General features: G+C 57.8%; 61 protein-coding genes, 2 tRNA genes and 2 pseudogenes (1 of these 65 only partly in view). 24 read left to right on the top strand and 41 right to left on the bottom strand.

Features of this window, described 5'->3' with window-relative positions; all coding sequences use genetic code 11:
• Window positions 1-104 precede the first annotated feature (104 nt).
• The 11 genes from A7Q00_RS04955 to A7Q00_RS04905 form a co-directional block, all read right to left on the bottom strand.
• On the bottom strand, window positions 105-797 hold the full coding sequence (locus tag A7Q00_RS04955; protein WP_064089506.1) for an epoxyqueuosine reductase QueH: 693 nt from the start codon (window positions 795-797) through the stop codon (window positions 105-107).
• A 216-nt stretch (window positions 798-1,013) separates the two neighbouring features.
• The gene (locus tag A7Q00_RS04950; protein WP_003824618.1) at window positions 1,014-1,586 is read right to left on the bottom strand and encodes a 50S ribosomal protein L25/general stress protein Ctc; all 573 of its coding nucleotides are present in this window, start codon (window positions 1,584-1,586) and stop codon (window positions 1,014-1,016) included.
• A 64-nt stretch (window positions 1,587-1,650) separates the two neighbouring features.
• Window positions 1,651-2,634 (bottom strand): ribose-phosphate pyrophosphokinase, encoded by a 984-nt coding sequence (locus A7Q00_RS04945; RefSeq protein ID WP_156503741.1) that lies wholly within the window; start codon window positions 2,632-2,634, stop codon window positions 1,651-1,653.
• A 390-nt stretch (window positions 2,635-3,024) separates the two neighbouring features.
• Window positions 3,025-3,101 (bottom strand) — tRNA-Gln (locus A7Q00_RS04940).
• Window positions 3,102-3,120: 19 nt separating this feature from the next.
• Window positions 3,121-3,197, bottom strand: a tRNA-Gln gene (locus A7Q00_RS04935).
• Window positions 3,198-3,265: 68 nt separating this feature from the next.
• A complete protein-coding gene (gene ispE, locus A7Q00_RS04930) occupies window positions 3,266-4,144 on the bottom strand; it encodes a 4-(cytidine 5'-diphospho)-2-C-methyl-D-erythritol kinase (protein WP_064089504.1) in 879 nt (292 codons plus the stop codon).
• Entirely contained in the window at window positions 4,141-4,734 is a 594-nt protein-coding gene (locus A7Q00_RS04925; RefSeq protein WP_064089503.1) for an outer membrane lipoprotein LolB, read from the bottom strand. The genes ispE and A7Q00_RS04925 overlap by 4 nt, the downstream gene beginning before the upstream one ends.
• A gap of 629 nt (window positions 4,735-5,363) precedes the next feature.
• Complete coding sequence (lpdA, locus tag A7Q00_RS04920; RefSeq protein WP_064089502.1) at window positions 5,364-6,794, bottom strand: dihydrolipoyl dehydrogenase; 1,431 nt, start codon at window positions 6,792-6,794, stop codon at window positions 5,364-5,366.
• Between the two features lie 104 nt (window positions 6,795-6,898).
• Complete coding sequence (locus A7Q00_RS04915) at window positions 6,899-7,786, bottom strand: toxin-antitoxin system YwqK family antitoxin (protein WP_064089501.1); 888 nt, start codon at window positions 7,784-7,786, stop codon at window positions 6,899-6,901.
• Window positions 7,787-7,931: 145 nt separating this feature from the next.
• Window positions 7,932-8,429, bottom strand: coding sequence for a cupin domain-containing protein (locus A7Q00_RS04910; RefSeq protein WP_064089500.1), 498 nt, complete (start codon window positions 8,427-8,429; stop codon window positions 7,932-7,934).
• Window positions 8,430-8,613: 184 nt separating this feature from the next.
• Window positions 8,614-9,420 (bottom strand): cytochrome C assembly family protein, encoded by an 807-nt coding sequence (locus A7Q00_RS04905; RefSeq protein ID WP_064089499.1) that lies wholly within the window; start codon window positions 9,418-9,420, stop codon window positions 8,614-8,616.
• Window positions 9,421-9,724: 304 nt separating this feature from the next.
• Between A7Q00_RS04905 and ffh the strand changes: the two genes are divergently transcribed.
• The 6 genes from ffh (at window position 9,725) to A7Q00_RS04875 (ending at window position 15,267) form a co-directional block, all read left to right on the top strand.
• Complete coding sequence (gene ffh, locus A7Q00_RS04900) at window positions 9,725-11,086, top strand: signal recognition particle protein (protein ID WP_064089498.1); 1,362 nt, start codon at window positions 9,725-9,727, stop codon at window positions 11,084-11,086.
• A gap of 178 nt (window positions 11,087-11,264) precedes the next feature.
• Entirely contained in the window at window positions 11,265-12,107 is an 843-nt protein-coding gene (locus tag A7Q00_RS04895; RefSeq protein WP_064089497.1) for an RsiV family protein, read from the top strand.
• A gap of 197 nt (window positions 12,108-12,304) precedes the next feature.
• The gene (locus tag A7Q00_RS04890; RefSeq protein WP_064089496.1) at window positions 12,305-13,003 is read left to right on the top strand and encodes a DUF3108 domain-containing protein; all 699 of its coding nucleotides are present in this window, start codon (window positions 12,305-12,307) and stop codon (window positions 13,001-13,003) included.
• Window positions 13,004-13,131: 128 nt separating this feature from the next.
• Window positions 13,132-14,394 (top strand): RsmB/NOP family class I SAM-dependent RNA methyltransferase, encoded by a 1,263-nt coding sequence (locus A7Q00_RS04885; RefSeq protein ID WP_064089495.1) that lies wholly within the window; start codon window positions 13,132-13,134, stop codon window positions 14,392-14,394.
• A gap of 130 nt (window positions 14,395-14,524) precedes the next feature.
• Window positions 14,525-14,839 (top strand): Grx4 family monothiol glutaredoxin, encoded by a 315-nt coding sequence (gene grxD, locus A7Q00_RS04880; protein WP_064089494.1) that lies wholly within the window; start codon window positions 14,525-14,527, stop codon window positions 14,837-14,839.
• 134 nt (window positions 14,840-14,973) lie between these two features.
• Window positions 14,974-15,267: an H-NS histone family protein gene (locus A7Q00_RS04875; RefSeq protein ID WP_064089493.1), complete on the top strand. Its 294-nt coding sequence runs from the start codon at window positions 14,974-14,976 to the stop codon at window positions 15,265-15,267.
• A gap of 393 nt (window positions 15,268-15,660) precedes the next feature.
• On the opposite strand, the gene A7Q00_RS04870 is transcribed toward A7Q00_RS04875, so the two are convergent.
• Window positions 15,661-16,239: a LemA family protein gene (locus A7Q00_RS04870; RefSeq protein WP_064089492.1), complete on the bottom strand. Its 579-nt coding sequence runs from the start codon at window positions 16,237-16,239 to the stop codon at window positions 15,661-15,663.
• A gap of 184 nt (window positions 16,240-16,423) precedes the next feature.
• Between A7Q00_RS04870 and A7Q00_RS04865 the strand changes: the two genes are divergently transcribed.
• Window positions 16,424-17,404 carry a hypothetical protein gene (locus A7Q00_RS04865; protein ID WP_245637528.1) on the top strand — a complete coding sequence of 327 codons (981 nt, stop codon included), beginning with the start codon at window positions 16,424-16,426 and terminating at the stop codon, window positions 17,402-17,404.
• A 162-nt stretch (window positions 17,405-17,566) separates the two neighbouring features.
• A complete protein-coding gene (locus tag A7Q00_RS04860) occupies window positions 17,567-18,646 on the top strand; it encodes a hypothetical protein (RefSeq protein WP_064089491.1) in 1,080 nt (359 codons plus the stop codon).
• A 64-nt stretch (window positions 18,647-18,710) separates the two neighbouring features.
• On the opposite strand, the gene A7Q00_RS04855 is transcribed toward A7Q00_RS04860, so the two are convergent.
• From A7Q00_RS04855 to A7Q00_RS04845, 3 genes are all read right to left on the bottom strand, one after another.
• Window positions 18,711-18,995 (bottom strand): hypothetical protein, encoded by a 285-nt coding sequence (locus A7Q00_RS04855; protein WP_245637527.1) that lies wholly within the window; start codon window positions 18,993-18,995, stop codon window positions 18,711-18,713.
• 6 nt (window positions 18,996-19,001) lie between these two features.
• A complete protein-coding gene (gene ygiD / locus A7Q00_RS04850; protein WP_064089490.1) occupies window positions 19,002-19,775 on the bottom strand; it encodes a 4,5-DOPA-extradiol-dioxygenase in 774 nt (257 codons plus the stop codon).
• Between the two features lie 415 nt (window positions 19,776-20,190).
• Window positions 20,191-20,547 (bottom strand): winged helix-turn-helix transcriptional regulator, encoded by a 357-nt coding sequence (locus A7Q00_RS04845; protein ID WP_003784232.1) that lies wholly within the window; start codon window positions 20,545-20,547, stop codon window positions 20,191-20,193.
• Window positions 20,548-20,651: 104 nt separating this feature from the next.
• Here A7Q00_RS04845 and A7Q00_RS04840 point away from each other — a divergent pair, with 104 nt between their 5' ends.
• The gene (locus A7Q00_RS04840; protein WP_064089489.1) at window positions 20,652-21,668 is read left to right on the top strand and encodes a zinc-binding alcohol dehydrogenase family protein; all 1,017 of its coding nucleotides are present in this window, start codon (window positions 20,652-20,654) and stop codon (window positions 21,666-21,668) included.
• 195 nt (window positions 21,669-21,863) lie between these two features.
• Here the strand turns inward: A7Q00_RS04840 and A7Q00_RS04835 are convergent, their stop codons facing one another.
• From A7Q00_RS04835 to A7Q00_RS04795, 9 genes are all read right to left on the bottom strand, one after another.
• Entirely contained in the window at window positions 21,864-23,771 is a 1,908-nt protein-coding gene (locus tag A7Q00_RS04835; RefSeq protein ID WP_064089488.1) for an ATP-binding cassette domain-containing protein, read from the bottom strand.
• Between the two features lie 41 nt (window positions 23,772-23,812).
• Entirely contained in the window at window positions 23,813-24,361 is a 549-nt protein-coding gene (locus A7Q00_RS04830) for a MepB family protein (RefSeq protein WP_082887749.1), read from the bottom strand.
• Between the two features lie 121 nt (window positions 24,362-24,482).
• Window positions 24,483-24,974: a hypothetical protein gene (locus A7Q00_RS04825; RefSeq protein ID WP_064089487.1), complete on the bottom strand. Its 492-nt coding sequence runs from the start codon at window positions 24,972-24,974 to the stop codon at window positions 24,483-24,485.
• Window positions 24,975-25,091: 117 nt separating this feature from the next.
• The gene (locus A7Q00_RS04820; protein WP_064089486.1) at window positions 25,092-25,799 is read right to left on the bottom strand and encodes an O-methyltransferase; all 708 of its coding nucleotides are present in this window, start codon (window positions 25,797-25,799) and stop codon (window positions 25,092-25,094) included.
• A 426-nt stretch (window positions 25,800-26,225) separates the two neighbouring features.
• On the bottom strand, window positions 26,226-27,476 hold the full coding sequence (locus A7Q00_RS04815; RefSeq protein WP_064089485.1) for a hypothetical protein: 1,251 nt from the start codon (window positions 27,474-27,476) through the stop codon (window positions 26,226-26,228).
• 270 nt (window positions 27,477-27,746) lie between these two features.
• A complete protein-coding gene (locus A7Q00_RS04810; RefSeq protein ID WP_064089484.1) occupies window positions 27,747-28,097 on the bottom strand; it encodes a DUF1801 domain-containing protein in 351 nt (116 codons plus the stop codon).
• A 182-nt stretch (window positions 28,098-28,279) separates the two neighbouring features.
• Window positions 28,280-28,678 carry a hypothetical protein gene (locus A7Q00_RS04805; protein ID WP_064089483.1) on the bottom strand — a complete coding sequence of 133 codons (399 nt, stop codon included), beginning with the start codon at window positions 28,676-28,678 and terminating at the stop codon, window positions 28,280-28,282.
• A gap of 103 nt (window positions 28,679-28,781) precedes the next feature.
• Window positions 28,782-29,456 carry a class I SAM-dependent methyltransferase gene (locus A7Q00_RS04800; protein ID WP_245637526.1) on the bottom strand — a complete coding sequence of 225 codons (675 nt, stop codon included), beginning with the start codon at window positions 29,454-29,456 and terminating at the stop codon, window positions 28,782-28,784.
• Between the two features lie 136 nt (window positions 29,457-29,592).
• Window positions 29,593-30,267, bottom strand: a complete 675-nt coding sequence (locus tag A7Q00_RS04795; protein WP_064089482.1) for a response regulator — start codon at window positions 30,265-30,267, stop codon at window positions 29,593-29,595.
• Between the two features lie 245 nt (window positions 30,268-30,512).
• Between A7Q00_RS04795 and A7Q00_RS04790 the strand changes: the two genes are divergently transcribed.
• Both A7Q00_RS04790 and A7Q00_RS14140 read left to right on the top strand, forming a co-directional pair.
• Entirely contained in the window at window positions 30,513-31,085 is a 573-nt protein-coding gene (locus tag A7Q00_RS04790; RefSeq protein WP_064089481.1) for an inner membrane CreD family protein, read from the top strand.
• Between the two features lie 16 nt (window positions 31,086-31,101).
• Complete coding sequence (locus tag A7Q00_RS14140; RefSeq protein WP_281179000.1) at window positions 31,102-31,233, top strand: hypothetical protein; 132 nt, start codon at window positions 31,102-31,104, stop codon at window positions 31,231-31,233.
• On the opposite strand, the gene A7Q00_RS04785 is transcribed toward A7Q00_RS14140, so the two are convergent.
• Window positions 31,230-31,790, bottom strand: coding sequence for a hypothetical protein (locus A7Q00_RS04785; protein ID WP_064089480.1), 561 nt, complete (start codon window positions 31,788-31,790; stop codon window positions 31,230-31,232). The two genes, A7Q00_RS14140 and A7Q00_RS04785, sit on opposite strands and share 4 nt — an antisense overlap.
• A gap of 99 nt (window positions 31,791-31,889) precedes the next feature.
• Between A7Q00_RS04785 and A7Q00_RS04780 the strand changes: the two genes are divergently transcribed.
• From A7Q00_RS04780 to A7Q00_RS13405, 8 genes and pseudogenes are all read left to right on the top strand, one after another.
• Window positions 31,890-32,540 carry a 4'-phosphopantetheinyl transferase family protein gene (locus A7Q00_RS04780; RefSeq protein ID WP_064089479.1) on the top strand — a complete coding sequence of 217 codons (651 nt, stop codon included), beginning with the start codon at window positions 31,890-31,892 and terminating at the stop codon, window positions 32,538-32,540.
• Between the two features lie 165 nt (window positions 32,541-32,705).
• The gene (locus tag A7Q00_RS04775) at window positions 32,706-33,452 is read left to right on the top strand and encodes a beta-ketoacyl synthase chain length factor (RefSeq protein WP_064089478.1); all 747 of its coding nucleotides are present in this window, start codon (window positions 32,706-32,708) and stop codon (window positions 33,450-33,452) included.
• Window positions 33,431-34,213 carry a lysophospholipid acyltransferase family protein gene (locus tag A7Q00_RS04770; protein ID WP_064089477.1) on the top strand — a complete coding sequence of 261 codons (783 nt, stop codon included), beginning with the start codon at window positions 33,431-33,433 and terminating at the stop codon, window positions 34,211-34,213. The genes A7Q00_RS04775 and A7Q00_RS04770 overlap by 22 nt, the downstream gene beginning before the upstream one ends.
• The gene (locus tag A7Q00_RS04765; protein ID WP_064083726.1) at window positions 34,206-34,466 is read left to right on the top strand and encodes a phosphopantetheine-binding protein; all 261 of its coding nucleotides are present in this window, start codon (window positions 34,206-34,208) and stop codon (window positions 34,464-34,466) included. Before A7Q00_RS04770 ends, A7Q00_RS04765 begins: the two co-directional genes overlap by 8 nt.
• A 131-nt stretch (window positions 34,467-34,597) precedes the next feature.
• Complete coding sequence (locus A7Q00_RS04760; protein WP_064083727.1) at window positions 34,598-34,858, top strand: acyl carrier protein; 261 nt, start codon at window positions 34,598-34,600, stop codon at window positions 34,856-34,858.
• Window positions 34,855-35,394: a COG4648 family protein gene (locus tag A7Q00_RS04755; RefSeq protein ID WP_064089476.1), complete on the top strand. Its 540-nt coding sequence runs from the start codon at window positions 34,855-34,857 to the stop codon at window positions 35,392-35,394. Before A7Q00_RS04760 ends, A7Q00_RS04755 begins: the two co-directional genes overlap by 4 nt.
• Window positions 35,395-35,468: 74 nt before the next feature.
• The gene (locus A7Q00_RS04750) at window positions 35,469-36,149 is read left to right on the top strand and encodes a hypothetical protein (RefSeq protein WP_064089475.1); all 681 of its coding nucleotides are present in this window, start codon (window positions 35,469-35,471) and stop codon (window positions 36,147-36,149) included.
• A 24-nt stretch (window positions 36,150-36,173) separates the two neighbouring features.
• Window positions 36,174-36,280: pseudogene (locus tag A7Q00_RS13405) on the top strand (IS5/IS1182 family transposase); the annotation flags it as partial.
• 114 nt (window positions 36,281-36,394) lie between these two features.
• Here the strand turns inward: A7Q00_RS13405 and A7Q00_RS04745 are convergent.
• The 4 genes from A7Q00_RS04745 to A7Q00_RS04730 form a co-directional block, all read right to left on the bottom strand.
• On the bottom strand, window positions 36,395-37,735 hold the full coding sequence (locus tag A7Q00_RS04745) for a M16 family metallopeptidase (protein WP_064089474.1): 1,341 nt from the start codon (window positions 37,733-37,735) through the stop codon (window positions 36,395-36,397).
• A gap of 129 nt (window positions 37,736-37,864) precedes the next feature.
• Window positions 37,865-39,175, bottom strand: coding sequence for a M16 family metallopeptidase (locus tag A7Q00_RS04740; protein WP_064089473.1), 1,311 nt, complete (start codon window positions 39,173-39,175; stop codon window positions 37,865-37,867).
• A 151-nt stretch (window positions 39,176-39,326) separates the two neighbouring features.
• The gene (locus A7Q00_RS04735) at window positions 39,327-40,091 is read right to left on the bottom strand and encodes a toxin-antitoxin system YwqK family antitoxin (RefSeq protein ID WP_064089472.1); all 765 of its coding nucleotides are present in this window, start codon (window positions 40,089-40,091) and stop codon (window positions 39,327-39,329) included.
• A 307-nt stretch (window positions 40,092-40,398) separates the two neighbouring features.
• Window positions 40,399-41,955, bottom strand: coding sequence for an AmpG family muropeptide MFS transporter (locus A7Q00_RS04730; protein WP_179946194.1), 1,557 nt, complete (start codon window positions 41,953-41,955; stop codon window positions 40,399-40,401).
• 145 nt (window positions 41,956-42,100) lie between these two features.
• On the opposite strand from A7Q00_RS04730, the gene A7Q00_RS04725 reads away from it, so the two are divergent.
• On the top strand, window positions 42,101-42,454 hold the full coding sequence (locus A7Q00_RS04725; protein ID WP_064089471.1) for an immunity protein Imm33 domain-containing protein: 354 nt from the start codon (window positions 42,101-42,103) through the stop codon (window positions 42,452-42,454).
• A 141-nt stretch (window positions 42,455-42,595) separates the two neighbouring features.
• Here A7Q00_RS04725 and yjgA read toward each other — a convergent pair whose 3' ends face one another.
• The 3 genes from yjgA to A7Q00_RS04710 form a co-directional block, all read right to left on the bottom strand.
• Window positions 42,596-43,153, bottom strand: coding sequence for a ribosome biogenesis factor YjgA (yjgA, locus tag A7Q00_RS04720; RefSeq protein WP_064089470.1), 558 nt, complete (start codon window positions 43,151-43,153; stop codon window positions 42,596-42,598).
• A 158-nt stretch (window positions 43,154-43,311) separates the two neighbouring features.
• On the bottom strand, window positions 43,312-44,184 hold the full coding sequence (locus A7Q00_RS04715) for a lysophospholipid acyltransferase family protein (RefSeq protein ID WP_064089469.1): 873 nt from the start codon (window positions 44,182-44,184) through the stop codon (window positions 43,312-43,314).
• 142 nt (window positions 44,185-44,326) lie between these two features.
• Window positions 44,327-45,196, bottom strand: a complete 870-nt coding sequence (locus tag A7Q00_RS04710; protein ID WP_064089468.1) for a DMT family transporter — start codon at window positions 45,194-45,196, stop codon at window positions 44,327-44,329.
• Between A7Q00_RS04710 and A7Q00_RS13400 the strand changes: the two genes are divergently transcribed.
• Complete coding sequence (locus tag A7Q00_RS13400; RefSeq protein ID WP_156503735.1) at window positions 45,185-45,352, top strand: hypothetical protein; 168 nt, start codon at window positions 45,185-45,187, stop codon at window positions 45,350-45,352. The genes A7Q00_RS04710 and A7Q00_RS13400 overlap by 12 nt on opposite strands.
• A 35-nt stretch (window positions 45,353-45,387) precedes the next feature.
• Entirely contained in the window at window positions 45,388-45,582 is a 195-nt protein-coding gene (locus A7Q00_RS13395; RefSeq protein ID WP_156503734.1) for a hypothetical protein, read from the top strand.
• Between the two features lie 40 nt (window positions 45,583-45,622).
• Here A7Q00_RS13395 and A7Q00_RS04705 read toward each other — a convergent pair whose 3' ends face one another.
• The 6 genes and pseudogenes from A7Q00_RS04705 to A7Q00_RS04690 form a co-directional block, all read right to left on the bottom strand.
• On the bottom strand, window positions 45,623-45,946 hold the full coding sequence (locus tag A7Q00_RS04705) for a cupin domain-containing protein (RefSeq protein ID WP_064089467.1): 324 nt from the start codon (window positions 45,944-45,946) through the stop codon (window positions 45,623-45,625).
• A 155-nt stretch (window positions 45,947-46,101) separates the two neighbouring features.
• Window positions 46,102-46,311, bottom strand: a pseudogene (locus tag A7Q00_RS12785) (IS30 family transposase); the annotation flags it as partial.
• Complete coding sequence (locus A7Q00_RS14290; protein ID WP_425387498.1) at window positions 46,289-46,666, bottom strand: hypothetical protein; 378 nt, start codon at window positions 46,664-46,666, stop codon at window positions 46,289-46,291. The pseudogene A7Q00_RS12785 and the gene A7Q00_RS14290, both read right to left, overlap by 23 nt.
• 53 nt (window positions 46,667-46,719) lie before the next feature.
• On the bottom strand, window positions 46,720-47,631 hold the full coding sequence (gene gluQRS / locus A7Q00_RS04700; RefSeq protein ID WP_064089466.1) for a tRNA glutamyl-Q(34) synthetase GluQRS: 912 nt from the start codon (window positions 47,629-47,631) through the stop codon (window positions 46,720-46,722).
• Window positions 47,632-47,718: 87 nt separating this feature from the next.
• A complete protein-coding gene (locus tag A7Q00_RS04695) occupies window positions 47,719-48,381 on the bottom strand; it encodes an NAD(P)H-dependent oxidoreductase (RefSeq protein ID WP_064089465.1) in 663 nt (220 codons plus the stop codon).
• Between the two features lie 205 nt (window positions 48,382-48,586).
• Window positions 48,587-50,062, bottom strand: coding sequence for an aldehyde dehydrogenase family protein (locus tag A7Q00_RS04690; protein ID WP_064089464.1), 1,476 nt, complete (start codon window positions 50,060-50,062; stop codon window positions 48,587-48,589).
• A 362-nt stretch (window positions 50,063-50,424) separates the two neighbouring features.
• Between A7Q00_RS04690 and A7Q00_RS04685 the strand changes: the two genes are divergently transcribed.
• Both A7Q00_RS04685 and A7Q00_RS04680 read left to right on the top strand, forming a co-directional pair.
• Window positions 50,425-51,501: an Ldh family oxidoreductase gene (locus tag A7Q00_RS04685; RefSeq protein WP_064089463.1), complete on the top strand. Its 1,077-nt coding sequence runs from the start codon at window positions 50,425-50,427 to the stop codon at window positions 51,499-51,501.
• Between the two features lie 96 nt (window positions 51,502-51,597).
• Window positions 51,598-52,077 carry a hypothetical protein gene (locus A7Q00_RS04680; RefSeq protein WP_064089462.1) on the top strand — a complete coding sequence of 160 codons (480 nt, stop codon included), beginning with the start codon at window positions 51,598-51,600 and terminating at the stop codon, window positions 52,075-52,077.
• A 125-nt stretch (window positions 52,078-52,202) separates the two neighbouring features.
• Here A7Q00_RS04680 and A7Q00_RS04675 read toward each other — a convergent pair whose 3' ends face one another.
• The 3 genes from A7Q00_RS04675 to A7Q00_RS04665 form a co-directional block, all read right to left on the bottom strand.
• Window positions 52,203-52,679, bottom strand: coding sequence for a low molecular weight protein-tyrosine-phosphatase (locus A7Q00_RS04675; protein WP_064089461.1), 477 nt, complete (start codon window positions 52,677-52,679; stop codon window positions 52,203-52,205).
• Window positions 52,680-52,694: 15 nt separating this feature from the next.
• A complete protein-coding gene (locus A7Q00_RS04670) occupies window positions 52,695-53,078 on the bottom strand; it encodes an MAPEG family protein (RefSeq protein WP_064089460.1) in 384 nt (127 codons plus the stop codon).
• A 204-nt stretch (window positions 53,079-53,282) separates the two neighbouring features.
• On the bottom strand, window positions 53,283-53,854 hold the 3' portion of the coding sequence (locus A7Q00_RS04665; protein WP_064089459.1) for a histidine kinase dimerization/phospho-acceptor domain-containing protein. Its footprint extends 400 nt past the window's final position; 572 of the gene's 972 nt are visible here — the last part of the coding sequence; its start codon lies off the right edge, out of view; its stop codon occupies window positions 53,283-53,285.

Here is a 53,854-nt window from a genome sequence, read left to right as displayed (position 1 = left end):
ACATACTGTTTTTAGCCCGCCCTTCTTTTATCGAAAACCAATTCGGCTTGCTATAAAGGCTACCTGAAAATTTTCAGGTAGCCTTTCCATACAACCGGCAGCAATCAACCGGCATCCTCCTCATCACCGTAATACTTCACCCCGATTTTAATCGGTGGCCGCCCTTGTGATTTACGGTGGGCATTAGAATCGCGTAGGGAATAGGCACAGCCGCAGTATTCCTGCTGGTAGAAACGCTCGCGCTTGCTGATTTCGATCATGCGCGCACTGCCGCCGCCTTTGCGCCAGTTGAAATCCCAATACACCAGGCCGGGGTATTTTTCGGCGGCACGGCGGCCGCAATCGTTGATTTGGTTCATGTTTTTCCAGCGGGAAATGCCGAGGCTGCTGGTGAACACGGGAAAGCCGTTTTCGTGGGCATATTGGGCGGCTTTTTCAAAGCGCATGTCGAAACACATGGTGCAGCGGATGCCGCGCTCGGGCTCGAATTCCATGCCTTTGGCTTTTTCAAACCATTCTTTGCGGTCGTTTTCGTAGTCGTCGTCTTTATCGATGAATGGGATGCCGAATTTGTCGGCAAAGCGCATGTTTTCCTCTTTGCGCAGCAGGTATTCTTTGAGCGGGTGGATGTTGGGGTTGTAGAAATAGATGGTGTAGTCGATGCCGGAAGCAAGCAGGGCTTCCATCACTTCGCCGCTGCACGGGGCGCAACAGGAGTGAAGCAAGACTTTATTTTGCCCACCCGGCGGAACAAGCACGGGGCGGCTGATGGGGCTGACTTCAAGAGTGTGGTCCATGGTTTTTCCGTAATTGGGTTTGGGCAGGATTTTAACACCAAACGCAGAAAGGCTGCGGGCTGAAGAAGGCAGGGAAGCTTTTTCAGGTAGCCTTTTCCAAATACAAAGAGGCTACCTGAAAACTAGGGCTACAACTTTTCAGGTAGCCTTCACACCGAAACACCGGCCAAACAAAACCCCGCTTGGCAGCGGGGTTTGTTATCAAAGCCGTCCGGCTTATTTGCCTGCGGCGGTTACAGTGGCTACGGCCAAGTTGGCGCCACGGCGCAGGGAGGTGCTTTCCACGCCTTCCGGATATTGGATGTCGGACAGGTGCAATACATCGCCTGCCACAACTTTTTCGCAATCCAAAACCAGTTCGGACGGGATATGTTTCGGATCCAGCAGCACTTCCACGCTGGTGCTCAGCAGAGCCACGCGGCTGTTTTGCAGTTTAACGGCCTGAGATTTCTCGGCATTAACCACGTGCAGCGGCAGGCGGATTTTGATCGGTTTGCCGGCTTCCACGATTTGGAAGTCGATGTGGCGCACTTCGCGGCGAACAGGGTGCATCTGGAAGTCGCGCACAATCACGTCGTGCTCTTTGCCGTTCAGCGCCAGTTTGATGATGGCGGTGTGGAACTCTTCTTTCTGCAGGGCGAAGAATACGGTTTTGTGGTCAACGGAAACAGCAGTGGCGTCAGAGCCGGCGCCGTAAACTACGGCAGGCACACGGCCTTCGCGGCGCAGGCGGCGGCTCGCACCAGTACCTTGCTCTTCGCGCACTTGGGCTTCGATTTTGAAAGACATGGTAAAACTCCATTTAAGTTAAAAAAGCCGTCTGCCGGGCTGCGACCAACCCTGACGGCGGGGATTACGGGAGGAACAATGCTCCCGGGGATGCCACATCCTCGTTGAAGAGGTATGAGACAGATTCTTCGTTGCTGATGCGGCGCATGGTTTCGGCCAGCAAGCCGGCAATCGTAACCTGGCGGATACGGTCACAGTTTCGGGCGGCATCAGACAGGGCAATGGTGTCGGTAACCACCACTTGGTCGATATCAGACGATGCGATGCGGCTCACGGCTTCGCCGGAGAACACGGGGTGGGTGGCATAGGCCAGCACGCGTTCCGCACCGCGCTCCTTCAAGGCGGAAGCGGCTTTGCACAGGGTGTTGGCGGTGTCGATCATGTCGTCCACAATCAGACAAGTACGGCCTTGGACATCGCCGATGATGTTCATCACTTCGGCCACGTTGGCTTTGGGGCGGCGTTTGTCGATAATCGCCAAGTCGGTGTTCAGCACCTTGGCCACGGCACGAGCACGCACCACGCCGCCGATGTCGGGGCTAACCACAGTGAGGTTCTCGATGCGTTGTTGCAGGATATCGTGCACCAAAATCGGGGTGGCATAGATGTTGTCCACCGGAATATCGAAAAAGCCTTGGATTTGGTCGGCATGCAAATCCACGGTCAGCACGCGGTCAATGCCGGCGGTGGCGAGCATATTGGCCACCAGCTTGGCGGAAATCGGCACGCGCACGGAACGCGGGCGGCGGTCTTGGCGGGCATAGCCGAAATAGGGGATGGCGGCGGTGATGCGGCCGGCGGAAGCGCGTTTGAGCGCGTCGGCCACGGTGAGCAGCTCCATCAGATTATCGTTGGTGGGGGCGCAGGTGGACTGCAAAATAAACACGTCGCGGCCGCGCACGTTTTCCAAGAGCTCCACGGCGATTTCGCCGTCGGAAAATTTGCCCACGGAGGCGCGCCCCAAGGAAATACCGAGGTGTTTGACCACGTTTTCAGCCAAGCCGGCGCTGGCGTTGCCGGCGAATACCATTAAACTCTCATATGCCATTTCTTCATTACCTGTGTTGTTTGCGGTCTCGCCGCCGACTGTGGGAAACATTGCCGCTCCCTCGCGTTTGGGTTTGACTGGCTTGCAAACGGCGGATTATACGCCGAGCACAGGCAAAACCAAAGTGCTGTTTGTGCGGAATATCCGCCGTTTGTGTTGGCCCGATGTCGGGATTGGGCAACGGATGCCTACGCGGGGTTTGTCCCAATCCCCAATAAAGCAATCAAAACCGGATAAACGCGGTTTCACGGCAAGAAAATTCCCGCCTCTCCGGTTTTCGCGCCGGTTTTGTTTTGGCGAAACGTGCTGCGCTTATTTTCAGGTAGCCTGTTGCGCCGCATGACGCAACGATAAAAATAAAAGCATGTACGCGTACATGCTTTTGTAAGGTGGCTGGGGATGTAGGATTCGAACCTACGCATGCCGGAATCAAAATCCGGTGCCTTAACCAGCTTGGCGAATCCCCAAATGTATTATTGACGAATCTGGCTGGGGATGTAGGATTCGAACCTACGCATGTCGGATTCAGAATCCGATGCCTTAACCAACTTGGCGAATCCCCAGTACAAACCTGCTGTTGCGGCAGGCGATTCAGGAAAGGCGCGAATTATGCGTTTTTTTCGGTATCTTGTCAAGCATGTTTGATATTTTCGTTATTTTCCAAGACGGCTTGCAAAGGATGCCGATCCAAACCGCGCACGCACCAGGCGGCCAGGTTTTCAGGTAGCCTGCCATAGATATACTCAGCTTCGCCTTGCGTGGCGCAGGCGATAAACAGGCAGGCGCCGGAGCCGGTCAGCTGCGGCGTGCCGTAGTTTTGCAGCAGGCGAAAGGCGGCGGCCACGGGCGGATATTCGGCCAGCACCACGGCCTGCATATCGTTGCGGAAAGGTTGCAGTTGCGTGAAACCGGGTTGCGCGCAGGGCGGGCTGTTGCGGGTGAGATTAGGGTGGGCGAAGATTTTCGGCGTGGCCACATGCGCATCGGGGCGCACCACCACATACCACTGTTCCGGCACGGCCAGCGGGCTCAGGATTTCGCCGATGCCTTGCACAAAAGCGCTTTGGCCGAACAGGAAAAACGGCACGTCCGCGCCCAGCTTCAGGCCGAGTGCCCGCAGCGTTTCGGGCGACACGGCGGTGTGCCACAAATGGTTGAGGGCAAGCAGCACGGTAGCGGCATCCGAGCTGCCGCCGCCCAGCCCGCCGCCACTGGGGATATGTTTGCTCAGCCAGATTTCCACGCCGGCGGGGCTACCTGAAAACTGTTGCAGCAGGCGGGCGGCGCGGTGGCTCAAATCTTGTTCGGGCGGAATGCCGCCGGCGGGGTTGTGCAGGATGATTTGCCCGTCTTCGCGCGGCAACAGCCATATTGTGTCGCACAAATCAATCAGGCAGAAGATGCTTTCGAGCAAATGGTAGCCGTCGGCCCGGCGGCCGATGATGCGCAGGTCGAGATTGAGCTTGGCCGGGGCGGGAAAGGCTCGGGCGGCGGGGTGCGGCTGCATCATACGGCCTGCCCGGCATGATCCGCGCAGCTGCCGGGGCGCTGCTCCGGTTGGCCGAAGCGGTCGAACACCAGGCGCAGGCTCAGGCCGGTGCGTTCCAGCAGCAGCATGCGCACTTGGCCGTCTTCACCCAAATTGCGTTGGATTTTCCAGCCCATTTGCTGCAGGCGGCCGTCGGGCAGCACGCTGTAGGGCTCGCCGGGCACGCGCAGGCCGTTGACCCAGCGGTCGATATAGGCCACGGGCAGGTCGTAGCCGAGCAGCTGGCGGCTGAGTTCGGCGGTGGTGGCGGCGCGGTAAACTTGGCCGTTAGACGCCACCGCCTGCACCCCGCCGCCGTCTTGGCACAACCGGCCCACGCTGTTGCCCAGCGGGGTTTTCACTTCAAACAGCTGCACGGCGGCCGTGCGCAGCCAATCAAAATTGGCATAGCTGCCGCGTTCGTTTTCCTTCACGCCCATGCGGCCGGAGGCTTCAAACTCGGGCGTGGCGGCATCGTCGCGCCAGCTTTCGGCAGACATTTGCGTGCCAAGGCCGGTACAGGCGGCGAGCAGGAGGGCGGCAAAGATTGGGAGGAAGCGGTGTCGGATCATGGGCTTTCGTATTCTGAATGGATGGCAAGAGCGGCCGGAGGGAGATGAAAATTTTCAGGTAGCCTCAAGCTGAGGAGAGGCTACCTGAAAATCAATCGGCCAACGGAATGGCCGTTATCCCTATCTGGCAACGGGCGGATTTTAGCACGGCATCAGCAGCTTGGGCGGGCGGATTATAGTGGATTAACAAAAATCAGGACAAGGCGGCGAGCCGCAGACAGTACAAATAGTGCGGCAAGGCGAGCCAACGCTGTACTGGTTTTTGTTAATTCACTATATCAACCTCGCTCCACGAAATCGGCTGCCGTCGGCAACATTGCAGGCTACCTGAAAGCAAAGCATCAACGAAGCCGGAAATACGTTCGCCCTATTTTCAGGTAGCCTTAGCTATGGCAGCAGGGCGGATATATAGCGAATGGGAAAGAGAAGAAAACCGAGCGGCACAACACCGTTGATTCCCACATCATCAAACCCGCCTCCCCGGCATTTCAGGTCGCCCCAACCAAGCCCGCTCCATAATCGGCAGGCACACAAAAGGCTACCTGAAATCTGCAAACCATTTCAGGTAGCCTTCATCACATCCCGCCTGCCCTGTGCGCCATTTCGCACAAGGCAGGCCGGCGGCGGGATTAGCCGTGTAGGGCGCGCTTGTCGGCGGCCAGGGCGGCTTCGTGCACCACTTCCGACAGGGTCGGGTGGGCGTGGACGATGCGGGCGATGTCTTCGCTGCTGGCGCAGAATTCCATGCCCACCACGCCTTCGCTAATCAGCTCGCTCACCATCGGGCCGATCATGTGCACGCCCAAGATGCGGTCGGTTTTGGCATCGGCCAGGATTTTCACCGTACCCTTGGCTTTGCCCAAACCCAGGGCGCGGCCGTTGGCGGCAAAGCCGGACGTGCCTTTTTTGTAGTCCACGCCTTCGGCTTTGAGCTGCTCTTCGGTTTTGCCCACCCAAGCGATTTCTGGGTCGGTGTAGATGACCCACGGGATGGTGTTGAAATCGAGGTGCGGTTTCTGCCCGGCGATGCGTTCGGCCACGGCCACGCCTTCGTCGCTGGCTTTGTGCGCCAGCATCGGGCCGCGCACCACGTCGCCGATGGCCCATACATTGGGCAGGTTGGTGCGGCATTCGCCATCCACCACGATGAAGCCGCGCTCGTCTTTCTGCAGGCCGACCGCTTCGGCATTCAGGCCGTGGGTGTTGGGCACGCGGCCGATGGCCACGATGAGCTTGTCGAACTCGGCAGTTTGCGCTTCGCCTTTGGCGTTGCTGTATTCCACCACCACTTTGCTGCCGCTGGTGATTTTATTCAGTTTCACGCCCAGCTGGATATCAAGCCCCTGCTCGCGGGTGAAGTATTTGAACGCTTCTTTGGCAATCTGCTGATCGGCGGCGCCGAGGAACACGGGGGAGGCTTCCAAAATGGTGACTTCCGCGCCCACGCGTTTCCACACCGAGCCCATTTCCAAACCGATAACGCCTGCGCCGATAACGCCGAGCTTAGCCGGCACTTGGGTCAGATTCAATGCGCCTTCGTTATCCAGCACGTTCACGTTGTCGATGTCCACCAAGGGCAGCGCGCGCGGGGTGGAGCCGGTGGCCACGATGATGTGCTTGCCTTCAACCGTGGTTTTTGCGCCTTTGTCGTCCACTTCCAGCTGCCAGAAATCGCCGTTTTTGCCCACGAAGGAGGCCGTGCCGAACAGGCTGGTTACTTTGTTTTTCTGAAACAGGAATTTAATCCCGCCGGTGAGCTTGGTGACGATGGCGTCTTTGCGCTCGATCATCTTGGCGGCGTCAAACTGCACATTACCCACGGTGATGCCGTGTTCGGCAAAGTCGTGCTGTGCGGCATGGAAATGCTCGGACGATTGCAACAGGGCTTTGGAAGGAATGCAGCCCACGTTCAGGCAGGTGCCGCCCAAAGCGGGGGCGTCGCCGGCCTTGTTCACGCCGGCATCGATACAGGCGGTTTTGAAACCCAGCTGTGCGGCGCGGATGGCGGCAACATAACCGCCGGGGCCGGCACCGATGACCACTACGTCGAATTGAGACATATTGAAGCTCCTTTTGTGTGAAAAGCGGGGGGTGGGGAAAGAATCAGCCGCTTAGCATGGGAACGTTGGCATCACTTCGTGTTAAGCGGCTGTAAGGTCATAAATTACTTAGGTGTGGAAGCGGATTGCCCGCCACCGTCCTTCAGGGCTCCGTGCCGATTTGCATATTCCTGCAGATCGGTCATGGCCGCCTGCACGGCTTCCAAATCCGCCCGAACGGCAGGCAGTTCGGTAGGTTTGCCTTGTTTGTCCCAGGCGGACATCACAGGATCTCCTTCACCATTAGCATTATGGATGGCACTGAATAGAATGCTGCCGCTGCCCGGGTAGTAGGTGCTGAGGATAACGTGCTGTTTGTCGGCAGCAGGACGCACCCACATCATCGGTTTGCCGTCGTTATAGAAGAATACAACTTCGCCTTCCAACTCAGGATCGCTGTCGCGGCCTTGGATAACCAGGCGGCCGTCGCGGTATATGCCCATCCAGCCGTCCAGCTTACCTTGGATGAATTTGCTGGCGGAAGATACCGTGCCATCCTCCTCTTTCCACACCACTAGGCTATCGTTCACATCGGTGGAGAAATTTTTCGGATCGCCATCTTTAGAGAGAATGGCAGGCAGAATCTGCGGTTTGCCGCTGTCTTGGTAGAAATCCTGCACCACCAAGCGACCGTCGGGCATGGTACCTAACACTTCGCGGTAATAGCCGCCGGGGCTGGGTTTATCGGTGGGTTTGGAATCTTTGTCGAAATAAATCACCTGCTTCTCGGCAGCGGGCTGATAGCCTTCCACAGCTTTGGCGGCAGCCGCTTCAAGCTCTGTTGCATCGGCAGGCAGCGCCATGGCGGGCGGCTGCTGGCCTTCGGCTTGGGCTGCAGCGGAGTTCGAAGCAGCAGGCGGCGCAGATGCCGCATTATTTTGGCTGTTGTTTTGATTGGGATTACAAGCGGCCAGCAAGAGCGCGGTGGCTACGGTGGCGAAGAGTTTGTTCATAGACTTTCCCGTTGGAATTGGTGAATACCTGCGCGATGGGCAGACTGGGCAATTTTATAGCCAAACTCATTATTTTTCCATACGGGATAAGGCGGTAAAGGCTACCTGAAAACTTTCAGGTAGCCTCTGTTTCTATCAGGCAAAGCTATTGCACAGGCGAAGCGGCGCTCGGCAGCTGGCCGATAAAGTTGATAAAGCGCAGCGGGCGGCGTCCGGTGTTTTTCAGTGCGTGCGACTGGCCGGGGCGGGCGATGGTCACGTCGCCGGCAGACACCGGCACTTCCTTGCCATCTGAGCCCACAAATGTGCCGCGCCCTTCCACAATCAGGTACACGTCTTCATTGTTTGTGTGCTTGTGCAGGCCGATAGACGCGCCCGGCGGCAGCGTGAGCCAGCCGATTTCGCGGATCGCATCCTGCTCGCCGGTTTGGTGGCGGGTGTAGGCGAAACGCCCCAGCAGCTTGCCCTCGCCGCCTGCGGCTTTTTCACGGTCCCACTGCTGGAAGTCGGCTGCTTTGTACACCTGAATGCTGCGGTCTACCGGCGTTTTGCTCGGCTCATTCGCCGCCGGCGTACCATGCGCCCAAGCGCCGGCGCTGGCCAGCAAAGCAGCAATAGCAACGGATAAAATCAATTTTTTCATCGGGTATCTCCTGTGGTTGAAATCAAGGGGAAACAAAAGAATCCGGCGCAGAATAACAGCAACGAGGCAACAGTCAAACCTGCAGACGGGCTTATCTGCCGCTTATTTGATGTATGCCAAAAATGGTGCGAACAAAGGCTACCTGAAAACTTTCAGGTAGCCTTTTCCATTCATCCCAACACATTCACACCCGATGCAGCAACACCTGCAACACAAACTTGCTGCCCACATAGGCCAGCATCAGGCACACAAATCCCGCCACGCACCACAGCGCCGCCGTGCGGCCGCGCCAGCGGCGGGTGCGGTGCAGCAGCAGGATGCCGGCATACACCAGCCAAGAAAGCACGCCGAACACGCTTTTGTGCGTGAGCGCGAGCGGCTTGCCAAAAATTTCCGGCGAAAACAGCAGCCCCCCGCCCACCGATACCGTGAGCAGCACAAAACCCGCCAGCATGCTTTGAAACATCAGTTTTTCCAGACTCAACAGCGGCGGCAGGAAAGACACCAGCGGCGAAATGCGGTGGTTTCGCAGGCGGCGGTTCAGCAGCAGGATCAGCAGCGCCAGCAGCGCGGCAATGCCGAACAGGCTGTAGGAAAACACCGATGCGCCCACATGCAGCGCGAAGGGCATATTGTCCACCGCATAATCCGCGCCCGGCGCAGGCCACAGCGCGGCGGCCAGCATGGAAAGCGCGGCAAAGGGATAGAGCAGCAGCTGCAAGCCCTTCAGCGGATAAAAGAAACTGCCGCACCAATACAACAGCAGCATCAGCCAGGTAATCAGGCACAGGGCATAGCCGATGCCGTTGGGGAAACGGCTGAGCAGCAGCGGCTGCCACACCGCCGCCGCGTGCGCAGGCAGCAGCGCCGCCAGCAACAGCAGCTCGCCCTTGAGCGGATATGGCCGCCGGGCATTTTGCCGCCCGAACCACCAGGCAAACACGCCCATGCCGCCATAAAGCAGCGCGAGCAAGACAAACAATACAGCCATGCTTTTTCCGTGTGTTGCGCGCCCGCTTTTCCATCAGGAAAGCCGCAAAGGCTGCGCGTAATAGTGTAAAATGCCGCGATTTTAGCAAACTTTGCCGCCTGCTAGGGGCTACCTGAAAGCAAAGCTTCAGCGCAATTAAACGCCACGCAACGAAGTTTCTGCAAAACTACGCCCCGCTTCGGCAAAGTGAACCAATCCGCTATCTGATCCCGAATCAAACCCATTTATCGGCTGGGCGAAACCGCTAGCAATAAAACGAGCCAATACAGCATTTGGGCGGTTCCCCAGCATGACAAGGAAAACTATGTTAGACAACCTATCCGGCCGCCTCAGCCAGTGGGCCAAAAAAATGCGCGGCCAGGCGCGCCTCTCCGAAGACAACATCAAAGAAGCCCTGCGCGAAGTGCGCATGGCGCTGTTGGAAGCCGACGTGGCGCTGCCGGTGGTAAAAGACTTTATGGCCAGCGTGAAAGAGCGCGCCGTCGGCCACGAAGTAATCGGCAGCCTCACGCCCGGCCAGGCCTTTATCGGCGTGGTCAACCAAGCGCTCACCGAGCTGATGGGCACGCAGAACAGCAGCCTCAATCTGGCCGCCGTGCCGCCTGCCGTGGTGCTGATGGCCGGTCTGCAGGGCGCGGGTAAAACCACCACCGCCGGCAAGCTCGCCCGCCTGCTCAAAGAAGAGCAGCGCAAGAAAGTGCTGCTGGTGTCGGCCGACGTATACCGCCCCGCCGCCATCGAGCAGCTGCGCCTCCTGGCCGAGCAAGTAGGCGCGGATTTCTTCCCCTCCGACGTTTCCCAACAGCCCGTGGCCATCGCCCAGGCCGCGCTGGATTACGCCAAAAAGCATTTCTACGACGTGCTGATGGTCGATACTGCCGGCCGATTGGCGGTGGACGAAGTCATGATGGCCGAAATCAAGGCGCTGCACGAAGCCGTGAATCCGGTGGAAACCCTGTTTGTGGTGGATGCCATGCTCGGCCAAGATGCCGTAAACACCGCCCAGGCCTTCAACGAAGCCCTGCCGCTTACCGGTGTGATCCTCACCAAAATGGACGGCGACGCGCGCGGCGGCGCGGCACTTTCCGTGCGCCACGTTACCGGCAAACCGATTAAATTCATCGGCACCGGCGAAAAAATCGGCGGCCTCGAACCCTTCCACCCCGACCGCATCGCCGGCCGCATTCTCGGCATGGGCGACGTGCTTTCCCTGATTGAAGACGTGCAAAAAGGCATCGATCAGGAAGTGGCCGAACGCATGGCCAAAAAGTTGCACAAAGGCAAAGGCTTCGACCTGAACGATTTCAAAGCCCAAATCCAGCAGATGCGCAATATGGGCGGCATCGAATCGCTGATGTCCAAACTGCCCGGCGAAATGGGGCAGCTTTCCGCACAAATCCCGGAAGGCACGGCGGAAAAAGCCATGAGCAAAGTGGAAGCCATCATCAATTCCATGACCCCGAAAGAGCGCGCCAATCCGGCCCTGCTCAAAGCCAGCCGCAAACGCCGCATCGCCGCCGGCGCGGGCACCACCGTGCAGGAAGTGAACAAAATGCTCAAGCAGTTCGAGCAGTCGCAAAAAATGATGAAAATGTTCGGCGGCAAGGGCATGGGCAAACTCATGCGCATGGCGCATGGTATGAAAGGCCTGTTCCCCGGGCGTTAAACCCTTAAAATATCGGAAGGCTACCTGAAAACGGTTTTTCAGGTAGCCTTTTCCGTATCCGAGCATCCTCATCTATATAAATATAGCCTCCACCCCGCCTGAGCCATTTTCAGGTAGCCTCCTGCCCGCCTATAATCAGGCTACCTGAAACCCAACCGATCATCTAGAAAGCACCATCATGCGCATCCGCCTACTCCCCCTCGTTTCCGCCCTATTGCTCGCCGCCTGCGGCCAACCCGCTGCCGATTCTCCGAACACCGCTTCGTCTGCTTCCGATACCGGCACTGCATCCCAACCCGCCGCAGGCACCACCGCGCCCGTGCTGGCCACCGCATCCCGCGATTTCTTCCGCCAGAAACGCTGTGTACAAAAAAATGACTACTGCGCCGAAACCAGCCTCACCCTGCCCGACACCGGCCAAGCCTGGCTCGACCAACTCCTCAAACAGAAGCTATACGAAAGCTATTCCACCAAAGAAAAGCCTGTGAGAAACGATGAAGAGCTGCGCCAGGCCTATCAGCAGATTCAAAACGATTTATATGAAATCGTACAATATTCCGCCGAAGAAAAATCCGCACTCGGCCAATACAACAACCAAACCGATCAAGTCCACTTCCTCTACCAGCGCGGCAACACCGCCGTATTCGAGTTTTCTCACGACGAATACACCGGCGGCGCACACGGCCAATATAGCAGCCGATACCTCATGGTCGATTTGAACAAACAACAAGCCCTCGGCCTGCAAGACATCATCCGGCCCGGCCAGCAAGGCAAGCTGAAAGAAAAGCTGAAAGAGGCATACGACCAATACCAGCAGCAATGCAGCTGCCTCAACGGCAAACCCGAACTCACCGAAAACTTCATCTTCTCCACCGACGGCATCGAATTCCGCTACCCGCCCTACGAGATTTCCGGCTTTGCCTACGGCGAAATCAAACTGGTGGTATATTGGAACTGGCTGGAAGACATCATCAAACCCGAATACCTCTGGAAATCGCCCCAACCCTCTTCCCAGCAATAAGGCCACAACCGCAGTCACGAAGGCTACCTGAAACCGCAGCTTGGTTTTTCAGGTAGCCTCCCCCGCCGCAGGCTACCTGAAAATTCCCGTCAAACCATGTAACCGCACGCCCCCGATGCAAAACTTAAGGCTATAATGCCGCCCCAAAGCCGCTGATTCGCAGCGCACCTTCCCTTTTTTCAGCAAAGGAACCCCAAATGACCAGTCTCACCCTCCGCCTCGGCACGGCCGCCGCCCTGTGCGCCGCCGCGCTGGCCGCGCCCGCCGCCGCTGCCGAAACCGCCTTTCCCAAAAACGCCGAGCTGCACTACATCGGCCCCTACGGCGTGCCCGCCGTGATGACCTTCAACCAAAACGGCGGCCGCTACAACGTAAACGCCGACATCAACGTGCCGCTCTACAAAATGCGCTTTTCCTCCAACGGCAGCATCAGCGGCAACCGCCTGCAGCCCGCCCGCTACAGCGACACCCGCAAAGGCCGCGCCTATGCTGGCGCCACCTTCGACTACGGCAGCAAAACCATCACCTACGGCAAAGCCGGCCACACCGAAAGCCAGCCCATCAGCGGCCCCACTTTCGACCTCTTCACCCTGGCCTGGCAGCTCGCACTCAACAACGGCCAACTGCCCGCCAACCTGCACATCACCAACGGCAAACGCGTCTACCCCGTGCGCGGCATGACCCGCCTGCCCCCCGCCCGCTACAACATCAACGGCGCCAGCATTGCCGTCAACCGCTTCCGCGTGCAGCGCGGCGACGACACCATTGAATATTCCTTCGCCCCCGATTTCGCCAACATCCCCGCCCTCATCAAATACACCGACGACGGCAAAACCTACGAGCTCAAACTGCGCAGCGGCAAAATCGACGGCACGCCCCTGCAGCCGCCCAAGTAAGCAGCAACACAGGCTACCTGAAACCCAAACCAAACAGACAAGCCGCCCCGCAGCCTGTCTGTTTCTTATCTGCCCGTTTTCAGGTAGCCTTTCCCCCTTCCCAGGCTACCTGAAACCACCACGCCAAAATGACCCCCACCCAACTCCTCCATACTTCCACCCTGCTCGGCCAAGTGCTCGGCTTCGAGCAGCCCGCCGACGCCCTCGTTTCCGCCTATTTCCGCAGCCACAAAAAACTCGGCCGCCAAGACCGGCACGAAATTGCCGAAACCGTGTTCGCCGCCCTGCGCCATTTGCAGAAAATCCAAAGCGTGCTGCCCGATCCCGTGCGCCAATCCCGCCGCGCCGCTCTGGCCGCCCTGGTATTGGGTCGCGGCATCAGCATTTCCGCCCTGGCCGATTGCGCCCATGCCGAAGAGACTGAGTTTCTAGGCTGCCTGAAAGCCAAAAAAACCGAGTTTGCCGCGCAGCTGAACACCGCCGCCGAACTGCCCGAATGGCTCATTGCCCAACTGCGCACCCAAGGCTGGAGCGACGAACACATCCTCGCCTTCGGGCGCAGCACCGCCACTCCTGCCCCGCTCGATTTGCGCGTGAACACCCTCCAAGCCAAACGCGACAAAGTGCTCGCCCAACTGCAAGATGAAGGCATCCGCTGCGAAGCCACGCCTTATTCGCCGTGGGGCATCCGCCTGCACGACAAATCCGCCCTCATGCGCCACCCGCTGTTTTTGGAAGGCGCCATCGAAGTACAAGACGAAGGCAGCCAACTGCTCGCCCGCCTCACCGGCGCGCGGCGCGGCGAAATTATCGTCGATTTCTGCGCCGGCGCAGGCGGCAAAACCCTTTCCCTGGGCGCCGCCATGAACAACAGCGGCCGCCTCTACGCCTTCGACGTGGCCGAAAAGCGACTGGCCAAACTCAAGCCACGCATGGTGCGCGCCGGCCTCACCAACATCAGCCCGCAGCGCATCGGCAGCGAAACCGACCCGCGCCTCGAACGCCTCATTGGCAAAGCCGACCGCGTGCTGGTGGACGCACCCTGCTCCGGCCTGGGCACCCTGCGCCGCAACCCCGATTTGAAATACCGCCAATCGCCCGAACGCCTCGCCGAATTGGCAAAGCAACAGGCCGCCATCCTCGAAGCCGCCGCCCGCCTGGTGCGCCCCGGCGGCCGTTTGGTGTATGCCACCTGCAGCGTGCTTGCGGCTGAAAACGAACACCAAGCCGAACGCTTCAGCGCCGCCCACCCCAATTGGCAGCCGGTAAACGCCGCCGAACTCCTGCCTGACTGCCCGGAATTATTTTCAGGTAGCCCCTATCTGCAGCTTTCCACCGCCGAACACCACACAGACGGCTTCTTCGCCGCCGTGTGGACACGCCCGGAATAAACAATGAATCGGCTATGGCGCATCCGTTTTGCTGCCGCTTCCGGTATCGAAAGCAAATGTAATCCGCTATAATGGCCGCCGTTTCTCACCCGAATTTTGATCCCTAATTTAATCCATAAAAGGAAACACCATGAGCATCCAAGAAGAAATCAAACAATTCGTAAACAGCAACCGCGTAGTACTGTTTATGAAGGGCACCAAACAATTCCCGCAATGCGGCTTCTCCTCCCGCGCCGTGCAAATCCTGCAGGCCGCCGGCTGCAATGATTTCGTTACGGTAAACGTATTGGAAAACCCCGAAATCCGCCAAGGCATCAAAGAATACGCCAATTGGCCCACCATCCCGCAACTGTATGTGAACGGCGAATTCGTGGGCGGATCCGATATTCTGATGGAAATGTATGAAGCCGGCGAATTGCAAGATTTGCTGAAAGCCGAAGCCTGATTTCCAATAAAGAAACCGAGCCGGTTGGGCGCCTATCTGTGCCCGACCGGCAATTTACTTCTGGCACAAAAAGCCGAAATACCCTTATAATCGACCCCGAAATAAACTTTAACAACCTCCGCAAAGGAAACATCATGGCAGCACGCGAAACTTTAGACCAACTTTTAGAACAGAAAAGAATGCTGGAAGACCGTATCCAACGCCGTTTGACTTCCGAGCGCAAAAAGAAAGTCAATCAGATTCTGGCCATCATGCGAGACTTTGAAATCAACATTGCCGATATCGAAGCAGGTCTGAAAGAAAAACAAAACCGCCCGCAATACCGCAATCCGCAAACCGGAGCAACTTGGGGCGGCGTGGGCAAACGGCCGAAATGGATTGTAGAAGCCCAGAAAAAAGGTATCGACATCAAGAAATTCTTGGTATAACCGTTTCCATACGGCATAAAAGGTTACCTGAAAACCAAACCATCCGTTTTCAGGTAGCCTTTCCACATTAGGCAGCCAGGTTAATTGAATTCAATTGGCTATATGGCTCGGATTTGGAACTGCGCTTGCAAACAACCCGTTTGCCAAATTTAGTAAATTAACAAAAACCAGTACAGCGTTGGCTCGCCTTGCCGTAACGTGTGTACTGTCTGCGGCTCGCCGCCTTGTCCTGATTTTTGTTAATCCACTATAAAATCCGCCCGACACCCAGCATCAGAAAGCCTCATTTTCAGGCAGCCCAACCGATGCAATCCGGCGACTCGCAAAAAGGCTACCTGAAAACGAAAAACCCGCTTTCAGGTAGCCTTTAAACGTATTCCAGATTACCAGCCCTTAAAACTTCACCTCGGGCGGCGTTTGATATTTGGCACGGTCGGGGAAGTCTAGCAGCTGTGCCGGTTGCCGATGGCCGAAATAGGCGGCGATGATTTTGTGCGGAAACAGTTGGCACAGCGTGTTGTAGCCCATGGCTGCATCGTTATAAGCCTGGCGGGCGAAGGCGATGCGGTTTTCTGTGCTGGTGATTTCCTCGGCCAGCTGGCGCATATTGGCGGCAGCCTGCAAATCCGGATAGGCCTCAATCTGCACCATCAGGCTGCGCACGGCTTGGGTGAGCTGGGTTTCGGCGGCAGAAAGCTGCGCCACCGCCTCCGCATTTTCCGGCCGTGTGCCGCCCAACACGCCAGCGGCTTGATTGCGCGCCTGTGTCACCTGCGTAAATGTGTCGTTTTCATGTTTCAGGTAGCCTTTGGCGGCAGCCACCAAATTGGGAATCAAATCATGCCGGCGTTGCAGCTGCACGCCGATTTGGGAGAAGGCGTTGCGGTATTGGTTTTGCGCGATTACCAATCGGTTGTACACCATCACGCCCACCACGCCGCATGCGCCCAGCAGCAAAAGAATCCACAGCATCACGGTCTCCTGGAAATGTTTTAAAATGGCCAGCCCATCTTACCATATCCGACAAACCAATTTAACTTTCGCCATAGCGTTGCTCCGCCTTGCATCGAAAGCCAATTTAACCTGCTATGGTTTATGCGAACACAGGCTGGAAACATTTTCAGGTAGCCTGTAGCCTATTCTCGGAGAATTCATCGTGCCCAACCTCCCCACCCGTATCTCCAAAACCCCGCACGCGCTCTACCGCGCCATGTTCTTCTACATCGTTGCCGCATTCGGTATCGGCTGGTTTCTGCCCGTGAACGGCGTGCTATGGGGCATACTGCTGGCGACCGCGCTGGTGCTGTATCTGCGCATCCGCTCGCTGGCACGTGGCGAGAAACGGCTTTACGACAGATTCCCCGCCGGCAAAAGCGGCATATCCTCGCTGCAATGGATTTATCTGCTGATTGCCGTTACGGGTATGGTCATCGCCTTTTACGGCGGCACGGCGGCCTCATACGGCGAATTGCGCGAAGCACGCGGCATCGTGCCCGCCAAACCGTATAACGCAAGAACCGAATGTTATGCCAGGCAAGATGCCGTATCCCAAAACGAGTTTGTCCAATTCATACTCGGCCGCCCCTGCCGCCATGTGAGCGGCACCAACTACCTTCCCTTCCCCAACGGCGGTGAAACCCTGCATTTGAACTGCGCCGCCGACCTGCGCGACGCCTGCGAACTCGCCTATGCCCACGCCGGCAAACCGGCCGTAGTGAAATACAGCGGATCGCGCCTGTATGAAATGGAAGTGGACGGCGTGCAACTCTACCGTTATGCCGAACAAGCCGCCCGATTCAACCGCGAGCGCAAATCCGCCCTGCTGGACGCGCTCATCGCCGTGCCGCTGTTCGCCCTGCCGCTGATGTGGTTCCACCGCCGCTTCGACGATTGGCAGAATGCGTTGGCCGAAGGCGAAACCGTGCCGGACGAAACGCCGCAGTGGTGGAAATACACCGTGTTGTGCTGCTGGTATCTGCCGCTTGCCGCCGCCTTTGCATGGGCGGGCATCGGCTGGTGGCGCAATATTGACGAACCGATTGCACTCTCCATCGGGCTGCTGTTCATCGGCGCGTTGTTATTTTTCGCCCTGCGCGGCGCGTATCGCGTGTTTGTTCCAAAGCAGCCTGCATCCTAAATGGCTTCACATCAACGGATAGTGATTCCCCCACACATCCGCTGACCACATTCAGGCCGTCTGAAAGCAGAGGCTTCAGTAAAATAAACACTCCGTTTCCACCAAGAAACGGAGTTTCCGCAAAGTTAAAGCCAAAAAAGCAGCCTGCACAAAGGACACCCCGTGCACTACCAATCGCTCAACGCCGCGCTGGAACAATACAGCGGCAACCTGACCCAGAATCCCGCCTCACCCAGCAGCCTTGCCCTGCATATCGACCGTCAAACGCCAGGCTACCTGAAACTCCACACACCCGACGGCATCAGCCTCAGCCTGACTTGCCGCGATGAACCCGTATTCTGGTCGTTCTTCAGCCACGATTTATACGACGTTTACCTCGTCCGTAGCTACGCCGAAAGCTGGCAGGCATACCAGCCCGTCGGGCACATCGGCAGCCGCGTAAACGAACGCATCGCCCGCCAACCCGCCGCAGAGCAAGGCCTGTTGTGGAACAAATATTTCATCGAACAACTCGCCGCCCACAACGCAGGGCTGCTCGGCATCGGCGAATGGCACTTCGACTACCGCCCAGCCCAAACCCTGCCCCCGCAATGGGGCGAATGTTGGCACGACACTGCCTTAGGGCAGCCCGAAACCGACGAAAACTACGCCCAATGGCTGTTTTCAGGCAGCCGTTTCGACGTGCTGGACAACAATTTTTATACCCAAGCCGAACGCTTCATCGCCCTGAAAACCCACCACGCCGAAGACGGCCGTCTGAAATATTGGCGCAAACGCGCACGGCAAAACCAACTGCCGCCCGTCTTGGTGTACGAACTCACCGCCCTGTCTAGCCGCTGGCTGATTTTAGACGGACACCTGCGCCTCGCCGCTGCGCTCGCCGAAGGGCAACTGCCACCCCTAATCGTCATCCAAGCCACCACCGCCCGACCCGACCCGCGCACCGCCGCCGAACGCGAAACCGTGCGGACGTCCATTTTGTCGCAATACGAAAAAATCGCCCGACAAACCGACCACAATCCCCAAGCCTTAAATGCCGTCAGCCAACACATCATCCGCGCCTACGACACACGCCCCTACCTGCTGCACACCACCCGCGCCGCCGCCGACATCGCCCCGAAAACCTGGCTGCAACAATTGCAAACCTACGCCGAGCAACACGGTTTCGCCGAAGAATTTGCACGCGTTTGGACAACGGAATCATGGCCGATGAAACGGGTAGCCGTGCTCCAGGCCGTCTGAAACCGAGTTTCTGTACAGCCAAAAGGCTACCTGAAAACCATGTTCAATCCGCCTGCAACCCATCCTAGCCCAAACTGTTCGAAGCAATCTGCGCCCAGCAGCTTTCGGTTTGCCGCACCGCAAACGGCACGCCGCTCACGCCGAATTGTCGGACGAGGTTTGCGCCGTCGGCAATGCGCTGCTTGGCTTGCGCTTCGGCGGCGAGGTTGGTCAGGATTTCCGCTGCCTGCGTGCAGCCGATTTGTCGCAATACGTCAGCCAATACGTCCGATTTCGCCGTGTCTAAGCCGTCTTCGTAGCGGGCTTTTGGGCAGGCGCGCAGGGGTTCCGGTCCGCGTTGTTTTGTCATTGTCTCTCACCCTATCAAAACGGAAGTCATGTTGATTGAGCCGAAGGCAAGTTCGTCATTAAATATTTCCATATCGTCCTGCGGTTCGCGCAGCGCGGCGGTGTAGAGCAGCGGCAGGTAGTGTTCAGGCGACGGCACGGAGAGCGTGGCGGCTTCCCCCAGCCGTTCGTAATGCACCAGCGTGTCGTTGTCCTGCGCGGCAAGGGCGCGGTTGACGGCATTGCGGAAGTCTATTGCCCAGTCGTAGCCCGCGGCGGGTTCGCGGCGCATGGCGCGCAGGTTGTGCACGATGTTGCCGCTGCCGACCACCAGCACGCCCTGTTCGCGCAGCGGGGCGAGTTTTTTCGCCAAATTAAAATGCCATTGTGCAGGCTGCATCAGGTTCAGGCTGAGCTGCACCACGGGAATGTCGGCTTCGGGATACAGGTGTTTCAGCACCGCCCATGCGCCGTGGTCGAAGCCGCGTTCCGGGTTCGTTTCCACATTTGCAGGCTGCAACAACGAGCGCACCTGCCCCGCCAGTTCGGGCGAGCCGGGCGCGGGATATTGCACTTGGCTGAGTGCTGCGGGGAAGCCGTAAAAATCGTAAATTATTTCGGGGCGTTCGCCGGACGTTACCTGCAAACGGTTGCCGTACCAGTGCGCCGAAATCATCAGAATGGCTTTGGGCTTGGCAAATTTCTGCGCAATGCGGCGGAAGCCTTGGTTGAACGGGTTTTCCGCGTCCAGCGCGTTCATCGGGCTGCCGTGTCCGACAAACAATACGGGCATTTTGTTCATGGTTTTTCCCAATTCGTTTTGAAGCGGATGATTTTACGGGAAACTTTTGTGCGAACAATCCCGTTTGGAGAAGAATATATTTTCTCAATAAGAAATAATTGGGCGTTTTTTGGCTTTTGTGTTTTATTTTTGTTGTTTAAAGGCTACCTGAAAGCATGGGTGTGCGCGTGGTTGGTGTATGAAAAGCAGCCTGCACTTTGTTTTCCAAATGTGCAGGCTGCTTTTTATTTTTCAGGTAGCCTTTCAGACGGCCTCTCAGGCTACCTGAAACCTCAAATCACCCCCCGTTCTGCTTCCCTTCCAGCATCTCCCACCGCTCTAATTTCTCCAGCAGCAGCGTTTCGATTTCCTCCGCGCGTGCAGGCTGCTTTTTCGTCGTCTTTGAAGATTTCGGAAGCCTTTCGGTGTTGCCGTTCTACACCTTGCCCGCCGCGCGTTTCCCTTTTAAGCCGTCGCCCCATGCCTTCAATGCCAGCAGCACCGGTGCGAGCGTTTTACCGTAATCCGTTAGCCGGTATTCCACGCGCGGCGGGACTTCGGGATACACCGTGCGCGAAATGATGCCGTCGGCTTCCAATGCGCGCAGTTGTGCGGTCAGCGTGCGCTGCGACACATCGGGCAGGATGCGGCGGATTTGGTTGAAGCGCAGCATGCCGTCCGTGTGCAGGCGATAGAGTATCGTGCCTTTCCATTTGCCGCCAATAACGGAAAGCGCGGCTTCCACCGAGCAGCCTTCGGCGCAGTCGTAGCTTGGGTGCGGTGTGCGTGGCATGGCAGTATCCTTTATGTAACTATATGAAAAATAAGTGCGTTCTTGTTAATGGTGTGCTTCAGGCGCATGATACACGCTTTCAGACGACCTAACAGGAGAACATCATGAAAGCCATCGGTTTCAACCGCCCTTTGCCCGTTTCCAACCCTGAAGCCCTGCTCGACATCGAATTGCCCGAACCCGAACTGCGGCCGCACGATATTTTGGTTGCCGTGCAGGCGGTTTCGGTGAATCCTGCCGATGTGAAAGTTCGGGCGGCGCATACGCCTGCGGCAGGGCAGTACCGCGTATTGGGTTACGACGCGGCTGGCATCGTTCAGGCAGTCGGCAGCGAAGTGCGGCATTTCAAAGTCGGCGACGAAGTGTATTACGCGGGCGCCATCAACCGCCAAGGTTCGAACGCACAATTACAAGCGGTGGACGCACGCATTGCCGCCAAAAAACCGTGTTCGCTGGATTTTGCCCAAGCCGCCGCGCTGCCGCTGACGGCGATTACCGCATGGGAAACGCTGTTCGACCGCTTGGACGTGAACAAACCCGTGGCAGGCGGCGCCAATGCGCTGCTCTTAATCGGTGGTGCAGGCGGGGTTGGCTCGCTTGCCATCCAGTTGCTGAAAAAGCGCACCGACATTCAAGTCATCGCCACCGCTTCCCGCCCCGAAAGCCGCGCGTGGGTGAAGGAATTGGGGGCGGATTTCGTCATCGACCATCATGAAAACATGGCGGAACAGGTTGCCGCGTTAAATATCGGCGCGCCATCGTTTGTTTTTTCCACCAATCATACCGACCGCCATCTGCCGCAAATCGTGGAACTCATCGCCCCACAAGGCAGAATCGCGCTGATTGACGACCCCGAAACGCTGGACGTGAACCCGCTCAAAGGCAAAAGCCTGTCGCTGCATTGGGAATTTATGTTTACCCGCCCGCTGCGCGAAACGGCAGACATCGAACGGCAGGGCGAAATCCTGGCCGAAACCGCGCGGCTGGTGGACGAAGGCATCATCCGCCCGACCGCCACCCAAATCCTGCACGGCATCAATGCCGCCAACCTGCGCCGTGCGCATGAGCGGGTGGAACGCGGGGATATGGTCGGCAAGCTGGTGGTGGCAGGCTGGGAATAGGTTTGCAGGCGGAAGCCCGTATGTTCAGCTTCGCAGAAACCGGGCTTGCTTGAAAAGGCTTCGTTTTTAGAGAGTCTTTTATGGCGTCATTTAGGCTACCTGAAAGCAGCCTGCACGCGGAAAACCAAGGTGCAGGCTGCTTTGTATTTTTCAGGCAGCCTTCCAAACGCCCCATCAGGCTACCTGAAACCCAAATCACCCCCCGTTCTGTTTCCCTTCCAGCATCTCCCACCGCTCCAATTTTTCCAGCAGCAGCGTTTCGATTTCCTCCGCGCGCGCTTGCAGGTTGCCGGCTTTTTCGTAGTCTTTGAAGATTTCGGGGTCGGAAAGTTGGGTGTTTAAATCGGCCTGTTCGGCTTCCAGCGCGGCGATTTCGTCGGGCAGGGCGTCGAGTTCGCGTTGTTCTTTGTACGACAGCTTGGCCGTGCGGTTGGGCTTGGGTTTGTCTTTTTCAGACGGCCTTTCGGGCTTGGCGGCGGGGGCGGAGGCAGCCTGCACTTTTTCTTCGCGCGCCTTCGCATCGGCATAGTCCTGATAGCCGCCGATGTATTCTTTCAGACGGCCTTCTCCTTCAAATACAATGCTCTGCGTAATCACGTTGTCCAAAAACATGCGGTCGTGGCTGACGAGGAACACGGTGCCGGCGTAGTCGCGCAGCAGTTCTTCCAGCAATTCCTGCGTGTCGATGTCCAAATCATTGGTCGGCTCGTCCAGCACCAGAATGTTGGCAGGGCGGGTGAACAGTTTGGCCAGCAGCAGGCGGTTGCGCTCGCCGCCGGAAAGCGATGACACGGGCGACTGGGCGCGGGCAGGGTGGAACAGGAAGTCTTCCAGATAGCCCATCACATGCCACTTTTTGCCGCCGATTTCCACATAATCGTTGCCCTGGCCGAGCGTGTAGAACACGGTGTCGTTTTCGTTCAGCGCGCTGCGGAACTGGTCGAAATACGCCACTTCCTGCTTGCTGCCGAGGCGGATTTTGCCGCCGGTGGGCGCGAGTTCGCCCAAAATCAGCTTCAAAAACGTGGTTTTGCCGATGCCGTTCGCGCCAATCAGGCCGATTTTGTCGCCGCGCTGAATCACGGCGGAAAAGTTTTTCATAATCAGTTTGTTGTCGTACGCAAATGAGGCGTGTTCCAACTCGGCGACGATTTTGCCGCTTTTCTCGCCCGAATCGAGTTTGAACGACACCTGTCCCTGCCGTTCGCGCCGCGCCGCGCGTTGTTTCCGCAATTCTTCCAAACGCTTAACGCGGCCTTCGTTGCGCGTGCGCCGCGCTTCGATGCCTTTGCGAATCCACGCCTCTTCTTGCGCGTGGAATTTGTCGAACAGGCGGTTGTGTTCGGCTTCCACGGCCAGTTCTTCCGCCTTTTTCTCGCTGTATTTGGCGAACGAGCCGGGATAGGAGCGCAGGCTGCCTCGGTCGAGTTCGACGATGCGGTTGGCCACATTGTCCAAAAAACGGCGGTCGTGGGTAATCACAATCAGGCTGCCTGAAAAGTTTTTCAGCAGGTTTTCCAGCCACAAAATCGCGTCGATGTCCAAATGGTTGGTCGGCTCGTCCAGCAGCAGGATGTCGGGCTTCTGCACCCACGCCTGCGCCAGCGCGACGCGCTTTTTCTGCCCGCCGGACAAATTGGCGATTTTTTCGTTTTCAGGCAGCCCCAGCTCGCCGATGGTCTGGCTCACCAGCGCATCGAACTGCCAGCCGTTTTGCGCTTCGATTTGGTTTTGCAGTTCGTTTAATTCTTTGATAAGGCTGTCATTTTGCCCGTTCGCCAGTTCGCGGCCGATTTCGTGGTAACGCCGCAGCACGTCGCGCAGGCTGCCCAGCCCTTCGGACACAATGTCGAACACGGTGGCCGCGCTGTCGAAAAAGCTCTCCTGCGGCACATACACGGTTTTCAGCCCGTTTTGCAGGATGAGCTGGCCGTCGTCGGGTTTCTGCACGCCGGCGAGGATTTTCAGCAGGCTGGATTTGCCCGCGCCGTTGCGCCCGATCAGGCCGACTTTGTCGCCTGCGGCCAGTTGGAAAGACGCTTTGTCGAGCAGCGCAACGTGCCCGAAGGCGAAGGATAGGTTTTCGGCTTGGAGGATGGTCATGGTAAGTCCTTGTTTGGTTGGGGTGCAGGCTGCCTTTGGGCTTAAAGCACCTTGGCTAATTGCGCCAGCCCTTGGGTTGCATCTGTAAGTTCCACAAAGTGGGCGCATTGCCAAATTTTGGCTCGCTTGGCCTGTGCCGCCGACGGCATCACCCAAGGCGCGTAAACCCGAAACGCACGTTTTCCCCCTATGGATTGCTCAGAAAAAATATCTTTTTCGACCAGCAGCCGGCATGGGAAAACGAACACGCCGAAGCGCGGATGTTCGTCTGCCAGGACAATCACCTTATCAATGCCGTCGTCGCGGTCAAACGGCGCGATTTCGCCGGACATTGCCGGGCGTTTCCAAAGCACGACAAATTGGCCGATTTTTTGGGGCGTGTGTTTGGTCTGACGAAACAAACAGGTTTGTCCGTCCATTTCAAAACGAACCGCGCCGTATTCGGCGCTTTCTTTTTCCCGTTCGATGTTCGCAGTGGTTTTGCCCAAAGGCTTTAAGAATTGTTCCTGAAACAGGTTGAACGAATCGGGCAGGCTGCCCTGCGATGGGTCGGCATACCAAGATGCGCCTGTTGGGTTGTTCGGTGTCATGTTCATCTCTTTTCTTTGAAAATTGGGGGATTGGGTAGGCTACTTTCGGGCTGCCTGAAAGCAGCCTGCACTTTCAGGCAGCCTTTTGGCGGGCTGTCGGATTTGAGTGCCCGACATGCGGCTACTTGCTGTAAATTAAATTCGACGGTTTTTTATCGGGAGAGACCAGCAAATTATCATAATAATGCGGGTCATAGCATTCGTCCCAGGGCGTTAGGCCGAAATAGGCATTGAGGAACATTTCGACAATGCCGGTTTGATAGCTCCTCATACCGACCACATCCCCCCGCTTAAATCTTTCATTTTCGGGGAAATATTTTTTTAATAGCCGGGGGTCTGCCTCTCCCGTGTGCACAATCGGAAAGTAACGCCTCAGCAGCTGGGCGACTACATACCTTGCGGCAACAATATTGTCGGGCGTGACCGTAATCGGCGCTCCGAGGACAAATTTCTGGTCAAACAGCACGCACGCGGCGTTATCAATAAATTCAACCATATCCAATATCTGCCCCAATCCATATTCCCCGTTTGCCAGCGGCACGGCAAAGTAATCCCCCGCTTTGAGTTTTTTCCTGATGCTGGTTTTCGGCATAGTCGGTTGTTTTTTGGTCATTTTGTAATCCTTTGTGTGTGGATGGGAAATACGGTTTCTGTCGCTTCGTTCGGGTTTCTCCCCACACACGGGGGAGGGAGCGAGGTGCAGGCTGCTTTTTGGGGTTTAAGGTAGCCTTCATTCGGCATCCGACCCGCCTGTTTTCACGCTGTATTCCAAGGCCTTATGCGGCTTTAGGGTGGCGGAAACATAGCCGTTGGCGGGATTGCGGACGTAGTCCAGATAATCCTGCATGGCGGGGGTGTAGCCTTCCACGTCGTCCACGGCGACGGCGGCGCGCGGGGCGAGTTTGGGTTCGAGCAGTTTGAACACGGGGTAAACCAAGTTCGGCCAGCCGTCGAGCAGAACGAAATCGATGCCGCCGGGGATGTCTTGCAACGTTTCCAGTGCGTCGCCTTCGCGCAGTTCGATGTAGTCGGCCAGCCCTGCGGCGGCGAAGTGGCGGCGGGCGGCTTCGGCTTTGTGCGGCAGGTATTCGGTGGTGATGACGCGGCCGCCGTTTTTCTTGGCCGCTGCGGCCAGATAAAGCGTGGAAATGCCGTAAGACGTGCCGAATTCGACGATGTTTTTCGCGCCCTTGGCCAAAGCCTGCATATACAGGAATGCGCCCTGCTGCGGGACGATGGGGATGTATTTGTCGTCGAAATAGGCTTCGTTTTCGCCCGTCCAGCCGCTGCCTTTGCCCAGCAGTTTGGGCAGTTGGGGCAGGAAATGCCATATCAGGCCGGGAATCTGGCGTACGGCGGCGGTGTAGAGGTCGAGCAATACGGCTTCGGTTTTGGCGTCATTTAAAAAAGCGAAGTCTTGTCGGGTGGGCTTGGGCATGGTTTTTCCTTTCCGAGGGGGGCTGCCTGCAGGCTGCTTTTAGGCTACCTGAAAAATACAAAAGCAGCCTGCACTTTGGGTTGATACAAACGGCGGGGTGCAGGCTGCTATAAGCGTTCAAATAGACGGTATATGAATTCAACCGCAAACTGCCAGTCGCTGCGTTCTTGCCCGTGCGATGCGAAATGTATCGGGAAATAGCCGTCTAATACCAGATATTCAAATTCGCACTGGATATTTTCTGCTGTTTTTATATTCATTGGAAATATTCTTGGTTGGCTGGAAATTTAATTTAGCCGTGTAGGTCGGGCATTTATGCCCGAACTTTGCGGATGGGATTTGTCGGGCATCAATGCCCGACCTACGGCGGCTGTCCTTAAAGGCAGCCTGAAAACGGCAAACGGCGTTTCAGGCTGCCTGCGGCATTCATTCTGCCGCCAGCTCTTTAATTTGCCGCAGCAGCCCGCGGCGTTCGCTTTCGTTCAGACCGCGGATATTGCGCAACTCGGCATCAACGGGAACGGGCGCGCCGCCGCCTTGCGGGGCGAAGGCGAGATATTGTCCGTGGCGGCGGACGGGTTGGAAGTTGTGGTCGCTAAATGTGATTTTGCGGATTTTGCCGTTGATGGGCGCGGGGTAGAAATAATACGTCCGCCTGAGTTTGCGATTGGTGCCGGCGATGTAAATCGGGATGGCAACGAGTTTCCACGGCTGCGCTTCGGGGCGGTTGATGGCGGCAAGCACGGCGCGACGGCGGCGGTAGCGGGACAGCTGCCACCCACATGCGGCGGCGGTAATGACGGCAAAGGGCAGCAGCGGCAGAAATCCGCGGATGTCGGCAGGATCGGCGGCGTTGCGCACGATTACGGCGGCAAAAACAAGGCTGCCGATAAGCATCAGGGCACACAAAATGTTTGCCAGCGGATAGCCGCCGCCAATGCTGCGGATGCTGACTTGGGTGGGCAGGCAGACGGGGAACTCGCGCGGTTCGGGTGGCGCGACGGGGCGCGAACCAAGGGCTTTGGGGAAAAAGGTTTGGCAAAAACCGTCGAGCACGGCTTGGCGGCGGCTTTTGTCGGGTTCTGCCGCCAGCGTGCAGATTAAATCGGGCAGGTGTTTGCCGTGCAGCAGGTACATCACGGGCAGGGTGATGGAGAAGTCGCGCTGGCGGGTCATGCTTTCCGACAGGCGCAGATATTTGGCGACGCGCGCTTCCATTTGCTCGAGCGTGGCGTTATCGGGCAGCGGCTGCTCGGCTTCCAGTTCTTCCAGTTCGGCTTTGAATTTGCGTGCAGGCTCGCTGTTCAGGTACAGGGTGGCGGGAAACGGATACACGAAAACCACGCTGTTAATCTGCTCCCACGGATAAAAAACGTTTTCGCGCTTGGTTTTGCTGCCGCTTTTCGCGCCAACCCCGTCGAGTTCTTCTTCGGTAAACGCTTGGACGATGCGGATACCGTCGGCGTTTAACACCAGTTTGGTGCGGCTATCGGCGGCGTGGTAGAGCAAAAGGGCGGCAAACACCAAGCAGAACAAAACGATAAAAGCTCCGCTTAGGACAGATTTTAGGCTGCCAACAAACAGCAGCGGCGATGCGGCAGCGGCGATGGCGAGCAGAACGAGCGACATCACAAACATTTTCAGGCGGGAATAGGTGATACGGATTTCGGTGGGCATGGGGGGCTTTCTGATGTGGGTTGGGGGGTGTGGCTCGGATGGGTTGGGTTTTTCAGACGGCATGATGATAGGCATAGGCAGCCTGAAAGCAAGCGCAGCCGTAGGTCGGGGCATTTATGCCCGACGTTTTAAAATTTATCTGTGTTTGTCGGGCATAAATGCACCGACCTACAAACTCCGTGCGAAGCCCGCAAACGGGTTTTCAGACAGCATTCAAGGCAGCCTGAAAACGGTTGCCGTCGTAGTTCAGCGCTCTTTCAGCCCGGCATTTTATTCTGCTGCTTTTTGCGCCAATCGCAAGTAATCCGCCAAATGCTTATTTTCTACATCTTCAAGCGTATGTAATTTCAAATGGCGACGTCCTTTGCCTTTGCCTTCCAATAAACCGTGCGGGTCTGCCATCTCGGCGCCATGACCAAATTCCACGGTTACATGCTGCTTACAAACAAAAATGCCGCAAAACGGTTCGGGTGCGGCAAACAAAATACCGCCATATTTCACTTCTTCGCTCGCCATGTCTGCCAGTTGCCCTATTTTCGTGCGCACACTATTGGCGATTTCATACAAGGCAGGATTACTCTTTTGCCAATCATCCAGCAGATTTTTTACTTTTTGATCCATGATCTTCTCCTAATTTGAGCTTGCGAGTTGGACATTGATGTCCGGCAAAGCATTCTAAACCCTTATCTACGGCGCGAGCGGGTTTCAGGCTGCCTTTTTGGGCTTTCAGACGGCATCAAAGCAGCCTGCACTTTTAAACGGCCTTAAGCGCTATCCGCCCTACCTGGGCAGGCGCGGTTTTTTTAGTACGCACCCCACAGCATCAGCAGGGCGCACAGTAAAAACAATATCCATTGGCCGAGCAGGAAATAAGTTTTGCCGCGCGCACCGGCCATTTTAAGCTGTATCAGCCACACGGTGCACCATAGGCCCAGATAAACGGCAAAAAAACGGGCAGCGGCGGCTTCCATGCTGTCGAAAACCCGTGTAAACGCAAGTAGGCAGGCTGCGGCGGCAAGCAGCAGTAAATCTATGCTGACCAACTGAAAAGCGCACACAGCCTGCATCCAGTTGCGCATACCCTGTTGCGTAGTGTTTTCTTCATCGGGTTTTTGACTTAAGGTTTCGCGGGTGCCGACAAAAAGATGGGCAAAAAATGCCACGGCCAACAGCAGGGCGGCCGCTGCAAAGGGAATGTTCATATTTTGCTCCGATTTTGATGGTTTGACATATTTTCTTTTCGATTACGTTTATGGCGTTTTTCAGATGTTAAGGTCGTCTGAAAAAGCAAATGCGGCGGCTGTTTCAAACAGGTTTGCGGAAGGTAATGCAGTAAAAGCGGTTGTCCCACAGCAGTCGCGTTTTCTTTTCCTGTACGGTTTCGGGAATGTAGTTTTCGATTTGTGTCAGGTCGAAATCGGTGTCTTGGAAGTAGTTCCGCGTGAATAGGCTTTTTTTGTATTGTTGTTGGATGAAGTCGGTGGTTTCGTCTGCAATCATGATTTTGGTGCCGGGCTTGGCGACGCGCAGCATTTCGTTGATGGCTTTTTGTTTGTCGCTGAAAAAATTGATGCCGCCCACATGGAATACGACGTCGAACATATTGTCGGCAAAGGGTAAGTCTTCGGCGTTGCAGTGTACCAAGTCCAAGCCCGCCGCTTTTTTCCGCCATACGTTGCGGCAGCGTGCCAACATACCGAGCGACAGGTCGGCGCCGGTCAAATCCAGCGCGGCGGGGTCGATGTTGGCGGGCAGGTGGTTTAAATCGGTACCTGTGCCGATGGAGACGTAGAGCGCGGTGCAGTCCTGCCGCCATTCCAGTTCGCCCATCAGGCTGCGCCGCATTTCGTTGATGCTGTTGCCGTATTTGAGGCGGGCTATCCAGCGTTCGCCGAAGTCGTACCAACGGGCGAGGCGGTTGTACATGTTCATGTATTTGGCGTTGTCGCCCGTTACGTTGTCGGAATCGAGGCACAACAAGATGCCGTCTTGTTCGGGCGGAAGCTGATTTTGCAGGGCGGGTTTGAGTTTTTGGATTGGATGAGTTTGGCGGAAGGCATGGTGTTACTCCTGTGGATAGTTGCAACAGCTTGAAAGGCCGTCTGAAAACCGTGCTTCAGGTTTCGTTAAAACTATACCCCAGCCCGTGATGGGTGCGGATGTATTCGTCGGTGATGCCGGCTTCGCGCAGTTTGTGGCGCAGGGCGCGGATGTGGGTGTTGATGGTGTGCGGGTCGGAGGGGCGGTTGCCGCCGAACATGGCGGTGAGCAGTTCTTCGCGGCTGAACACGCGGCCGGGGCGGTGCAGCAGGGTGCGCAGCAGGCGGTATTCGCCCTGCGTGAGCGGCAGTTCGCGCCCTTGGTGGCGGATGCAGCAGGCGGGCGCGTCGTCGTGCCAGATGGGGGCGGCTTCGGCGGCTGGCTGTGTTTGTGTGCGCCGCAGCACGGCTTTTACGCGGGCGACGAGTTCGCGCGGGCTGAAGGGTTTGCCGATGTAGTCGTCTGCGCCGAGTTCGAGGCCGAGGATGCGGTCGGTTTCTTCGTCTTGGGCGGTGAGCATGATGACGGGCTGGGGATGTTGCGGGCGCAGGGTTTTGAGCAGTTCGAAGCCGTCGGTGTCGGGCAGGCCGACGTCGAGCAGGAGCAGGTTGAAGTGTTCGCGCGCGAGCAGTTGCCGTGCCTGCTCTGCGGTGGGGGCGATGCGTGCGGTGAAATGGGAGCGGGCGAGGGAGAGTTCGACCAGTTCGGCGATTTCGCGTTCGTCTTCGATGATGAGGATATGCGGGTTCATGGGGAGGGCGGATTCATAAGCTTTGGATACTAGGCGGCAAACTACAAACACCGAAGTAGTGCGGCAGCGGAAGTTAAGCTACCGCTAATTCTACGCAAATACGGTGGGTTACACACGCTTGTGAGTGGCAATCTTCATAAAATCTTCATCATTGTTCCACAAAAAATTGATGCGGGCCGGGCATACTGTGTGCCGTTGGCGGGCGTGTGCCTTGGCCGTATTCAATTCTTTAGATGGAGCAAAAAATGAGCCAGAAAATATGGAGTGTGATTGGGTTGTGTATCGTGTTTGCCGTGGTGCTATTTTCGATTTACGGCTTGGCGGAGCAGCGCGGCTATTACCAATCCAGCGCGTTGTTGAGTATAGAAGACTACCGCATGATTATCCGCAGCGTGAAATACGGCATGGTGTTGGTAGTGCTGGTGTTTGCTTCGTTCTTTTTGAGCGAGGTGTTGCAGGAGTGGCGCATCCATCCGATGCAGTATCTGTTGGTGGGCGCGGCGTTGTCGATATTTTATCTGTTGCTGCTTTCGCTGGCGGAGCACATCGGTTTTACCGCTGCTTATTCCATCGGCGCATTTGCCTGTATCAGCTTGCTGTTTTGGTATCTGCATTTCGTGCTGGCCACCACGCGCGGGGTGTATATGATGACGGCGCTGCTCATGGCGGCCTACGGCATGATGTTTGTGCTGGTGAAAATGCAGCAATATAATCTCTTGGCCGGTTCCTGCCTGCTGTTTGCCGCGCTGTTTGCGGTGATGTATTACACAAGGGAGATTGATTGGTATGCGCTGGGCAAACCGGAAGGGAAGGAGTAATCGGGTTGAAACTGCGTTGAAACCTCGCTTTCAGGTAGCCTTTGGATTGGAGCGGAGGCTACCTGAAAAATATAGTGGATTAACAAAAAGGCTACCTGAAAACCGCCAATCGGGTTTTCAGGTAGCCTTTATGCCGCAATCGGCTTAGCGGGCAATGTTGCCGCGAATAACCACGCGGGCGTGGAAAGTGCCCACTTCGCAGTCATACTGGCCGCCGCGCAACACTTGGCGGTTGTAGTAGCTGTGGAAGTTGGTTACGCGGTTGGCGCCACGGGCTTGAGCAGTTTCCTGGAATTTATGGGCGGCGTTGATAAAGGCGCGTTCGCAGGCGGCTTCGTCGGATTTGTTGGAAGCATTGGCTGCCTGACGGGTAGACAAATTGGCCTGAATCACCCGGCCACCGCCGCCGAAGCTCACCGGCACGCTGGGGTTGAGCAAGCTCTTGGCTTCTTCGGAAGCCAGCACGGCACGGCCGTTGCAGCGATACACCACTTTGCGGCCGCCGCGGTTGGGGTCGTCATCCTGCAGCAAGCGGCACACGCGGCCGGTGGTTTGGGCGGTTTCGTTGCGGCTGCTTCTAGTGCGGCCTGATTCGGCGCGGCTGGCCTGGCTGTCGGTGTTTTCCGGTGCACGGTTGTTTTGGCAGCCGGCAAGGCCGAAAGCGGCTACAATCGCAGCCGCCAGCATGATTTTGCGAGACTTCATATTTGCTCCCTATTCTTAAGCTGGGTTGGAAAACCAAAAATCCGCGGCAAACTCAGCCGTGAATTCACAAAAATTAAAGTATATTAAAAAATCTTTCCCATGCCTACCCGCCTATCGCCAAAACCCATCCTCCGCCTCTATCTTGCCACACCCGATTGCGCCGCCCGCTACCGTGCCGAATTACTGGATGAGGCCGACCGCCTGCACCTTTCGCGTCATCCTGCCCGCGCGGCGCAAACCGGCTGGCAGGTAAGCCGTTTCCTTAAGCAGCAGGCGGCGGCAGACGGGTTTTCAGGCAATCCGAATTTTTCAGGTAGCCTCAGCCACAGCGGCGGCCATGCGGTGCTGGCCGTGCCGTCTGCCGATTTCCCCGTTGGCGTGGATTTGGAAAGGCTGCGCCCGCGCCGTTTCGATACCTGGCCGGATTGGGTGTTGCAGGCAAGCGAAGTGCAATGGCTGCAAAGCCATGCCGATTTGGCCGATTATTATGCGCTGTGGACGCTGAAAGAGGCGCTGCTCAAGGCGGTAGGATTGAGGCTGGCCGATATGCCGCAAGTAGGGCTGCGGCAGGAGGGTCGGGATTGGCGGCTCTGCGCGGGCGGCTGCTTTTGGCAGGGCGCGGTATTCTTGTTAGGCGGGGAATGGCTATGCGGCGCGGTATGGCCGCCGGGGGTGGTTGCGGAATGGGAATGGCGCGGCTTCGGCGCATGGCAGGCAGTGGAAAAGCAGCTGCTATACCGCTTTACCTAGGGCGCTTTCAGATGGCATCAAGCCCAAACCCCCCGCCGTCTGACACTTTTCTTTCCAAAAAATACAACCTGCATTTTTCAGGTAGCCTGCAAGATGCCCCCGCATAACACATTTTTGCTATAATCGCGCCACTTTTTACCAGCCCGAAAAGGCTACCTGAAAACCATGAGTGCCGATTTCCGCCTCCGCTTTTCCATCCAAAGCTGGCACGCCGCCTCCACCCGCCTGCACACGGGCGAAGACTGGTCCGCGTGGGCATCCGGCCGCTTAAACGCCGCCGATTTGCCCGACACGCCGCCGAAGGTGGATTTCCTGCCCGCCATGCAGCGGCGGCGGCTCGGCCTCTCGGCGCGGCTGCTGTTTGCGGCAGCACATCCGCTCTTGGCGGAAAGCGAACCCTGCCCGCTGGTGCTCGCTTCGCACGACGGCGAAATCAACCGCAGCTTCGGCTTGTGGACCACGCTGTTGCGCGACAACGAAGTTTCCCCCACTTCCTTCGGCCTGTCCGTGCACAACGCCCTGGCCGGGCAGTGGTCGATGCTGCGCGGCGACATGAGCGAATACACCGCACTTTCCGTACGGCAGGACGGTTTGGAAACCGCCGTGCTCGAAGCCGCCGGCCTGCTGGCCGATGGGGCAGAGCGCGTGTTGGTGGTGGTGGCGGACGAACCCTTGCAGGCGCAATACCCCGCCGCACCGGCCGAACGCGCGCCCTTCGCCCACGCGCTGGCGCTGCTGCTTACCGCCGGCGAAGAATGGGAACTTTCCCCCGTCGCGCCCGATGACGGCGGCACGGCAAACTGCGGCTATTGGGGCGCAATCGAATGGCTGCGGCAACAGCACTCAGGCAGCCGCCAGTGGATAAACCGTTATGCAGACAAGGCTTGGCAATGGCAGTGGCTTACCCCCTAAGCGCCCGCCTTAACCGCCTGTGGCGATTGCTGGCCACCGGGCTGGGCTTCGTGTTTTTCGGCGTGTTCGGCGTGCTGCTGCAAATCGTGCTGCTACCCTGGCTGCTGCGCCGCTCGCCCGATTTGGCGCAGCAAAAGCAGGCGCGGCGCATGGTGACGCGCACTTGGCTGTGGTTTAGCTATTATTTGATGCGCTCCGGCATTTTGAGCGCGGAATTTGAAGGCTTCGAGCGGCTCGGCCGCCCCGGCCAGCTGATTTTGGCCAACCATCCCTCGCTGCTTGATGTGGTGTTCCTGCTCGGCCGCGTGCCCGAAGCCAACTGCATCGTGAAAGCCGATTTGCAGCGCAATCCGGCCATGGCCGGGCAAATTCGCGCCTGCGGCTACCTGCCCAATCAGGAAGATTTGGATTTTGTCGATGCAGTGCACGAAGTTTTACAGCAGCAATGCCTGTTAGTATTTCCCGAAGGTACGCGCACCGGCTGGGACGGCGTGGTGAAATTTCATCGCGGCGCAGTGTCTATCGGCCTCAGAAGTGCGCAGGTCATCACCCCCGTGGTGATCAAAATGCAGCCGCCGAACTTCAAAAAAGGCCAGCCGTGGTACAAAATCCCGCTGCAAAAACCGGCCTACCGCTTTATCGTCGGCGACGACATCAACCCGCAGGATTGGTTAAACAAACACCCCCTGCCCATCGCCGCCCGCCGCCTCAACGACCACCTGCAACAATACTTCAATGAAAGAAGCTACAAAAATGACTGATTTGAAACAAGAAATCAAACAACTGATTATCGACAGCCTCGGCCTGGAAGACCTCACTCCCGCCGACATCGGCGACGAAGAAGCCCTGTTCGGCGACAGCGGCCTCGGGCTGGATTCCGTAGACGCACTCGAACTCGGCCTGGCCGTGCAAAAACACTTCGGCTTCCAGCTCGACGGCGAAAGCCAGGAGTTGCGCGACAGCTTCGCCAATGTGTCCACACTCGCCGCCTTTGTGCAGAAACACCGCGCCTAAGCCCAAGCCGTTTGCCAAAGGCTACCTGAAAGCAAGTGCAGCGGGCTTCCGCCAAGCCAAAGGTAGCAGGCTACCTGAAACATAGGCCGGGCATGCCTGCCCGGCCGCCACCTATCATTTAAGGAACACCTATGACCGAAACCGAAATCCGCGCCTTCCTGTTCGACATACTGGAAAACATGTTTGAAATCGACACCAGCAACGTAACCGGCAGCACCAACCTCTACGAAGACCTCGAAATCGACAGCATCGACGCCATCGACCTGCTCGACCAAATCAAACGCCAAACCGGCTACAAACTCCAAGCCGACGACTTCCGCAACGTCCGCACCATCGACGACATCGTGGCCGCTGTGTCCAAGCTCTACCAAGAAGCCAAGCCCGAAGCGTGAAAACCGCCGCCAAAATCCTGCTCGGCATCTTGAGCGTACTCTATCCTCTGCTCTGGTATTACGGCCGCGAGCAGGGCTGGTTTTATCCGCTGGCCGGTTTCATGCTCCTGCTCTGGCTCACCCGCGCCGCCATGCAGCGCGATCCCGGCCAGCGGCGCGTTTCCTTGCTGGTGGCCGCCTTCTTCGCCGCCATCCTCCTTGTGAAGCGACCCGGCAGCATGTATTGGTATCCCGTATGGGTAAACGGTCTGCTGTTGCTGCTGTTCGGCCTCAGCCTCACGCAAAAACAAAGCATCATCGAACGCCTCGCCCGCCTGCAACACCCCGACCTCCCGCCCGAAGGCGTGGCCTACACCCGCCGCGTTACCCAAATCTGGTGCGGCTTTTTCGCCCTCAACGGCAGCCTCGCCGCCCTGCTCGTGCTGCTCGAACAATACCGCTGGTGGGCAGTCTACACCGGCATCATCGCCTACATCCTGATGGGTATCCTGATGGGCGGCGAATTCGCCTACCGCAAGTGGGTGTTGAAGTTGTAAAGCCACACAAAGGTTACCTGAAAAATATTTCAGGTAGCCCTCTCTCAACCGTGACTACCCTATCAGAAAATCTAATGAATCTTCGTCTTACTATCCTGCTCATAGTTACCCTTCTCCCCGGTTTAGCCAATACCGCCCCCGTACCGCAGGCTACAAAACAGCAATGTCTGAATTACATGAATGACATGTCGTTGCTTAATAGTGCCTATCAGTATGGAATAACGTGTGTCAGCAGAGGGGTGTGGCCGGAAGGGCGGGAACGTTACTCCCTAGCTGTAAGCAACATCGGTCAAGAAATGCGAACAGCTGGATGTAATCAGAGCAACATGGTCAGTGAAGAAGAAACCCTAGCTATTTTAAAAAGGCATCCGCTTGACCCAGACAGGCAATATTGTCTGTCCACCAAAAACGAAGTAGAGCGCAAATTGGCTCGTTATGGTGCGGAAGCTCCCCCTCCAGCCTCCCAGCAGCAATGCCATAGCTATATGCGTGATACTGCTGATTTGGCAGTTTATATATCTCGTTGTCTCAGCCCTCAACAACAACGGCAAGTTGAAACGCAACTTGAAATGATTGCCTATCGAATTGATCAGACCTATATGGAGCGAAACTGTCCAAACGTGGTTGATGAAAAGGCCATGCTGTCGCTTGCTGAAGAAGCACGAAACCGGCCTGTCTCTCGGCAGTATTGCGCTGCCGCCAGAAGTAATATCGAACGTATCCTGCGATACTACGGCGCACCGGCCAACAAATAATCACGGAGAGGCTACCTGAAAATCTATAGTGGATTAAATTTAAATCAGGACAAGGCGGCGAGCCGCAGACAGTACAAATAGTACGGCAAGGCGAGCCAACGCTGTACTGGTTTAAATTTAATTCACTATATCCATGAAGCTTGGGCATGTGTTGCCCATGCAAAATCTCACACCAAAAAGGCTACCTGAAACTTTCAGGTAGCCTTTTGGTTTGCCCACGCCCGGATCAATCAGGCGGATTGTGCCTAACGCCTTCTGCCGTTGCTGCGGCGGGCGGCGGGTTTGCCGGCTTGGGGCATGCCGACCACGGTGGTGTGCAGGCCGGTTACGCGGCGCTGCCAGGCGGCTTTCACTTCTTCGGCGCTTAAGCGGGAAACGGCTGCCGGGTAGCGGCTGAGGTAGTCGTCGGGCAGGTTGTAGAGGCCGATGAGTTTTAGGTAGCCCAACAGTTCGGCATTGGTGTCGAAGCGCAGGGGGAAGCTGCCCACGAGGCTGGCCTTGGCCTGCGCCAGCTCGGCTTCGGTGGGGCCGTTGGCGGCGAATTCCTGCAACACTTTCTGCGTGTCGGCCAGGGCGGCGGCGGCACGGGATTTTTCGGTGGCGAAGGAAATAGTGAGCGGGCCTCGGGCGCGCAGGGGGGTGAGGCGGGAGGAGGCGCCGTAGGTGTAGCCGTGTTGGTCGCGCAATACTTTCATCAGCCGGCTGTCGAAACTGCCGCCGCCGAGGATGTAGTTGCCCACGGCTAAGGCGTAGTAGTCGGGGTCATTCGGGGTGAGGAGGGGCATGCCCAACACGATGTGCGCCTGGGTGCCGCTGTGCGGCAGGGTTTGGGTTTTAGCCGCGCCATGGGCGGCTTCGGGCAGGGGCGGCAGGGCTTGGCCGGCGGGCAGGTCGCCGGTGAGTTTGCTCACGATTGCTTCGGCCTGGCTGCGGCTGACATCGCCCACAATCGCCACCACGGCGTTGCGGCGGGTGAAATATTGCCGGTGGAAGCGGTGCAGGTCGGCAGGGGTGATGCGGCGGATGGTTTGCTCGCTGGTGCGGGCGGAATAGCCGTAGGGATGGGTGGGGTACACCTGCCGGGTGTTGGCCACGGAGGCGAGGAAATCGGGCTGGGTACGGTTTTGCTTGAGGGTTTCCACCGCGCGGTCTTGCTCGCGTTTGAGCACGGCGGGATCGAAACGGGGTTCAACCAATACGTCGCGCATCAGGCCGAGGGCGGGGTTGAGGATATCCGGCTTGGAGAGGCTGCGCAGGCGCACACCGGAGGTGTCGGCGGTGTTGTAGCTGGAAAGGCTCACGGCCAAATCGGCCACGCGCTGGAGCAGGGCTTCTTCGCCCAGGCTTTTGGTGCCGGTGTCGGCCAGGCCGGCGGCAAAATCGGCTACGCCGATTTTGTCGGCGCTGTCGCGGCTGCTACCGGCATCGAAGGCCACGTCGATATCGACAATCGGGTTTTCATGCCGCTCCACCAGCAGCACTTTGGTGCCCTCGGCGGTTTGCCAGCGCTGAATCGGAATATTCTCGGCCAGCGCGGCGGCGGGCAGCAGGCAGGCCAGCAGCAGGGTGCGGAACAGGGGTTTCATGGGGATTCACTCCTAAATTTGGATACGGTTTGGGCTGCGCTGAAGCGGGCGCTTTCAGGTAGCCTGTTTAATTTAGAACCGGAAGGCTACCTGAAAAATACTCCTACGTTTTCAGGTAGCCTTTGCCGCTTACTTGGATTCGGGATACAGCACCACGGTGGTGTGTTTCTGCGTGAGGAGCCAGCGGGCGGCCTCGCGCACTTCTTCGGCGCTCACGGCCAAGCGGCGGCGGCGGATTTCGTCTTCATCCGTGTAGGAGAAGCCGGCCGATTCCAGCGAGCCGATGTTGGTGGCCTGGGTTTCCATCGAATCTTTGCCAAACTCGCGCGCGGCCAGGCTGCGGTTGCGCACGCGTGCCAATTCATCTTCGCTTACGCCGTGCTCGGCAATCTGCCGCACTTCGTTCAAAAACGCTGCCGTGAGCTGCTCGGGCTTCACATTCGGCGCGGGCGTACCGCTAAATAGCAGCACATCCGGCGAGCGGGTGAGCATATCGTAGCCCAGCGAGGCTTCCACAGCGACTTTGCGGCCGCGCACCAGATTGCGCTCGATGCGGGCAGACATACTGCCGTCGAGCACATCGGCCAACATATTCAGCGCATAGGGCAGATTGTCGTCCACTTTGCGCAGGGCGGGCACCTGAATGGCCAAACCCACCACCGGCGAGCTTACCGGCGCGGTAGAGCGGGCAGAGCGGTTGGCCGTTTGCGGCGGCTCGGTTAGATCGTTGCGCGCGGGCAGCGGATGATCGGGCAGGCGGCCGAACAGTTTTTCCACGTTATTCAGCACTTCGCCCGCTTTCACGTCGCCCACAATCACCAGCGTGGCGTTGTGCGGCGCATACCAGGCGCGGTACCACTGGCGCAAATCTTCCGGCTTGAGCGTGTGCAAATCCGCCTCATAGCCGATAACCGGCGCGCGGTTTTCCGGCTTGGCATAGGCATTCAGATTAATCTGCTCCCACATTTTGCCGTCGGGGTCGTTATCCGTGGTGAGGCGGCGCTCTTCGCGGATCACCTTCATTTCGTTTTCAAAATCAGCATCGCTGAAATTCAGGTTCACCATGCGGTCGGCTTCCAGCTCCAGCACCTGCGGCAGGCTGCCCACGGCAAATTCTTGGTGATACACGGTTTCGTTGCGCGAAGTGAAGGCGTTGTCGCTGCCGCCCAGTGCGGAAATGCGGCGGCTGAATTCGCCGGCGGGCACGGTGGGCGTGCCTTTAAACATCATGTGCTCCAAGGCGTGGCTCAGGCCGGTTTTGCCTGTGTGCTCGTCGGCACTGCCCACCTTAAACCACAACTGCGTAACCGCCACCGGCGCGCGGTGGTCTTCGCGCACAATCACTTTCATACCATTGGCCAGCACGCGCGACTGCGTTTCTGCCGCCGCCGGCACCACAGAAGCCGCCAGCACGGCGGCCACAAGCAATGAACGGAACATAAGTTTTCCTAAAAACGGGAAGAGGCTGCATGATACCGAAATTTTCGGCAAAGGGCACTTGCCGCGGCCAAAACAAAGGCTACCTGCAAACAGGCTCTGCACGTTCTGCGGAGCTGAAATTTTCAGGTAGCCTGTTACAGCTTGCGCCGGCTTAGCGCAGGTGTTTGCTTATCAGATAGTTCATGCGTTGAAAAGCTTCGCGTATCTGGGTTTGCACTTCTTCTGCCGTGGCGCTGCTGCCGTCTTCTTTCCAATATTCGTTTTTAGCGGCATCTTCTTTGCCCACGCTCTGCTGCATCAGCTTGTTGCCGTTGGCGTAATAGTAGGTGCGCACTATGCCGTTGTCGGTGTGGTTGTGGATAATATCGAACATCGGTTTGCCGTTTTCATAGAAACCCCTCAGTTCGAAGGGCGTGTCTTTCACATCGGGCTCGCCCACAATGCTCACAGCCAGCTGGCCGTTTTCGCCATACATACCTGCACGCAGCCGTTTGCCGTTGTGCATTTCAGAAAAATTGGTCAGGCGGCCTTCTGGGGTGTACCACACCACCAAGCCTTCAATCACATCGGAACTGAAGTTTTTCAGCTCGCTGTCTTTACCGATAACCACGGGGTTGATTTGCTTGGTGCGGCTGTCTTGGTAGAAATCCTGCACTACGGCGCGGCCTTCGGCAGTGCGGCCGAGCAGCACGCGGTAGTAGCCGCCTTTCATCGGGCGTTCGGCGACATCGCCGTCGGCATCGTAGTAGGCGATGATGTTTTCCTTGGCTTCGCGCTGGCGCACGGCGGCTGCTGCCTGTTCGGTGCGGGCAGACAGCTGGTCGGCACGGGCGGGGAAGGCTTCGCCGCTGCCGGTGGCGGCACAGGCGCCGAGCAGGGCGGACAATACGGCGGCGGTAAGAATATTTTTCAGCATAATGAGTTGCTCCTAAGAATAAAAACGCTGGGTGGCGCGCAGTCTACACCAAAAGGCGGGCGGCGTGTCTACATGGGAAGGTTACGGCTTGTTTTGTATCAATATTTTTATAGTGAATTAACAAAAGTCGGGACAAGGCGACGAGCCGCAGACAGTACAAATATAGTGGATTAACAAAAACCAGTACGGCAAGACGAGGCAACGCTGTACTGGTTTTTGTTAATTCACTATAGTCAATCAAGATTGGTTTCGTTGGGATTTCGATTTTCAGGTAGCCTTTCTGCCCTGCTTGAGGCTACCTGAAAACCTACCCCTGCAGCGGCAGCTTGCGCCCCACCAGCCACACCAGGCCGAGCACCGGCAGGCCCAGAAGCGCGGTGAAGAGGAAAAAGCCGTCGTAGCCGATTTGGTTCACGATGCTGCCGGAATAGCCGCCCAGCGTTTTGGGCAGGAGCGTCATCAGCGAGCTGAACAGGGCGTATTGCACGGCGGTAAACCGGATGCTGGTGAGCGAGGAGAGGAAGGCCACGAACACGGCGCTGGCCAAGCCGCCCGCCAGATTGTCGAAGGCCACGGCCAAATAGAGGAAGGGCAGGTTGTGCCCCTGCCAAAACAGCAGGATAAACAGCAAATTGGTGGCCGAAGCCAGCACGGCGCCGAGCATCATCATGCGCATCACGGCAAACCGCTGCGCCAAGAGGCCGCCGAAGAAGCCGCCGGCAATCGACATCAGCACGCCGAAGGTTTTCACCGCCCCGGCAATCTCGTCTTTGCTGAAGCCCATATCGGCATAAAACACATTGGCAATCACCCCGGCCACAATATCCGAAATGCGGTATAGCCCGATTAAGGCCAACAGCAGCGCGGCATGGCGGCCGTAGCGTTGGAAAAAATCGGCCAGCGGCAACACCCAAGTCTGCCGCACCACTTCGCCGCGCACCAGCCCCAGCAACACCAACAGCCGACCCGTCAGCACCGCCGCCATCAGCGCCGCCGAAAGCCGAGCGCCTTCCCACAACAGGGAAAGCAGCGGCCCTTGGTTTTCAGGTAGCCACCCGCCAGCCCAGCGGAACACCAGCACAAAGGCTGCTACCGCGCACACAAACAAGCCCACCAGCCGCGCATTGTCGCCCAGCGCCAAGCCGGCCGGCCGTTCGCGTTTTACCGCAGGCTCGGCCACCCACAGCGTGGTGAGCACGCCGGCGCCCATGGTGGCCGCCATCAGCCAATAAGTGTTGCGCCAGGCGGCATACAGATAATGCCCCTTTTCCGAGCCGAAGCCGCTGGCCAGCCACAACGCGCCCGCCCCGGCCACAATCATGCCCACGCGGTAGCCCGCCGTATAAGTGGCCGACATCACCGACTGCATCGCCGCATCGCCCGGCGCGCTTTCGATGCGGTAGGCATCAATCACCACGTCCTGCGTGGCCGAAGAAAAGCCGAGCAACACCGCCGCTGCCGCCATCCACGGCAACACCGCCGCATTGGCCGGATTGAGCGCGGCCATCGCCAAAATCGCGGCGATAATCAGCCCCTGCGCCAGCAGCAGCCAGCCGCGCCGCTGCCCGAAACGGCGCGTGAGCCACGGCAGCGGCAGCGCATCGATTAAGGGCGCCCAGATAAATTTGAAGGAATAGCCCAATGCCGCCCAGCTGAACATGGTCACCGTGGCGCGGTCGACGCCGGCTTCGGTGAGCCACAGCGAGAGGCTGGAGAAAATCAGCAAAATCGGAATCCCCGCCGCAAAACCGAGCAACAGCATGGCGATGGCGCGGCGGTCGGTATAGCCCGCCCACGCGCGCCGCGGCGGCGTTTGGCCGTCGGTATGGGAAGAATCGGCTGGGCGTTGGCTGGATGAGGTCATGGTGCTGCTCCGCTGCGGGGTAAAACTGGAAAACGCGGCATTATAGCGCGTTTGCCGAAACGGCAAGGTTAAGCCACAATCGGGATGGATGCCCTCCCCCTGTTCAGCATATCCCAAACAGCGAAATCAAAAGGATGAAATCGCGATGCCCAATCAAGCCCAGCTGGCCGCAGCCCAGCAAAAAATTTGCACGCAATACGGCTCAGCGTTTGCACCGCTCCGGCCAGACGATACGGTTGCTATCGCGTTGGATTCCATCGGCCTGCAGCCGATAGCCGGGCGCCGGGAAGTGAAACTCAGCCATGATCCCAACGAAATCACTTGGTTTATCTACTGCGGCGAATATCTTGATGACGACGACTTTTTCAGCCCGGTTCACGTTTCCCATTTGGCCGAAATGTTGCCCGAAGTGCTGCCTTATTTGGCCTTATCGGAAGGGTTCGGATTTATCATCGACCATGATGGCTATGAAGACGTTTGGTGTTTTATCGCGGATTAAATACGGCGTTGCCCTGCCCCATTTTGATTTTCATCCGCTATCACCTCGCCCCGACACCACCGGCAAACAAAATAAAGGCTACCTGAAAACTGGAAAACCGTTTTTCAGGTAGCCTGTTCTTGCTGGCCAGGGCTAAACCGCTTATTCCTGCTCTCCGCCCTGCCCGTCTTCCTCCTCCGGCATATCTGCAGCGGGGTTGTCTGCCTCCATCGCTTCTTTCAGGTAGCGGTAGAGCGCACGAAAGTGTTTGGGCGGCTTGGTCTGCTCGCGTTCCTTGCGCGTGTTGCGAATCAGGGTGCGCAACTGGCCGGCTTCGGCAGCAGGGTAATCGCGCAGGAAGGCGGTGAGCGCATCGTCGTTTTCCAACAGGGTTTCGCGCATCTGCTCCACACGCTGCAAGAAGGCGTTGTAGGCAGCGTGGCTGCCCTGCAGTTTGTCGAGAAACTCGCGGATCGGCTCCGGATCAAGATCGCGCATCAGGCGGCCGATGTATTGCGTTTGCCGCTTGAGCGCGCCGTTGCTGTTGATTTTCTTATACATGGCAATGGCTTCGCGCAATTCCTCGGGCAATTCGATTTTCTTCAAGGTGTCGCCGGAAAGGCGGGCAAGCTGCATGCCCAAATCCTGCAAATCGTGCATTTCTTTTTTGCGGCGGGTTTTGCTTACCCATTCCTGCTGGTCGTCTGGCTGCTGTTGCATAGCGGTTTTCCTAAATCAAGTTGGCGGTATTTTATAGCTGAAACAATGATTGCCCCGCCTCGGGCGGCACGGTAAACCGGCTCGGCAGGAAGACGGAATATTTTATGCCGTGCTTGCCTGCGGCGGCTTTCAGGTAGCCTTTTGCCCGCCACCACTGCTTATTCCTGCGGCGGCAGCGGCGCACCGGCGGGATGTTTGTAGCGGTTGTAGGCAAACAGGTATTGCTCGGGGAAGCGGCGCACCCAGTTTTCCACGTTGCGGTTGATGATTTCGGCGTCGTGGGCTTTGTCGCCGTTGAAGCTGTCTTCCACAGGCTCAACGTGTAGGGCGAAGCCGCGGTTTTCAGGTAGCCTGATGCCGGCGAAAAACAGGGGGCGCACGTTTTTTACTTGCGCGAGGCGGCCGGCCAGGGTCATGGTGTAGGCGGGGCGGCCGAAGAAGGGCGCCCATACGCCGTCGCCGTGTTCGTCGGGCACGTGGTCGGGCAAAACGATGGTGGCTTCGCCCTGGCGCAGGGCTTGGATGATTTGCTTCACGCCGTGCAGGTTGGTGGGGGCGGTGCGGCCTTTGTCGCGCACGCGGCCGGCCTGCATGATGTCGTCTAATATTTTGATTTTCGGCGGCTTATACATGGCGGTGAGCGGGAAAGGCAGGCGGTGGCTGATGTAGCGGCCGGCGAGGTCGTAGTTGCCGATGTGGGGGGTGATGAGCAGCAGGCCTTCGCCGGCATCGAGGGCGGCCTGAATGTGTTCCCAGCCGTGGGTTTCCACGAATAGTGCGGCCACCTGCTCGGGGCTGCGGAAAAAGGCCAGCGGCAGCTCGAGCGCGCCTTTGGCGGTTTCGCGGAACACGGCGCGGACGTGGGCGGCATCGTTGGGCAGCCCGGCGGTGTGCAGGTGGTTGCGGATGCGTTCGCGGTCGGCGCGGGCGAAACAATAAAGCAGGCCGCCTGCGCAGTGGGCGATGAAGTGCAGCACGGAAAGCGGCAGTGCGGCCAGGGTTCGGAAGAGGAAGAAAACGAGGGTGCGCATGAGGACGGCGTTAGGGAGGATTTAAAGCGGTTTGGCGGTATTGTAATGGAAAAAGGCTACCTGAAAACAGACCGGGGCTGTTTTTCAGGTAGCCTTTTGCCTGGCGGCGGGCATCATCCCTTCCGTGACGTTTCACGCAGCCTTATGCCGCCTGCCGCTTCTCCAGCAGCTTCGGCGCCACCACCGCAACCGCCGTGGCGGCAATCACCAGCGCAATGCCCAGCCACGACAGCGCGGAAACGCGCTCGCCCAACACCAGCACCGCCAGCAGCGTGCCGAACACCGGCTCGGAGGCGGTGAGCATGCCGGAGAAATTGGCCGGCACGCTGCTCATGCCCTTGTTCCACAGCGTGTAGGAAAGCCAGCTGCAGCACACGCCCAGATAAAGCAGCCCCAGCGTGCCGGGCAGGTTCCAATTGATGTGCAGGCTGTCGGCAAAAGCCAGGCTCACCGGCAGGCACAACAGCGGCGCCACAGCCATGGAAAGCGACGTGAAGGCGGGTGCGCCGATTTGGGCCACCATCCGCTGTGTGGGGCGCATGGTGGCACAAAACACGATGCCGCCGCCGAACACCAGCAGGCAGCCGAGCAGGCTGACGCCACCCTCCCCGCCGCCGCCGCCAATCAGGAGCGCCACCCCGACAAAGGCCGCCAGCCCGCACAGCCAGTGATACCAACGGGCACGGTCGTGGAAAAAGAAGTGGCCGATAAACACCATCAGCAGCGGCTCCAGCCCGACGATGGTGGAAGCGCTGGCGGCGGAAGTGTATTTCAGCCCCACGAACTGCAGCGCGAGCACCACCACATAGTTGCAAAACGACAGCCACAGCAGCGGCCGCCAATGCCGTTTTTCCAAGCCGCGCCCGAAACGCAGCGCGGCGGGCAGCACCAAGATAGCGGCCAGCAACAGGCGGCACAGCAGCATCAGGAGCGGATCGGTCATGGTGTAGGCGTATTTGGCCGCAATAAAGGCACTGCTCCAAAGCAGGAGCGCGATGATTTGGTAAAGCACGGTGTTTCCTTAGCCGAAGCGCGGCAGGCGAAAAAGGCGGCAGTTTACTCCGCACCGGGCGGCCGGGCAACGGACGGCGCAGGGCGGCAAACCAGCGTATCGGCGGGCTTCGGCGGGCTTTATCCATTTCCCGCCGCCATGCAAAAGGCTACCTGAAAGCGAAGCTCCAACGCAGTTAAAATGCGCCGGGTTTGCACCTTGCCGAAACCGCGCTTTCAGGCAGCCTTTGGGTGGCCGCCGGGCTTAAGAATCCGATTGACGGCTTTTCAGGTAGCCTGATGGGGGATGGGCTACCTGAAAAATGTTGGGTTTATCAACCCAACCTACTTTACTGCGTTGGTGCTGTGTTTTTTCAGGTAGCCTGCGAGGGGCTACCTGAAAACTGAAATCACGTGCGTGCGTTCCGCACACACCCTACCACGCGGGCTACGCTTGCTCGGACGGGTCGGGTAGCTCAATCAGCACCACCGAGCAGCCGTTTTCCGAACGCGGGCGGTGCGATACCGACTTCGGTACGACCGCCATCTCGCCTTCGCGTATCGTCATGCTGCCGCCGTCGGCGAAGTCCACCGCCATGTCGCCTTCCACGGCAAACAGCACTTTGTCGCTGTATCCGTGCGTGTGCCAGCCGTAATCGCCCAAAAGTTTGACCAGGCGGAATTGGAACCCGTGGCGGTTGATGATTTCGGGCTGCCAGTATTCTTTGATGGCGGCAAGGTGCTGTTTCAGGTTGATAGTTTCGTTTTGCATGGGGGGTTCTCCTATGGGTTAGGTGGTTTACGATGCGGTTTGTCGTTTTGGCTTCGTTGCAGGCTGCTTTTCACTTCGTTGAAACTGTGCTTTAACTTCGCAGAAACTCCGCTTCCTTCGGAAGCTCCGTTTTCAGACAACCTTGAATTCGGATTTTAAGTGCAACACTCGGATACTAGCGGTTGGAATAGATTCAATAATAAAACACTTGGCGTTTCGCAGCCAAGTGGTTTTCCCGGCCGGCGGTTCAACTCATCTTGAACCCTGCGTATCTCCCGATCACCGATGTTTCGGAAATCGGTTTGTTTGGGGAAATATTGTCGGATGAGTCCGTTGGTGTTTTCATTCAGTCCTTTTCCCCAATTTAGCAAATCTCAAGCCTTCCTCCAGCTTGGTTGGCGGATAGATATCGATGCAACCGTTGTCGATATGAAATTTTGTACTCATAAATCCATTCCTTATAGATTGTTTTTTACTTTTACGGTTTTGCACCGATTTCTGCATTTGCCAGTAGCAGAGGGCAAGGCTGTCTTTGAAAAACCGTTGATTACTTGTTTGGCGGTTTCGGGCTGCCTTGGCCCAACACCGTACCCCGCCGCCATGCAAAAGGCTACCTGAAAGCGAAGCTTCAACGCAGTTAAAATGCGCCGGGGTTTGATTGCGGATGATAAAGATAAAGCAGCGCAGATAGTATATAAGTAATACAGCAAGGCGAGCCAACGCAGCAGCATCCTTATCTTAATCCGCTATAACGCAGAGGCTACCTGAAAGTTTCAGGTAGCCTTATTTGCTGCTGCCTCAGCCACGATCGGCCGGGTGGGCACGGTTTGCAGCTGCCAGTGTTGCACTGCCCAATCCAGCAGTTCTTGCGGCTTATCCACTGCGGGCGCGGGCGGCAGTTTCAGGTAGCCCATCACTTGGCGCAGCAGGGTTTCTTTGCGTTGCAAATCCAGTGCGGGGGCGAGAGTTTGTTTCGACCATTTCTGCCCTTCGGCATTGGTAAGCAGGGGCAGGTGGGCGTAGTGCGGGGTAGGCAGGCCGAGGCAGCGTTGCAGCCAGATTTGGCGCGGGGTGGACACGAGCAAATCCTGCCCGCGCACGATGTGGGTGATGCCTTGTTCGGCGTCGTCGGCCACCACGGCGAGCTGATAGGCCCACAGGCCGTCGGCGCGCAGGAGGACGAAGTCGCCGATGTCGCGGGCGATGTTTTGCGCATAACGGCCGACGATGCCGTCGGTGAAGGCGATGGTTTCATCGGGCACGCGCAGGCGCCAGGCGGGCACTCTGCCGGCGGCTTCGGGCGGCGGGGCGGCGAGCTGTGCGCAGGCGCCGTTATAAACGAAGCCGTCCGCGCCCTGCCGCGCTTGGGCGTGCCATTGTTTGCGGCTGCAATAGCAGGGGTAGGCGAGGCCGCTTTGCTGCAGGCTTTGCAGGGCGGCGCGGTAGAGGGGGTGGCGGCGGCTTTGGTAGGCCACTTCGCCGTCCCATTCGAAGCCGAATGCTTCGAGGGTGCGCAGGATATGGGCGGCGGCGCCGGGCATTTCGCGCGGCGGGTCGAGGTCTTCCATCCGCACCAGCCAGCGCCCGCCCTGCGCCCGGGCATCGGCGTAGGAAGCCAGGGCGGTGAGCAGCGAGCCGATGTGCAAAAGGCCAGTGGGGCTGGGGGCGAAGCGTCCGATATACATGGGGGCTTGGTTTAATAGCGATGAAACTGGGTTTTCAGGTAGCCTCTGTGCGGGACGGAGGCTACCTGAAATTGGATAATCAAAGGTTTATTCCACCCATTGCACAATCTCTTCCATCGGCAGGCGGGTTTTGGCGCGCGGCTCTTCGTTGCGGTAGCCGAAGGCGGCCATGAGGCTGACGCGGTATTCGGCGGGGTCGAACAGGCCTTTTGCGGCCAAGAAGGCATTAACTTCTTCCTGCCGGAAGCCTTCGATCGGGGTGGAGTCGATGCCGATAAAGGCGGCGGCGGTCATCATATTGGCCAGGGCGATATAGCTTTGTTTGCTGGCCCAATCGTGGAAGGTGCGCGGGCTTTCGGTGATGCGGAAGTTGTGTTCGGCAAACTGCTGGAAGAAACCTTCGCGCATTTCCACGATGTGCGGCGGAATATGGTGCACCCCGCTCCACATTTTGTGCCGGTAGTCCGGCTGCATTGCGGCTTGGGTGCGGGCGAGGAATACGATAAAGTGGCTGCAATCCATGATTTTATCTGCCGCGCCCCAAGCCAGCGGTTTGAGCTCGGCACGCAGCGCGGGGTTTTGGATCACGAGAAAACGCCACGGCTCCAGCCCGAAGGAGCTGGGCGACAGGCGGCCGGTTTCCAAAATAAATTCGAAATCTTCACGGCTGATCTTTTTGGCCGGGTCGTATTTCTTGCAGGCATAGCGGCGGTGGAAGGCTTCAAGGACGGTTTGTTTGGTATCCGGCATGGCGGTCTCCTGAAAGAGGCGGTGAAAAAGGGAAAAGCATAGCGGGGGCATGGGTGGAAGTCAAAAAGGCTGCTTGGCAGGTTTCAGGTAGCCTGTTCCATCAGAAGGCTACCTGAAAAACCAAACGGTCAAGGCAAAGCCGCCTATCGGGCGCAAAAAAGCTGCCGGAATTTCCGGCAGCTTTCGCGTTTCGGCACACGGCAAATCAATACATGCCTTCGCGCTCTTCGCGGGTGGAGATGTAGATGTTTTTCACCTGGGTGTAGGCGGCGAGCATCATTTTGTGGGTTTCGCGGCCGATGCCGGAAGTTTTGTAGCCGCCGAAGGGGGCGCCGGCGGGCAGGCGGTTGTAACAGTTCACCCACACGCGGCCGGTTTCCAGGGCGCGGGATACGCGCAGGGCGCGGTTGATGTCGCGCGTCCACACGCCGCCGCCGAGGCCGTAGTCGCTGTGGTTGGCCATTGCGATAACTTCTTCTTCGGTTTTGAATTTAATCACGGTGGCCACCGGGCCGAAGATTTCTTCTTGGGCGATGCGGCTGTGGTTGCTGTCGGCGGCAATCAGGGTGGGCTCGACAAATTCGCCTTTGCCCAATTCGCCTTCTACTTTTTTACCGCCGGTGATGATGCGGCAGCCTTCCTGCTCGCCGATTTTGACGTATTTCAAAATGGTTTCAAGCTGACCGGCGTTCACTTGGGCGCCCATTTGGGTGTCGTCTTCCCAAGGCAGGCCGACTTTCACTTTCTTAAACTCTTCGGCCAGCGCGGCTACGAATTTGTCGTAAATGCCTTCCTGCACGAAGATGCGCGAACCGGCACAGCACACTTGGCCTTGGTTGAACAAAATGCCTTTTTGCGCGCCTTCCAAGGCTTTGTCGAAAGGCATGTCGTCGAAGAAGATGTTGGCGGATTTGCCGCCCAATTCCAGGGTGGACGGAATCAGCAGCTCGGCAGCGGCGATGCCCACGCGGCGGCCCACTTCGGTGGAGCCGGTGAAGGCGAGCTTGTTGAAGCCTTTGTGGTGCAGCATGTATTCGCCGGATTTGCTGCCTTTGCCGGTAATCACGTTGAGCACGCCTTTGGGCAGCAGGTGGTTCACTTTTTGGGCGAAAGACAGCAGGCTCAGTGAGGTGCTGGAAGAGGGGTGGATAACAATGGTGCAGCCGGCGGCCAGCGCGGGAGCGATTTTCCAGGCGGCCATGAGGAAGGGGAAGTTCCACGGAATGATTTGGCCAACCACGCCGATGGGCTCGCGCAATACGATGGAGAGGTCTTCTTCATCCAGTTGGTTGGCCGTGCCTTCCTCGCCGCGGATCACGCTGGCGAAATAGCGGAAGTGGTCGGAGGCCAATGGAATGTCGGCGGCACGGGTTTCGCGGATGGGTTTGCCGTTGTCGAGCGTTTCCTGCAGGGCGAAGAGTTCGGCATGCTCATCAATCACATCGGCAATTTTGTTCAGAATGGCGGCGCGCTCGGTGGTGGTGGTTTTGCGCCAGGTTTTAAACGCGGCCTGTGCGGCGGCTACGGCGGCATCCACGTCGGCGTCGGTGGCATCGGTAAATTTAGCCAAGAGTTCGCCGTTGGCGGGGTTGTGCGATTCCAGCAGGTTGCCGGGCTTTGTCCACTCGCCGTTGATGAGCAGACCGTATTCGCGGTCGAAAACGTTCAGATTTTTAGCCATTTCGTTGGTTCTCCTAAGAATTGCGGGGCTGGTTGCCCACTTCCGATAACATAAACAGCATTCGATCGATGCTGTGGGCGCAGCATATTCTTTTTTGCCAACTCTTTCAAGGATGCAGCTTCCCCAACCGGGCTTGTTTACCGATTAAAGGCTACCTGAAAGCGAAGCTTCAACGTGGCCAAAACGCCGCGCAGGCTACCTGGCCGCGCCGTTGTTTCCTCAAGGCTTGCACGCTCTGCCGTTTGGGATGAAAATGGCAATATAACAATAAATAATCAGCCTGCCGCCGCAGCCGCGGGCGGGCAAAACACATCAGGCCGGAACCGGTTTTTTGTTGCCGCAGAAGCGGAGGAGGATAAGCAATGCAAACGATTAAAAAAATTGATGCCGCAGCCCTACGCGCATTTACCGAGGCCGCCTTTAAGGCATACGGCTTCGTGCCGGACGAAGCGGCGCAGATTACCGACGTGCTGATGGCGGCCGACCTCTGCGGCGTGGACACGCACGGTTCGCAGCGGCTGGAAATGTACCGCCAGCACATCAACGGCGGCTTCGTGCGCATCGGCGCCCGACCGGAAACCGTGTTTGAAACGCCCGTGTCGGCCGTGGTGGACGGCCATGCCGCGATGGGGCAGCTCGTTGCCCGCTATGCCATGCAGATTGCCATCGACAAGGCCAAACAAAGCGGCATCGGCATGGTGTCGGTGCGCAACTCCAACCATTACGGCATCGCCGCCTACTACAGCAGCATGGCCGCCAGCCAAGGCCTGGTGGGCATTTCCATGACCAACTCCTTCCCCATCGTGGTGCCCACCTACGGCCGCACCCCGATGATGGGCACCAACCCCATCGCCGTGGCCATCCCAGCCAGCCCGACCGATTTCAGCCTTGATGCCGCCACCTCCGTGGTTGCCTTCGGCAAACCCGAGGTCTACCTCAAAAAAGGTCTGACCGCCCCGCTGGGCTGGGCGATTAACAGCCAGGGCGTAGACGAAACCGACCCGCAGATTATCGTGGAATGCGTACGCCAAGGCTTGGGCGGCGGCATGTATCCCTTGGGCGGCAGCAGCGAGCTGTTCGGCAGCCACAAAGGCTACGGCTACGCCGTGCTGGTGGAATTCTTCTCCGCCTGCCTCTCGCAAGGCACCACGTCCAACCACACCATGAAAAACGGCCATGCCGGCATCTGCCACCATTTCGCTGCCTTCAATCCGGAAATCTTCGGCGATGCCCAAGCCATCCGCAGCCGCTTCAGCGCCTACCTGCAAGAGCTGCGCGAATCGGCGAAAGCCGCCGGCCAAGAGCGGATTTACATCCACGGCGAAAAAGAAACCGAATGCTGCCGCGAACGCAAACAAAGCGGCATCCCCATCCTGCCCAAAACGCTGGATGAAATGCGCCGCTTGGCCGAGGAGCTCGGGCTGCCGTTTGAGTGGTAGGGCTTGGATACGGCCGTGATAAAGGCTACCTGAAAATTTGGAAAGCAATTTTCAGGTAGCCTGACGCAAGACAGCCACCAACAACACATACCTTCTATGACCGGACAAAAACAATATCCCAAAACCTACCGCTTCAGCCCCAACCCCGCCGGCAAACCCTACCAACCAGACCCCGCCAACAAAGAGCGTGATTTGGAAACGGCGCGGCGGATACAGCGGAGGCTGCTGTATCCAAAATTCGGTTTTCTCACCGGATTCCTGCCACTGTTCATAGCCATGGTGTATGAAAAGCTAACCGGTGAGCCGGTCGAAGGCTTCATCATCTTCGGGTTTTGCTATCTGTTTACGGTTTGGCCGCTGGCCATCGGTCTCACCCTGCTTTTCGGCAGCTGCCCCTACTGCCATAAGACCCAAGGCCTCAACGGCCGGGTGTATACCCTGACCGGCCGCGAAATTTCCACCTCGCGCGGCGTATCGCCGTTTATCACGAAATGCATCCGTTGCGGCGCGCCCTTGTCGGTGAAGGAAGTGGAAGCTGCCTACCGTCGGCTGGAAAAGCAGGAAAAGGCTACCTGAAAGTTTTTCAGGTAGCCTTTTATAGTGAATTAACAAAAACCAGTACAGCGTTGGCTCGCCTTGCCGTACTATTTGCTCGCCGCCTTGTCCTGATTTAAATTTAATCCACTATAGCATTCGTCTGACTAAGGCCGGTTGGCCAAATCTTTTTCAATCTTATCCAGCAACGCAGAGCAGCAGGCGGTGAGGATGCGGCGGGTTTCGTTGAAATTGCCGGTATACCACGGGTCGGGAACGTGGCTGTAACCGCTATCGGGCAGAAGGTCGGTTATCTTGAAGATTTTGCCGGGGTGGCGGCCGAAGCGTTGTTCCAGTTCGGCCAGGTTGTCGTCGTCCATGGCCAGCAGGTAGTCGAAATCGGCCAAATCCTGCGTGCGCACGCGGCGGCTCATAAAGCCGCTGCTGTCGATGCCTTCGTCGGAGAGGATTTCCAGGCTGCCGCAATGCATGCCTTCGCCGTCGTGCCAGCCGGATGTGCCCGCGCTGGCGGTGTGCACCGGCAGGCCGCGGGCGGCGGCCATGCTGCGGCAGAGATATTCGGCCATCGGCGAGCGGCAGATGTTGCCCAGGCAAACGAACAAAACCTTAACGGGGCGTTCCATAAGGCTACCTGAAAATCAAACGGCGGCAATAAACAAAGCCACAATGCACAGCAGGTTCACGCCGAACATGGCCGAACGCAGCGTGGCTTTATCGTTGATATAGCAATAGATAAAGGCGATGCGGCTGGCCACGAAGAGCAGCGCCCAGAAATTGATGGTGAACTGGGCGGCGTTGCCGGTGGCGTGGGCGATGATCACGGCGGCGGCAAACGGCGGGAAGGTTTCGTAGCTGTTTTGCTGTGCCGCATCGGCGCGCGCAGCCTTGCCTTGGGCGCGGGCCAGGAAGGCGCGCGGGTTGTGGTTGTCGGCCGGGGAAAAGCCGGCGCGGTATTTGGCATAGGCGGCGCAGAAAATGGGCAGGAAAATGGCGAAAAAGATGCACCAGTAGGCTAAGGTCATGATGTGTTTGCTCCTATGGGGTTAAAGTGTTGATTTTCTCCCGCCGACAATACTACCCGGCAGGAGGAACATTGCTTCAGCCGTAATGGGTTGGAAAGATTGGTTTTGTGCGAAGCGTGATTATACACGGGTGCAAGACAGATGGGCTGTTTCGGTCAGCAGGCGGAATGGGATAACACAATGTTGGCAGGCTACCTGAAATTTTCAGGTAGCCTCTTTCACATCGGGAAACACCAGCCGCGCTTCCACGCCGTTTTCGCGGTTGGCGAGCATCAGGCGGCCGTGGTGCAGGCGCATGATTTCGGTGGTGAAGCTCAAGCCCAGCCCGCTGCTGCGGCTGCCGTCGGCGCGGGGGAGCGAGTAGAAGCGTTGGGGGATTTTGGCCAGCGCGTAATCGGGAACGGGGCTGCCTTGGTTGTAAACCGCCAGTTCGGTGCGGTTTCGGCTGCGGGTGAGGCTGAGGCGGATTTCGCTGCCGGTTTCGGCAAAATCAATGGCGTTGTAAAGCAGATTGTCGATGGCTTGGCGCAGCAGCAACGGGTCGCCTTGAACGGCGTGGGGTAGGCAGTTGAGGGCGATGTGCAGTTGTTTGGTTTGCAGGGCGGCGCGGCTTTCTTGGGCGGCTTGGGCGGCCAGGCTGGACAAATCAACGGTTTGGATGTCGTTCAGGCTGTCGCGGTTTTCCAGGCGGGCGAGTTCGAGCAGGCGGGCAATGAGTTGCTTTTGTTTTTGGGTGTTGCGGCGGATGCGGTCGAGCAACTGCTGTTGGTCGGGGC

It is taken from the genome of Eikenella halliae (genome assembly GCF_001648475.1).
GTDB classification, from domain to species: domain Bacteria; phylum Pseudomonadota; class Gammaproteobacteria; order Burkholderiales; family Neisseriaceae; genus Eikenella; species Eikenella halliae.
The sequence above is the reverse complement of the archived record's forward strand: the minus strand, read 5'-3'. Positions and strand labels throughout refer to the sequence as shown.

Excerpts from the sequence above, each read along its gene's own strand:
- A7Q00_RS04955 (WP_064089506.1), bottom strand. The coding sequence starts at position 797 with ATGGACCACACTCTTGAAGTCAGCCCCATCAGCCGCCCCGTGCTTGTT.
- A7Q00_RS04950 (WP_003824618.1), bottom strand. The coding sequence starts at position 1,586 with ATGTCTTTCAAAATCGAAGCCCAAGTGCGCGAAGAGCAAGGTACTGGT.
- A7Q00_RS04945 (WP_156503741.1), bottom strand. The coding sequence starts at position 2,634 with ATGGCATATGAGAGTTTAATGGTATTCGCCGGCAACGCCAGCGCCGGC.
- ispE (WP_064089504.1), bottom strand. The coding sequence starts at position 4,144 with ATGATGCAGCCGCACCCCGCCGCCCGAGCCTTTCCCGCCCCGGCCAAG.
- A7Q00_RS04925 (WP_064089503.1), bottom strand. The coding sequence starts at position 4,734 with ATGATCCGACACCGCTTCCTCCCAATCTTTGCCGCCCTCCTGCTCGCC.
- lpdA (WP_064089502.1), bottom strand. The coding sequence starts at position 6,794 with ATGTCTCAATTCGACGTAGTGGTCATCGGTGCCGGCCCCGGCGGTTAT.
- A7Q00_RS04915 (WP_064089501.1), bottom strand. The coding sequence starts at position 7,786 with ATGAACAAACTCTTCGCCACCGTAGCCACCGCGCTCTTGCTGGCCGCT.
- A7Q00_RS04910 (WP_064089500.1), bottom strand. The coding sequence starts at position 8,429 with ATGAAAAAATTGATTTTATCCGTTGCTATTGCTGCTTTGCTGGCCAGC.
- A7Q00_RS04905 (WP_064089499.1), bottom strand. The coding sequence starts at position 9,420 with ATGGCTGTATTGTTTGTCTTGCTCGCGCTGCTTTATGGCGGCATGGGC.
- ffh (WP_064089498.1), top strand. The coding sequence starts at position 9,725 with ATGTTAGACAACCTATCCGGCCGCCTCAGCCAGTGGGCCAAAAAAATG.
- A7Q00_RS04895 (WP_064089497.1), top strand. The coding sequence starts at position 11,265 with ATGCGCATCCGCCTACTCCCCCTCGTTTCCGCCCTATTGCTCGCCGCC.
- A7Q00_RS04890 (WP_064089496.1), top strand. The coding sequence starts at position 12,305 with ATGACCAGTCTCACCCTCCGCCTCGGCACGGCCGCCGCCCTGTGCGCC.
- A7Q00_RS04885 (WP_064089495.1), top strand. The coding sequence starts at position 13,132 with ATGACCCCCACCCAACTCCTCCATACTTCCACCCTGCTCGGCCAAGTG.
- grxD (WP_064089494.1), top strand. The coding sequence starts at position 14,525 with ATGAGCATCCAAGAAGAAATCAAACAATTCGTAAACAGCAACCGCGTA.
- A7Q00_RS04875 (WP_064089493.1), top strand. The coding sequence starts at position 14,974 with ATGGCAGCACGCGAAACTTTAGACCAACTTTTAGAACAGAAAAGAATG.
- A7Q00_RS04870 (WP_064089492.1), bottom strand. The coding sequence starts at position 16,239 with ATGCTGTGGATTCTTTTGCTGCTGGGCGCATGCGGCGTGGTGGGCGTG.
- A7Q00_RS04855 (WP_245637527.1), bottom strand. The coding sequence starts at position 18,995 with ATGACAAAACAACGCGGACCGGAACCCCTGCGCGCCTGCCCAAAAGCC.
- ygiD (WP_064089490.1), bottom strand. The coding sequence starts at position 19,775 with ATGAACAAAATGCCCGTATTGTTTGTCGGACACGGCAGCCCGATGAAC.
- A7Q00_RS04845 (WP_003784232.1), bottom strand. The coding sequence starts at position 20,547 with ATGCCACGCACACCGCACCCAAGCTACGACTGCGCCGAAGGCTGCTCG.
- A7Q00_RS04840 (WP_064089489.1), top strand. The coding sequence starts at position 20,652 with ATGAAAGCCATCGGTTTCAACCGCCCTTTGCCCGTTTCCAACCCTGAA.
- A7Q00_RS04835 (WP_064089488.1), bottom strand. The coding sequence starts at position 23,771 with ATGACCATCCTCCAAGCCGAAAACCTATCCTTCGCCTTCGGGCACGTT.
- A7Q00_RS04830 (WP_082887749.1), bottom strand. The coding sequence starts at position 24,361 with ATGACACCGAACAACCCAACAGGCGCATCTTGGTATGCCGACCCATCG.
- A7Q00_RS04825 (WP_064089487.1), bottom strand. The coding sequence starts at position 24,974 with ATGACCAAAAAACAACCGACTATGCCGAAAACCAGCATCAGGAAAAAA.
- A7Q00_RS04820 (WP_064089486.1), bottom strand. The coding sequence starts at position 25,799 with ATGCCCAAGCCCACCCGACAAGACTTCGCTTTTTTAAATGACGCCAAA.
- A7Q00_RS04815 (WP_064089485.1), bottom strand. The coding sequence starts at position 27,476 with ATGCCCACCGAAATCCGTATCACCTATTCCCGCCTGAAAATGTTTGTG.
- A7Q00_RS04810 (WP_064089484.1), bottom strand. The coding sequence starts at position 28,097 with ATGGATCAAAAAGTAAAAAATCTGCTGGATGATTGGCAAAAGAGTAAT.
- A7Q00_RS04805 (WP_064089483.1), bottom strand. The coding sequence starts at position 28,678 with ATGAACATTCCCTTTGCAGCGGCCGCCCTGCTGTTGGCCGTGGCATTT.
- A7Q00_RS04795 (WP_064089482.1), bottom strand. The coding sequence starts at position 30,267 with ATGAACCCGCATATCCTCATCATCGAAGACGAACGCGAAATCGCCGAA.
- A7Q00_RS04790 (WP_064089481.1), top strand. The coding sequence starts at position 30,513 with ATGAGCCAGAAAATATGGAGTGTGATTGGGTTGTGTATCGTGTTTGCC.
- A7Q00_RS04785 (WP_064089480.1), bottom strand. The coding sequence starts at position 31,790 with ATGAAGTCTCGCAAAATCATGCTGGCGGCTGCGATTGTAGCCGCTTTC.
- A7Q00_RS04780 (WP_064089479.1), top strand. The coding sequence starts at position 31,890 with ATGCCTACCCGCCTATCGCCAAAACCCATCCTCCGCCTCTATCTTGCC.
- A7Q00_RS04775 (WP_064089478.1), top strand. The coding sequence starts at position 32,706 with ATGAGTGCCGATTTCCGCCTCCGCTTTTCCATCCAAAGCTGGCACGCC.
- A7Q00_RS04770 (WP_064089477.1), top strand. The coding sequence starts at position 33,431 with ATGGCAGTGGCTTACCCCCTAAGCGCCCGCCTTAACCGCCTGTGGCGA.
- A7Q00_RS04765 (WP_064083726.1), top strand. The coding sequence starts at position 34,206 with ATGACTGATTTGAAACAAGAAATCAAACAACTGATTATCGACAGCCTC.
- A7Q00_RS04760 (WP_064083727.1), top strand. The coding sequence starts at position 34,598 with ATGACCGAAACCGAAATCCGCGCCTTCCTGTTCGACATACTGGAAAAC.
- A7Q00_RS04750 (WP_064089475.1), top strand. The coding sequence starts at position 35,469 with ATGAATCTTCGTCTTACTATCCTGCTCATAGTTACCCTTCTCCCCGGT.
- A7Q00_RS04745 (WP_064089474.1), bottom strand. The coding sequence starts at position 37,735 with ATGAAACCCCTGTTCCGCACCCTGCTGCTGGCCTGCCTGCTGCCCGCC.
- A7Q00_RS04740 (WP_064089473.1), bottom strand. The coding sequence starts at position 39,175 with ATGTTCCGTTCATTGCTTGTGGCCGCCGTGCTGGCGGCTTCTGTGGTG.
- A7Q00_RS04735 (WP_064089472.1), bottom strand. The coding sequence starts at position 40,091 with ATGCTGAAAAATATTCTTACCGCCGCCGTATTGTCCGCCCTGCTCGGC.
- A7Q00_RS04730 (WP_179946194.1), bottom strand. The coding sequence starts at position 41,955 with ATGACCTCATCCAGCCAACGCCCAGCCGATTCTTCCCATACCGACGGC.
- A7Q00_RS04725 (WP_064089471.1), top strand. The coding sequence starts at position 42,101 with ATGCCCAATCAAGCCCAGCTGGCCGCAGCCCAGCAAAAAATTTGCACG.
- yjgA (WP_064089470.1), bottom strand. The coding sequence starts at position 43,153 with ATGCAACAGCAGCCAGACGACCAGCAGGAATGGGTAAGCAAAACCCGC.
- A7Q00_RS04715 (WP_064089469.1), bottom strand. The coding sequence starts at position 44,184 with ATGCGCACCCTCGTTTTCTTCCTCTTCCGAACCCTGGCCGCACTGCCG.
- A7Q00_RS04705 (WP_064089467.1), bottom strand. The coding sequence starts at position 45,946 with ATGCAAAACGAAACTATCAACCTGAAACAGCACCTTGCCGCCATCAAA.
- gluQRS (WP_064089466.1), bottom strand. The coding sequence starts at position 47,631 with ATGTATATCGGACGCTTCGCCCCCAGCCCCACTGGCCTTTTGCACATC.
- A7Q00_RS04695 (WP_064089465.1), bottom strand. The coding sequence starts at position 48,381 with ATGCCGGATACCAAACAAACCGTCCTTGAAGCCTTCCACCGCCGCTAT.
- A7Q00_RS04690 (WP_064089464.1), bottom strand. The coding sequence starts at position 50,062 with ATGGCTAAAAATCTGAACGTTTTCGACCGCGAATACGGTCTGCTCATC.
- A7Q00_RS04685 (WP_064089463.1), top strand. The coding sequence starts at position 50,425 with ATGCAAACGATTAAAAAAATTGATGCCGCAGCCCTACGCGCATTTACC.
- A7Q00_RS04680 (WP_064089462.1), top strand. The coding sequence starts at position 51,598 with ATGACCGGACAAAAACAATATCCCAAAACCTACCGCTTCAGCCCCAAC.
- A7Q00_RS04675 (WP_064089461.1), bottom strand. The coding sequence starts at position 52,679 with ATGGAACGCCCCGTTAAGGTTTTGTTCGTTTGCCTGGGCAACATCTGC.
- A7Q00_RS04670 (WP_064089460.1), bottom strand. The coding sequence starts at position 53,078 with ATGACCTTAGCCTACTGGTGCATCTTTTTCGCCATTTTCCTGCCCATT.